The 57,671-nt window shown below is 62.4% G+C and carries 53 protein-coding genes and 2 pseudogenes (1 of these 55 running past the window's edge); 35 read left to right on the forward strand and 20 right to left on the reverse strand.

Annotation, left to right across the window (positions count from 1 at the left end; genetic code table 11):
- Positions 1 to 27: 27 nt before the first annotated feature.
- Both AZG88_RS42185 and AZG88_RS42190 read right to left on the reverse strand, forming a co-directional pair.
- Positions 28 to 327: a hypothetical protein gene (locus AZG88_RS42185; protein ID WP_061701069.1), complete on the reverse strand. Its 300-nt coding sequence runs from the start codon at positions 325 to 327 to the stop codon at positions 28 to 30.
- A 324-nt stretch (positions 328 to 651) separates the two neighbouring features.
- Positions 652 to 2,304, reverse strand: coding sequence for an AMP-binding protein (locus tag AZG88_RS42190; RefSeq protein WP_061701070.1), 1,653 nt, complete (start codon positions 2,302 to 2,304; stop codon positions 652 to 654).
- 419 nt (positions 2,305 to 2,723) lie between these two features.
- On the opposite strand from AZG88_RS42190, the pseudogene AZG88_RS55190 reads away from it, so the two are divergent.
- From AZG88_RS55190 to AZG88_RS42200, 3 genes and pseudogenes are all read left to right on the forward strand, one after another.
- A pseudogene (locus AZG88_RS55190) lies at positions 2,724 to 2,948 on the forward strand (acyl-CoA dehydrogenase family protein); the annotation flags it as partial.
- On the forward strand, positions 2,949 to 3,767 hold the full coding sequence (locus tag AZG88_RS42195) for an acyl-CoA dehydrogenase family protein (protein ID WP_231914388.1): 819 nt from the start codon (positions 2,949 to 2,951) through the stop codon (positions 3,765 to 3,767). It abuts the pseudogene before it with no gap.
- Entirely contained in the window at positions 3,764 to 4,549 is a 786-nt protein-coding gene (locus AZG88_RS42200; protein ID WP_061701071.1) for an SDR family NAD(P)-dependent oxidoreductase, read from the forward strand. The genes AZG88_RS42195 and AZG88_RS42200 overlap by 4 nt, the downstream gene beginning before the upstream one ends.
- Positions 4,550 to 5,910: 1,361 nt before the next feature.
- On the opposite strand, the gene AZG88_RS42205 is transcribed toward AZG88_RS42200, so the two are convergent.
- The 3 genes from AZG88_RS42205 to AZG88_RS42215 form a co-directional block, all read right to left on the reverse strand.
- Positions 5,911 to 6,846 (reverse strand): acyl-CoA dehydratase activase, encoded by a 936-nt coding sequence (locus tag AZG88_RS42205; protein ID WP_082833620.1) that lies wholly within the window; start codon positions 6,844 to 6,846, stop codon positions 5,911 to 5,913.
- Between the two features lie 30 nt (positions 6,847 to 6,876).
- Positions 6,877 to 8,160: a 2-hydroxyacyl-CoA dehydratase subunit D gene (locus tag AZG88_RS42210; protein WP_197488032.1), complete on the reverse strand. Its 1,284-nt coding sequence runs from the start codon at positions 8,158 to 8,160 to the stop codon at positions 6,877 to 6,879.
- A gap of 93 nt (positions 8,161 to 8,253) precedes the next feature.
- A complete protein-coding gene (locus tag AZG88_RS42215) occupies positions 8,254 to 9,417 on the reverse strand; it encodes a 2-hydroxyacyl-CoA dehydratase subunit D (RefSeq protein WP_061701073.1) in 1,164 nt (387 codons plus the stop codon).
- A 178-nt stretch (positions 9,418 to 9,595) separates the two neighbouring features.
- Here AZG88_RS42215 and AZG88_RS42220 point away from each other — a divergent pair, with 178 nt between their 5' ends.
- The 5 genes from AZG88_RS42220 (at position 9,596) to AZG88_RS42240 (ending at position 16,067) form a co-directional block, all read left to right on the forward strand.
- Complete coding sequence (locus AZG88_RS42220) at positions 9,596 to 10,435, forward strand: PaaX family transcriptional regulator (RefSeq protein ID WP_061701074.1); 840 nt, start codon at positions 9,596 to 9,598, stop codon at positions 10,433 to 10,435.
- A 290-nt stretch (positions 10,436 to 10,725) separates the two neighbouring features.
- Positions 10,726 to 12,069 carry an MFS transporter gene (locus tag AZG88_RS42225; protein ID WP_061701075.1) on the forward strand — a complete coding sequence of 448 codons (1,344 nt, stop codon included), beginning with the start codon at positions 10,726 to 10,728 and terminating at the stop codon, positions 12,067 to 12,069.
- Between the two features lie 16 nt (positions 12,070 to 12,085).
- Positions 12,086 to 13,258, forward strand: a complete 1,173-nt coding sequence (locus AZG88_RS42230; RefSeq protein ID WP_061701076.1) for an acyl-CoA dehydrogenase family protein — start codon at positions 12,086 to 12,088, stop codon at positions 13,256 to 13,258.
- Positions 13,255 to 14,070, forward strand: a complete 816-nt coding sequence (locus tag AZG88_RS42235) for an SDR family NAD(P)-dependent oxidoreductase (RefSeq protein ID WP_061701077.1) — start codon at positions 13,255 to 13,257, stop codon at positions 14,068 to 14,070. The genes AZG88_RS42230 and AZG88_RS42235 overlap by 4 nt, the downstream gene beginning before the upstream one ends.
- Before the next feature lie 170 nt (positions 14,071 to 14,240).
- Positions 14,241 to 16,067 carry an AMP-binding protein gene (locus tag AZG88_RS42240; RefSeq protein ID WP_231914389.1) on the forward strand — a complete coding sequence of 609 codons (1,827 nt, stop codon included), beginning with the start codon at positions 14,241 to 14,243 and terminating at the stop codon, positions 16,065 to 16,067.
- Positions 16,068 to 16,659: 592 nt separating this feature from the next.
- On the opposite strand, the gene AZG88_RS54755 is transcribed toward AZG88_RS42240, so the two are convergent.
- A complete protein-coding gene (locus AZG88_RS54755; RefSeq protein WP_231914390.1) occupies positions 16,660 to 16,848 on the reverse strand; it encodes a hypothetical protein in 189 nt (62 codons plus the stop codon).
- Positions 16,849 to 17,109, reverse strand: a complete 261-nt coding sequence (locus AZG88_RS54760) for a hypothetical protein (RefSeq protein WP_231914391.1) — start codon at positions 17,107 to 17,109, stop codon at positions 16,849 to 16,851.
- A 31-nt stretch (positions 17,110 to 17,140) separates the two neighbouring features.
- Here AZG88_RS54760 and AZG88_RS54765 point away from each other — a divergent pair, with 31 nt between their 5' ends.
- Positions 17,141 to 17,881 carry an IS630 family transposase gene (locus AZG88_RS54765; RefSeq protein ID WP_231914397.1) on the forward strand — a complete coding sequence of 247 codons (741 nt, stop codon included), beginning with the start codon at positions 17,141 to 17,143 and terminating at the stop codon, positions 17,879 to 17,881.
- A complete protein-coding gene (locus AZG88_RS54770; protein WP_231914392.1) occupies positions 17,859 to 18,296 on the forward strand; it encodes a transposase in 438 nt (145 codons plus the stop codon). The genes AZG88_RS54765 and AZG88_RS54770 overlap by 23 nt, the downstream gene beginning before the upstream one ends.
- 10 nt (positions 18,297 to 18,306) lie before the next feature.
- On the opposite strand, the gene AZG88_RS42255 is transcribed toward AZG88_RS54770, so the two are convergent.
- The 6 genes from AZG88_RS42255 to AZG88_RS42280 all read right to left on the reverse strand — a co-directional run bounded on the left by AZG88_RS42255 (position 18,307) and on the right by AZG88_RS42280 (position 25,168).
- Positions 18,307 to 19,116 (reverse strand): enoyl-CoA hydratase/isomerase family protein, encoded by an 810-nt coding sequence (locus AZG88_RS42255; RefSeq protein WP_061701078.1) that lies wholly within the window; start codon positions 19,114 to 19,116, stop codon positions 18,307 to 18,309.
- Between the two features lie 413 nt (positions 19,117 to 19,529).
- Complete coding sequence (locus tag AZG88_RS42260) at positions 19,530 to 20,426, reverse strand: SDR family oxidoreductase (protein WP_061701079.1); 897 nt, start codon at positions 20,424 to 20,426, stop codon at positions 19,530 to 19,532.
- Between the two features lie 139 nt (positions 20,427 to 20,565).
- Positions 20,566 to 21,375 carry a 5'/3'-nucleotidase SurE gene (surE, locus tag AZG88_RS42265; protein ID WP_061701080.1) on the reverse strand — a complete coding sequence of 270 codons (810 nt, stop codon included), beginning with the start codon at positions 21,373 to 21,375 and terminating at the stop codon, positions 20,566 to 20,568.
- A gap of 6 nt (positions 21,376 to 21,381) precedes the next feature.
- Complete coding sequence (locus tag AZG88_RS42270; protein ID WP_061701081.1) at positions 21,382 to 22,920, reverse strand: aldehyde dehydrogenase family protein; 1,539 nt, start codon at positions 22,918 to 22,920, stop codon at positions 21,382 to 21,384.
- Between the two features lie 24 nt (positions 22,921 to 22,944).
- Complete coding sequence (locus AZG88_RS42275; RefSeq protein WP_231914393.1) at positions 22,945 to 23,823, reverse strand: mycofactocin-coupled SDR family oxidoreductase; 879 nt, start codon at positions 23,821 to 23,823, stop codon at positions 22,945 to 22,947.
- A 13-nt stretch (positions 23,824 to 23,836) separates the two neighbouring features.
- Complete coding sequence (locus AZG88_RS42280; RefSeq protein WP_061701083.1) at positions 23,837 to 25,168, reverse strand: MFS transporter; 1,332 nt, start codon at positions 25,166 to 25,168, stop codon at positions 23,837 to 23,839.
- Between the two features lie 289 nt (positions 25,169 to 25,457).
- Here AZG88_RS42280 and AZG88_RS42285 point away from each other — a divergent pair, with 289 nt between their 5' ends.
- The 9 genes and pseudogenes from AZG88_RS42285 to AZG88_RS42335 all read left to right on the forward strand — a co-directional run.
- Positions 25,458 to 26,858: an MFS transporter gene (locus AZG88_RS42285; protein WP_156517748.1), complete on the forward strand. Its 1,401-nt coding sequence runs from the start codon at positions 25,458 to 25,460 to the stop codon at positions 26,856 to 26,858.
- A 6-nt stretch (positions 26,859 to 26,864) separates the two neighbouring features.
- Positions 26,865 to 28,520, forward strand: coding sequence for an AMP-binding protein (locus AZG88_RS42290; RefSeq protein WP_063886956.1), 1,656 nt, complete (start codon positions 26,865 to 26,867; stop codon positions 28,518 to 28,520).
- Positions 28,521 to 28,530: 10 nt separating this feature from the next.
- Positions 28,531 to 29,550 carry a DUF7064 domain-containing protein gene (locus tag AZG88_RS42295; protein WP_061701086.1) on the forward strand — a complete coding sequence of 340 codons (1,020 nt, stop codon included), beginning with the start codon at positions 28,531 to 28,533 and terminating at the stop codon, positions 29,548 to 29,550.
- Positions 29,550 to 30,779, forward strand: coding sequence for a phosphotransferase family protein (locus tag AZG88_RS42300; protein ID WP_061701087.1), 1,230 nt, complete (start codon positions 29,550 to 29,552; stop codon positions 30,777 to 30,779). Before AZG88_RS42295 ends, AZG88_RS42300 begins: the two co-directional genes overlap by 1 nt.
- Entirely contained in the window at positions 30,776 to 31,312 is a 537-nt protein-coding gene (locus AZG88_RS42305) for a hypothetical protein (RefSeq protein WP_061701088.1), read from the forward strand. Before AZG88_RS42300 ends, AZG88_RS42305 begins: the two co-directional genes overlap by 4 nt.
- Before the next feature lie 52 nt (positions 31,313 to 31,364).
- Positions 31,365 to 32,186 (forward strand): FadR/GntR family transcriptional regulator, encoded by an 822-nt coding sequence (locus AZG88_RS42310; protein WP_082833623.1) that lies wholly within the window; start codon positions 31,365 to 31,367, stop codon positions 32,184 to 32,186.
- A 147-nt stretch (positions 32,187 to 32,333) separates the two neighbouring features.
- Positions 32,334 to 32,552 carry an enoyl-CoA hydratase/isomerase family protein gene (locus tag AZG88_RS42315; RefSeq protein WP_061701089.1) on the forward strand — a complete coding sequence of 73 codons (219 nt, stop codon included), beginning with the start codon at positions 32,334 to 32,336 and terminating at the stop codon, positions 32,550 to 32,552.
- 414 nt (positions 32,553 to 32,966) lie between these two features.
- Positions 32,967 to 33,317 (forward strand): hypothetical protein, encoded by a 351-nt coding sequence (locus AZG88_RS42325; protein ID WP_156517749.1) that lies wholly within the window; start codon positions 32,967 to 32,969, stop codon positions 33,315 to 33,317.
- An 8-nt stretch (positions 33,318 to 33,325) separates the two neighbouring features.
- Positions 33,326 to 35,136: pseudogene (locus AZG88_RS42335) on the forward strand (AAA family ATPase); the annotation flags it as partial.
- A gap of 96 nt (positions 35,137 to 35,232) precedes the next feature.
- Here AZG88_RS42335 and AZG88_RS42340 read toward each other — a convergent pair.
- Both AZG88_RS42340 and AZG88_RS42345 read right to left on the reverse strand, forming a co-directional pair.
- Entirely contained in the window at positions 35,233 to 35,544 is a 312-nt protein-coding gene (locus AZG88_RS42340; RefSeq protein ID WP_061701093.1) for a putative quinol monooxygenase, read from the reverse strand.
- Between the two features lie 36 nt (positions 35,545 to 35,580).
- Positions 35,581 to 36,828, reverse strand: a complete 1,248-nt coding sequence (locus AZG88_RS42345) for an MFS transporter (RefSeq protein ID WP_061701094.1) — start codon at positions 36,826 to 36,828, stop codon at positions 35,581 to 35,583.
- A gap of 371 nt (positions 36,829 to 37,199) precedes the next feature.
- On the opposite strand from AZG88_RS42345, the gene AZG88_RS42350 reads away from it, so the two are divergent.
- The 10 genes from AZG88_RS42350 (at position 37,200) to AZG88_RS42395 (ending at position 47,179) form a co-directional block, all read left to right on the forward strand.
- Positions 37,200 to 38,087 carry a PaaX family transcriptional regulator gene (locus AZG88_RS42350; protein WP_082833624.1) on the forward strand — a complete coding sequence of 296 codons (888 nt, stop codon included), beginning with the start codon at positions 37,200 to 37,202 and terminating at the stop codon, positions 38,085 to 38,087.
- 155 nt (positions 38,088 to 38,242) lie between these two features.
- Positions 38,243 to 39,124: a PaaI family thioesterase gene (locus AZG88_RS42355; protein ID WP_061701095.1), complete on the forward strand. Its 882-nt coding sequence runs from the start codon at positions 38,243 to 38,245 to the stop codon at positions 39,122 to 39,124.
- Positions 39,121 to 39,573: an acyl-CoA thioesterase gene (locus tag AZG88_RS42360; protein WP_197488028.1), complete on the forward strand. Its 453-nt coding sequence runs from the start codon at positions 39,121 to 39,123 to the stop codon at positions 39,571 to 39,573. The genes AZG88_RS42355 and AZG88_RS42360 overlap by 4 nt, the downstream gene beginning before the upstream one ends.
- A 70-nt stretch (positions 39,574 to 39,643) precedes the next feature.
- Complete coding sequence (locus AZG88_RS42365) at positions 39,644 to 40,423, forward strand: IclR family transcriptional regulator (RefSeq protein WP_061701096.1); 780 nt, start codon at positions 39,644 to 39,646, stop codon at positions 40,421 to 40,423.
- A gap of 219 nt (positions 40,424 to 40,642) precedes the next feature.
- Positions 40,643 to 41,890 carry a cytochrome P450 gene (locus tag AZG88_RS42370; protein WP_061701097.1) on the forward strand — a complete coding sequence of 416 codons (1,248 nt, stop codon included), beginning with the start codon at positions 40,643 to 40,645 and terminating at the stop codon, positions 41,888 to 41,890.
- 24 nt (positions 41,891 to 41,914) lie between these two features.
- Positions 41,915 to 43,150: an NAD(P)/FAD-dependent oxidoreductase gene (locus AZG88_RS42375; RefSeq protein ID WP_061701098.1), complete on the forward strand. Its 1,236-nt coding sequence runs from the start codon at positions 41,915 to 41,917 to the stop codon at positions 43,148 to 43,150.
- An 11-nt stretch (positions 43,151 to 43,161) separates the two neighbouring features.
- Positions 43,162 to 43,485 carry a 2Fe-2S iron-sulfur cluster-binding protein gene (locus AZG88_RS42380; RefSeq protein WP_061701099.1) on the forward strand — a complete coding sequence of 108 codons (324 nt, stop codon included), beginning with the start codon at positions 43,162 to 43,164 and terminating at the stop codon, positions 43,483 to 43,485.
- Between the two features lie 96 nt (positions 43,486 to 43,581).
- Entirely contained in the window at positions 43,582 to 44,352 is a 771-nt protein-coding gene (locus AZG88_RS42385) for an SDR family NAD(P)-dependent oxidoreductase (protein WP_061701115.1), read from the forward strand.
- Positions 44,353 to 44,402: 50 nt separating this feature from the next.
- A complete protein-coding gene (locus AZG88_RS42390) occupies positions 44,403 to 45,773 on the forward strand; it encodes an MFS transporter (RefSeq protein WP_061701100.1) in 1,371 nt (456 codons plus the stop codon).
- Complete coding sequence (locus tag AZG88_RS42395) at positions 45,773 to 47,179, forward strand: aldehyde dehydrogenase family protein (RefSeq protein ID WP_061701101.1); 1,407 nt, start codon at positions 45,773 to 45,775, stop codon at positions 47,177 to 47,179. Before AZG88_RS42390 ends, AZG88_RS42395 begins: the two co-directional genes overlap by 1 nt.
- A gap of 300 nt (positions 47,180 to 47,479) precedes the next feature.
- On the opposite strand, the gene AZG88_RS42400 is transcribed toward AZG88_RS42395, so the two are convergent.
- Positions 47,480 to 48,898 carry an MFS transporter gene (locus AZG88_RS42400; protein WP_231914394.1) on the reverse strand — a complete coding sequence of 473 codons (1,419 nt, stop codon included), beginning with the start codon at positions 48,896 to 48,898 and terminating at the stop codon, positions 47,480 to 47,482.
- A gap of 194 nt (positions 48,899 to 49,092) precedes the next feature.
- Here AZG88_RS42400 and AZG88_RS55900 point away from each other — a divergent pair, with 194 nt between their 5' ends.
- From AZG88_RS55900 to AZG88_RS51150, 4 genes are all read left to right on the forward strand, one after another.
- Complete coding sequence (locus AZG88_RS55900) at positions 49,093 to 49,704, forward strand: acyl-CoA thioesterase (RefSeq protein WP_442971774.1); 612 nt, start codon at positions 49,093 to 49,095, stop codon at positions 49,702 to 49,704.
- Positions 49,705 to 49,730: 26 nt separating this feature from the next.
- Positions 49,731 to 49,853 carry a hypothetical protein gene (locus AZG88_RS55195; RefSeq protein WP_269455118.1) on the forward strand — a complete coding sequence of 41 codons (123 nt, stop codon included), beginning with the start codon at positions 49,731 to 49,733 and terminating at the stop codon, positions 49,851 to 49,853.
- A 10-nt stretch (positions 49,854 to 49,863) separates the two neighbouring features.
- On the forward strand, positions 49,864 to 50,070 hold the full coding sequence (locus tag AZG88_RS52300) for a hypothetical protein (RefSeq protein WP_061701102.1): 207 nt from the start codon (positions 49,864 to 49,866) through the stop codon (positions 50,068 to 50,070).
- A gap of 316 nt (positions 50,071 to 50,386) precedes the next feature.
- Entirely contained in the window at positions 50,387 to 51,547 is a 1,161-nt protein-coding gene (locus AZG88_RS51150) for an aldehyde dehydrogenase family protein (protein WP_231914395.1), read from the forward strand.
- Here the strand turns inward: AZG88_RS51150 and AZG88_RS42410 are convergent.
- The 4 genes from AZG88_RS42410 to AZG88_RS42425 all read right to left on the reverse strand — a co-directional run bounded on the left by AZG88_RS42410 (position 51,475) and on the right by AZG88_RS42425 (position 56,208).
- Entirely contained in the window at positions 51,475 to 52,632 is a 1,158-nt protein-coding gene (locus AZG88_RS42410; protein WP_061701103.1) for a CaiB/BaiF CoA transferase family protein, read from the reverse strand. The two genes, AZG88_RS51150 and AZG88_RS42410, sit on opposite strands and share 73 nt — an antisense overlap.
- 37 nt (positions 52,633 to 52,669) lie before the next feature.
- Positions 52,670 to 54,247 carry a class I adenylate-forming enzyme family protein gene (locus AZG88_RS42415; RefSeq protein ID WP_061701104.1) on the reverse strand — a complete coding sequence of 526 codons (1,578 nt, stop codon included), beginning with the start codon at positions 54,245 to 54,247 and terminating at the stop codon, positions 52,670 to 52,672.
- A gap of 128 nt (positions 54,248 to 54,375) precedes the next feature.
- Positions 54,376 to 55,242 carry an enoyl-CoA hydratase-related protein gene (locus tag AZG88_RS42420; protein ID WP_061701105.1) on the reverse strand — a complete coding sequence of 289 codons (867 nt, stop codon included), beginning with the start codon at positions 55,240 to 55,242 and terminating at the stop codon, positions 54,376 to 54,378.
- A 114-nt stretch (positions 55,243 to 55,356) separates the two neighbouring features.
- Complete coding sequence (locus AZG88_RS42425) at positions 55,357 to 56,208, reverse strand: FadR/GntR family transcriptional regulator (RefSeq protein ID WP_197488030.1); 852 nt, start codon at positions 56,206 to 56,208, stop codon at positions 55,357 to 55,359.
- Between the two features lie 118 nt (positions 56,209 to 56,326).
- On the opposite strand from AZG88_RS42425, the gene AZG88_RS42430 reads away from it, so the two are divergent.
- Together AZG88_RS42430 and AZG88_RS42435 are read left to right on the forward strand one after the other, a co-directional pair.
- Positions 56,327 to 57,574 (forward strand): CaiB/BaiF CoA transferase family protein, encoded by a 1,248-nt coding sequence (locus AZG88_RS42430; RefSeq protein WP_061701107.1) that lies wholly within the window; start codon positions 56,327 to 56,329, stop codon positions 57,572 to 57,574.
- 12 nt (positions 57,575 to 57,586) lie between these two features.
- A protein-coding gene (locus AZG88_RS42435) for an acyl-CoA dehydrogenase family protein (protein WP_061701117.1) crosses the window boundary here: on the forward strand, positions 57,587 to 57,671 show its 5' portion. 1,049 nt of this gene lie beyond the right edge of the window; 85 of the gene's 1,134 nt are visible here — the first part of the coding sequence; its start codon is at positions 57,587 to 57,589; its stop codon lies off the right edge, out of view.

Consider the following 57,671-nt stretch of genomic DNA (forward strand, 5'->3'; position numbering starts at 1 on the left):
CGAATCGGTGCATTCGGGATTAACGACTCAGGAGCCAGGCGTGTACACCGAAGCGGTGGTGCATTCGAGGCTATGTCGCAGGGTGCCGACCCGCGTATGCGACGGATCCCTGTCTCGGTCCGTCGGCGCGAGTTTGAGTGTGCACAACTCGTTGAGCCGGCGTCGGACGCTGTCGTTGACGATGGGATGGCGGGTAAGGAGACGTTGCAGTCGGCGATAGAACACGGTGGGGAAGACGCCGAACTCGGTCAGGATGTGTTCGTCTCCGATTCCGAAAGGTGCCAACTTGAGCGCAAAGTCGAACATGGCGAGCTCCTCTTTGGTCACGACGTCTCCGTTCTCTTCGGTGTGGGTGAGCAGTGCGGCCGTGCGGGAGGTTGCACGGCCGCACCCACCGAGTCAGCGCATGTGGTGGACGTGTTGACGGCCGCGCGCGGTGCGCTGCCCGGTCGGCGGTCTTGCATATGCGGCTTTCGCGGCATTGGGCGGAGGGTTCGGGGTCATCGCAGTGGCGGCAGTATCGGTCGGGTGCTGCACCTACTTGCCCAAACCTGCATGACGCAGGTCGAGGGGTGGGCGCAGCGGGCATCCCCAGGTGATCGCCCCTGCGGTGGGGTGAAGGCTTGGATCAGTTAGCGACCGGTTCGGGGATCATGTGGTCGAGAGCTCCTCCGAGGGTGTCGCTTCATCGTGGGCGGGCACGGCGATCAACGTTCCGGACACGATCTGGTCTTGGACTCTGTACTTTTGAATCTTCCCGGACGGGGTCATCGGGAACGTTTCGGTGAAGTACCAAAACGACGGAATCTTGTGAGCTGAGATGCGTTCCCGACACCACGCTTGTAGTTCTTTCACGTCGGGCGGATTGGCGGGATTCTTCAATCGCAGCACCGCGCCGATCTGTTCGCCCCACTTCGTGTCCGGGACGCCGACGATCACCACATCAGCCACGAAAGGGTGCTGGAAGAGAAGTTCCTCGATCTCTCGGGGATAGACATTGAGGCCTCCTCTGATGATCATGTCCTTGAGGCGGCCGGTGATCTTCAGAAAGCCCCGCTCGTCCATGGTCCCGAGGTCACCCATGCGCAACCATCTTTCGGAGTCGATGGTCGCCGCTGTTTCGGAAGGCAGTTCGAAATAGCCCAGCATGTTCTGGTAGCCGCGGCAGCAGATCTCGCCCTTCTCACCGATTGGCATGATCTCTCCGGTAACCGGATCGGCGATCTTGACCTCGAGCTCAGGGAGAGGCTGTCCGACTGTGGTCGCCTGGTCGACTGGATCGTCTGTGATCCGTGTCTGACTGATCACTCCATGCATCTCGGTCTGGCCGAACAAGATGGTGAACTTGCAGTCGAAGTGCTCGACAACTCGTTCGACGAGCGTCTGTGGAACTGCCGAGGCGCCAGACATGATCGTCTGCAGACTCGACAGATCACGGGTCTTGCTATCGGGATGCTCGAGCATTGAAATAAGCATGGTTGGAACCATCAAGGTATGAGTACCGCGGTAACTTTCGATCATCTCGAGCGACAGTGCTGCGTCGAAGCCGGGAAGAACCACGTAGGTTCCGTGGGCGGCGAAGGTCCCGAGCTCGGTGACGGCTCCGCCCGCGATGTGGTACATCGGCATCGCGTTGATACATACTCCGCCGTCCCTCATTTCGGCCCGTTCGAACACGAAGGAGGCCTCGTTGATGAGTCCCTTGTGGTGCAATAGTGCGCCCTTCGGAAACCCCGTCGTACCCGATGTGTACTGAATATGCACCGGGTCGGTAGGTGCGACGACCGGCAGTTCCTGTTCTGGGTCTGCCGACGCCACGAAATCCTGCCATTCGCGGGTGGGAATGATTTTGCGTAGGTCGGGAAGAAGCGGGCGAATTTCCTCGAGTATCACGCTGAGATCGGCTCCGCGATAGGTCTCCCGGTAGAAGAGTCCCGCAGCGCCGGATTGCCGCAGCATGTACTCGAGCTCATGCGCCCGGTAGGCGGGGTTCGCTGCGACCACCACCATCCCTGCCATCGCGATCGCCTGCTGCAGGATTACCCACTCCGCGCTGTTGGGAGCCCAGACTGCAATCCTGTCTCCTGGACGAAAGTGCATAAGTAATGCCCGGGCGACCTCCTCGGCGCTGGCGAGAAGTTGACTGTAGGTCCACTCCGTACGATCCGCCGGATTGGTGGCCCCATCGACGAGAGCCAAGCGGTCCGGTACGGCCGCGGCGGCTTCTCGGAGCAAGTCGCCGAAGGTGATGTCGCGAACGCCTGAACTCGCAGACGCTGGCCAATATGACTTGTCGAGGTACATAGCTCGTATTCCTGCCTTGCACGATACGGGGACTCGGACCTGGGAATCCGCCTGGCGCGAAATCAGCGACAAGCAGGGAACTGATCGGGGGCGGACTGTTGCCGCGGTCACACTCAAAAGTAATACAGGACTGCGGTCTATATGTACAGATCTGTCGAATGTGGGTCGTGGGACCGACCCGGCAGTCCCGCGTTCCGATTGAGGCTCAACCGTTGACTCTTCTGGTCGTATTATCTTATTGTCGGTCCAAATCGATCCCGGCATAGTGCGCAGGGCAGACTGATGATCAAACGAATCCAACCAGTATGGTTTCATTCGCATTCACCGCGGAACAGCAACAATTCGCGGACACACTCGCTGCATTCAGCACTCGGGAACTGTTGTCGCACTAAAAAGACCGGGCCGCCAACTTCGACTTTCCCTTCGATGCGTTCAAACAGCTGGGACAACTGGGCGTTCTGGGAATCGGGCTCCCAGAAGAGTTCGGAGGGACCGGTGTCGACGACCCGGTCCTGCTCGGTTTGGCCACCGAGGTACTCGCGGCCGGCGACATCAACCTCGCGTCCGCACCGATCCAGATCGGACTCGTCGGATCCCAGCTTGCGTACGCGAGCCGGGAGGTCCAGGAGCGTTACCTGCCGGCATTGATCAGTGGTCTCGAGACGGTCGCCATCGCACTCACCGAGCCAGGGTCGGGCTCAGACGCGAGTGCACTACGCACCACCGCGACCCCATGTCTGGGCGGTTGGCGGCTGACCGGTGAGAAGACGGCGATCAGCTGGGCGATGAACGCCTCAGCGGCGCTGGTCTACGCGCGAACTCCGGGCAGCAAGCGATCGTCGGGCGTCAGTTGCTTTGTCGTTCCCATGGAGTCCACAGGCGTGAGCACCCGCCATATGGTCGGTATGGGTTGCCTACCGTTGGGCTGGGGTTCGATCCACCTCGACAATGTCTTTGTGCCGGAGTCGCACGTGGTCGGTGAAGAGGGTCGAGGATTCACCGCGGTCATGAATCATTTCGACTTCAGTCGAGCGGCTATCGGGCTGATGTGTTTGGGTGCCGCCCGGCAGAGCCTCGACGAATCCGTCGCGTATGCCCAGCAGCGTGAGGCGTTCGGTAAGCCGATTGCTGAGTATCAAGGAGTCTCGTTCAATATCGCTGAACAGGCGACGCACCTGGAGGCGGCCCGGTGGATCTGCTATCGCGCTCTCTGGTTGCGCGAAACGGGGGAGTCACACACCTCGCTCGCGTCGATGAGCAAGTGGTGGCCACCTCAGGTCGTGCGGGCGGCGATCGAGATTGCGATGCGAACTCACGGAAATCTGGGCTACTCCACAGAATCTCCTCTGCAGCAACGCTATCGGGACATGATGGCGTATCTCGTCGCAGCGGACGGTACCGCGGAGATTCAAAAGAAGATCATCGCAAACGAGATCTTCAAACGAGGGACGGTAAGCCTGTGATCGACTCACCAGTCGTCAAAGAATTCTCCGAATCCTCCGCATTGATCGTTGGTGGCACCGCGGGGATCGGGCTGCAGACGGCCCTTGCGTTGGCGGCGAGCGGCGTACCGCGGATCGCAGTAGCGGGCCGTTCCGAAGACCGGGGCGAACAGGCTCGGAAACAGATCGAAGAAGCAGGTGCAGAAGCCTACTTCATCCGCGGCAACGCGATCGACGTCGATCAGGCGGCCGCCATTGCGGCGGAGGCGGAGACGGTCTTGGCAGGCGTGGATATCCTGATGAGTACCACAGCCCCTGAGGTGATGCCCGAGCTGTTCAAGGACATCCCGCCAGCCGACATCGCCCGAATCTACACGCATCTCGCGCTGCCCTCGATGCACATGGCGAGTGCAGTGCTACCCTTCATGCGGGCGAGGGGCAACGGCGTGATTGTCAACGTCGCGTCCGATGCGGCTAAGACGGCAACACCGGGTGGGGCGATCATCGGCGCCGCCAAAGCGGGGATCGTGATGTTCACCAGAACCATTGCCGTCGAAGAGAAGCGTCACGGAATTCGGGCGAACGCCCTGACACCGTCCCTCGTACACGAGACCGGCTCCACCGCTCGCATCACCCGCGACGGATTCAGTGCGAAACTGTTCGAGAGGGCCGCACGCAATGCGCATCTCGGCGTGCCGATGGCATCCGATATCGCGGCTTTCGCGGTGTTCCTCTGCTCGCCTGGCGCAGCGAAGCTGACCGGGCAGGCGATCAGTGTGAACGGCGGAATCTCCGCAGCATAACGTGCTCATCGCGGGCAGCGAGGCGGGAATGAGGAGATGGATGGGTCCGGTCGCCCAGGCGACCGAACCCATCCTGCTCGAGCTAGAGCATTGTCACGCCGTTGCGACCGACCCATTGGCGGTGGTCGGCCCGATCCAGGCCACCGGGATGAATGAAACATGACTGCGCCATGCAATGGCTTCTCAGTCATCGGTCAGGACATGCACGGGCCCTGCCTTTCCCTCGGACCGGGACTGGTGAGGGCGGAACCCATTGAGTTCCGCCCTCACTCGCTGTTTGTCGCTTCAGTGACCCCGGTATAGTTGGCAGGCATAGCGATCCGGTACAGGCTTCCCCCGCCTCGGGTGATGGCGGCGACGGCGTTGTTGGAACTTGTGGCGTAGTTGTTGCTGTCGGGGAAGTGGTGATGCTGGCGTCCGTATCTGTGCTTCGAGAACGATTGCGGGTCAGCATCGTCGGTCGGAACCCGCAGCTCCGGGTGGCGGCTGCTCCGTCAATGGTCTGTTGGCTGTGCGTCGTGGGATAAGTAACTTGACGGTCTTGGCTTCGGATACGGGCCACTAGACGATGTAATTGCTCATATGTCACTCACTCTCGCAGTGGAGTTCGATCAAGCGCCGATATCGTAGACAGCCCGTAGACGAACTCGCGGGAGGTGCCGCCTTTCCGAAGTTGGGACACCTGGAACCCGACAGCTGCTGTTAGTCGGCGTTTGTACTCGGTGATGTCGATTGCGAATGCGGCGGTGATATCCCTTGGAGCAGGCCCACCGAGCGGTTTCCAAAGAAGCGCAAAGTCGAGAATGTCGTTGTCACTATGGCGGTTCCACATTTCGTTCCTATGCGAGGCGCGTGCTCAAGTTTGCGTATCTGCCTGGGATCTGTCGGATCGCCGGCCGCCCGCTCCGTCGACGTGACCCGCCGAGCGACTCACGGAACGGGATGGGGATCGTTCGTTCGCAGGGGGTGCGGGGTATGTGGTCGCTAAACTGCGCATTTCCCCTTGTGCGCAGTTGGAGTCAGGTATGACCTGCCACAAACGTTCGACGAACCGGAGCCGCGACATTCCGAAGTGAACGAGGATCTCTTCCTCCGGGCCGCCGTATGGTGCCCACATGCTGGCGAACTCGATGAGGCGCTCCGCCTCGGTGTCGCGATGCTTGCGTGTGCGGTTGACCTCGGCCCATGCGGCGCGTCGCCGCTGGGACCATCTGCGAGACTCGCGAGAATTCATCGGATTGAACGTTCTACTCAGGGCCTGTGGTGGCCTTCGGAATTTGGTCGTGCTCGCCGCGGCAAGGTGTGAAAGCGGAGTGACATCCGTTCAGGTGTGACTGTCAAGTTGATTTCCGCACGATGCACTAGCGGGGGTGGATTGGAATCGTAAAACGGCGGTCTGTCGGACCTGCGGTTGCGGAGTCCAGTGTTGTCGCGCAGGTCGCGCAATCCGGAGGGGATCCAGGCTCGGCGGTCGGTGGGAAGTTCCCGACCGCGTCACGTTGGAGCGGCAGGGTGACTTCTACACTGTCGCGAGCTAACAATGCGGCACCGTAGGCACCGGTGATCTGCGGCGCGTCCGGCACCATGACGGCAGTGTTCAGCGCTTCTTCGAGGAAGCGCACTGCCGCGGCGTTTCGGGCGACGCCGCCGGTCATCACGACCGGGGTGTGCTTTCCGACGTGGGAGACCAGCCCCAGTGTCCGGGCCGCCACCGCCCGGTGCACGGACGCGGCGATGTCTTCGCGGCGCTCGCCGCGGGCGAGGAGGGAGATGATCTCGGTTTCGGCGAAGGTAGCGCACATGCTGCTGACTTCTAGATCCTTGTCGCCGGCGAGTGCGAGTTCGGCGAGTTCGTCGATCTCGCACTCGATCGCTCTGGCGAGCACCTCGAAGAAACGCCCGGTGCCGCTGGCGCAGCGGTCGTTCATGGTGAAGTTCTCGACGAGGCCTTCGTCGTCGATCAGTATCGCCTTGCTGTCCTGCCCGCCGATATCGACGACGAGGCGGGTACCGGGGCACATTGCGGCGACGCCGCGCGCGTGACAGGTGATTTCGGTGAACGTGCGTCCGACTCCGGGGACCATGCGTCGGCCGTAACCGGTGGCGATGGTGGCGACGATGTCCGATTCGTCCAGGCCGGCTGTCGCTAGCGCACCGGTCATCGATCGGGTCAGCCCGGCGCGGCTGACCGCGCCCATCTGCACGACGTCGGAGGCCGCGATCGCGCCGTCTCGGTCGACGATGACCGTTTTGGCCGTGGTCGAACCGAGGTCGACGCCCATGTAGTAACCGGTCACCTGTACGACTCCGTTCTGCTTGTGTTCGTGTCAGTCCGAGGTGGCTGCGGCGCGGCTGCGGCGAACATCGATGCCCTCGAGCATTGCGGCCAAGCGGCTTTCGAGGATTTCGTCCTTGTAGAAGGAGGCGTCGGCGACGTCGCCTTCGAAGAACATCGAGGGGATGCCGAGTTCACGCTGAGCGGCCTTGGCAACCAACTTCTGGGGATTGGTGAACGCGCGGCAGGTGCGGGTGGAGTGGAAGACGATGCCGTCGACGCCGTACTGTTCGCAGTCACGTAGCACCAGGTTTTTGATGGTTTTGGTGCCGTGATTGGTCGGGCACAGGAGGTAGTGCTGCGCCATGCCCAGCAGTGGATTTTCCGGGTCGATCAGGTGGGGTTCCTGCCAGAACGCCTGGTGCGTGTAGCGGCCGGCGATCACCGTCACGCCGTGGTCGGCGAATTTCCTCGCCAGGAAACCGAGTTTGTTCCAGTTCATGAATCCATCGAAGTACACCCGGTAGCGCTCGTTGCGCACTGCCGGGACGCCCTCGGCGATCCGTTGTTCGATCTCGGCCTTCACGGCCGCGAAGTAGTCCACCAGTTCCTGGCTGGCGGGCAGGAAGTTGATGTGTGCGATGCTCGCGATCCAGTCGAAGAACGTTGCTGGGGTTGGGGCCTGCGCGCACAGTGCCATGGCCTCGCGGCGCAGCTCGGATGCGCGCTTGATGTACGCCATGTTCTGCCGGAGGGCGTCCCAGTCGAACGGTTGTCCGGTCATGGTCTCGATGAACGTGACCAGTTCGCGCAGTTGGTCGGCCACATAGCGGGAGGCCTGGTCCCATTCCTCGCCGACGAGGTAACCCGCGTCGGGCTTGTTGCCCCAGAGATAGGGCATCGAGACGTTGAATATGGGCACCTCCTTGCCGAATACCCGGAAGGAGATGTCGTCCCATTGCTGACCGGTGCTGCATCCGGCGTAGGCGTTGACGAAGAAGTCGGGTGCCGGCAACCGGCTGGCCAGCTCTTGTTGTTGCGGCAATCCGACGACCCCGGTGCCGCTGGCGTGGCCGCTGTCTCGTGTGAGTACGGCGCATCCGAGGTGGGTGCGCGAATACGAGCAGAGTTCTCCGACGTAGCCGGCCTCTTCGGCGGCGAGCTGGGCCGGTTTCTCGAGGTGTTGCGCGGCCAGCCGTGCGGAGAAGGCTTCGCCGTGGCACCACGCGAGGCCCGCTGCCTGGAAGAAGGGGTTGACGGCAGAACCGTTGTACCAGACCACCTTCTGGCCGCGTTCGCGCGCCGTGAAAATATTGTCCCAGTAGTCGGCAACCATCTTGCCGCCGGTCTTGGTGACGCTCAGGCGGTTGGTGTTGTCGGTGATGGCAGTGCTCACATGATCACTTCCTGGTGGTCGAGGGGTGCGGTCTCACGACGTGACGAGCTGAGTGCGTCGGATGCGTTCGAGGAGGGCTTCGACGCGGGTACGGATCGATTCGACGGGCACGCCGTCGTGTTCGGTTTCGATGAGCAAGTGGGGGATGTTGCGTTCGGTGAGTCGCTTGCGAAGCTGGGGGTAGTAGAGCATGTGTGGCTCGCAGAACTTGGCCATCAGCACGATGACGGCTTGCGCCCCGCTCGATTGGACCGAGTCGATCAGGGTGTCTTCCCAGTCCGTGGCGTGCTTGACTCGGGTGGGGCAGGGAATGTTGACATCGCGCTGCAAGTACCAGTTGACGAGACCGGTGACGGGATCGATGTCTTCGGGGACGTCGGTGGAGATGTAGCGCGCCCCGTGGTAGAGGTCGTCGTTGACGACGAGCGCCTCGCATTCCTCCAGAGCGCGTAGGAGTTCGGGGTTCGGGGCGTGGCAGAAGTGTCCGGACAGGTGCAGCCGAATGCGGTCGTCGCGGGGAACTGTCTCGAGGTCGTCGACGATCTGCCGAAGCAGCGCGGTGTGCTCGGCCTTGTCCATGACCATGGCGGATTTCACCAGTGACTGCATCTGGGTCGAGGTGAACTGGGCGCTGCCGGATGTGCGTGCTGCAAAGATCTGGCGCAGCAGTCTGCGATTGTCGTTGAACAGTGCGATGCTGCTCGAGAGCGACTGTGCCGTGATGGGTGCTCCGGTGAAGGCTGCCATCTCGTCGACGAAGGTTCGCATCTTCGTCTCGACCACCTCTGAGGTCCAGGCGTCGCCGAGCGAGCTTGCGAATTGTCCGAAGTGGATCGGTTTATCGTCGCATTCGGAGCGCACCACGTCTGTCGCGCCCAACAGTTGGATGCAGTGGTCGGCCAGGAAAAAGCCGTCGTAGATGTCCAATCTTCCCTTGGCGGCTTGGTCGGCGATGTTTCGGGTGTACCCGCAGTAGAACTCCGCCAGCAGGTTTCGTCCCATGCTGTCGGGTTCACGGTTTTCCTGGATGATCACCGGCAGCGCGCCGGCTGCGTATGCGATCTCGGCCGGAAAGTTCATCGGGAAGGCTCCGACGACTTTGCCCCCGGTCCGCTCCTTCCAGTGGACGACGTAGGCCTCCGGATCGGCGGAAATGTCACCGAGTTTCGTGAGCGCGGTTGTGAGGGTCTCCGGCATGGCGCCTGCCTCCTTCGAGCCCACCGGGGGCTTATTGGGATTGGGAATCGGCCACTTGCCCGCCGGTTCTTCCTTTGTAGCCCCATCTTAGACAATTATCAACTCTATGTTTACGCGAATGTCTAACATCTGCGGGATTGATCAGCGCCCCGGCGACCTGACCGGCGAACCTGCGAGAATGCGTGACATGTTCGACGTCAACCTCCCCCCGCCGAGTGCTCGCTCCCTACTCCTCACGGTCGTCGGTGAACTGACGCATGCGACCGAGGAAGAGGCGTGGACAACAGCCCTACTTCGAGTCCTTGGTGGCCTCGGGATCGAGCAGCACGCCGGCCGTCAACTGCTGGCGCGGGCCGCTAGCGCGAAATGGCTCGAACGTGAAAGGCGTGGACGGGCCGTTCACTGGCGCCTCGCCGGAAAGGGGCGCACCCTCGTTTCCGACGGTATCCGGCGGTCGAATGCGTACTTGGCAGGCCCGCCATCGTGGGACGGCCGATGGCTGCTGCTGTTCGTCACGGTGCCCAACCAGCTCCGGACGACGCGGAAGCGGCTCTACGGTGGCCTGTCCTGGTTGGGAATGGGAAATCCGTTGTCCAGTGTGTGGGCGACACCGCACGTGGACCGGGGAGGCGAATTGACAGATCTGGTGCAGTCCTTAGGGCTCGAGACGTCGTCGCTCGCGGTGATCGGTTCGGTGCAGGCCGTGGGGATGACAGATCGGGAGATCGTCCGGACGGCATGGGATCTCACCGGCATCGCCGAATCGTACGAGTTGTTAATCGCGCAACTCGATTCCCCAACGGACCTGCCCGATGAGGACGCGGTACTGCTGGCGTATCTCCGGTTGCTCAATGTTCAGCAACGGCTGATGCGGCGGGACCCGTTCCTGCCGGAAGCATTGCTGCCCGATTGGATCGGTCGTGAAGGCGCGAAGAAGATCCGCCAGCGGCGCGAGCAGTGGGCGCCCATCGCCCACGCGCGCTGGGCGAAGATCGTGCAGGAGTGCGCGCCTGACTGACCTGCGCGCCTGACTGACCGCGCGCTTGGCGGGCCGTCGGCGCAGGGGTGGAACCAGCGTCGGCGGCGAGTTTGTACATTCAACGCAATCGGGTGTTGATATTTGTATAAATAGCGGGCATGATGTTCCCTGTGCGGCGCGTCACAGCGAACCTAATCTCGGATTGAGGATCGGAGCGGTGACCGCCTTGTATTCCGAACTTTGGTCATTCCATTGGACCAAGCCGTGGTCCGGTTACCGGAGCGCAGGCTTCGCAGAAGACCACTTGAACTTCTCAATCAGGAGCAGACATGGAACCACCCATCGCCGACACCCGGCGCACCGAGTCGACGTCGTCGCGAACGAGTCCTCGGCGTGCTGCCCTGGCCGCCTTTCTTGGCACCGTCATCGAGTTCTACGACCTGGTGATCTATGGGACGGCCGCTGCACTGGTCTTCGGCGAGGTCTTCTTCCGCGATGTCAGCCCGCAGGTCGCGTTGATCATGTCCTTCGCGACCTTCGCCACCGGCTATTTGGTGCGCCCGGTCGGCGGTCTGCTGTTCGGTTATATCGGCGACCGCTTCGGCCGCCGATCAGCGCTCATGATCACCATCGCCATGATGGGCGCCGCGACTGTGCTGATCGGCGTGTTGCCCACGTACGCGACGGTCGGTGCGCTGGCGCCGATCATGCTCCTCATCCTGCGGCTTATCCAAGGCCTCGCAATCGGGGGTGAGCAGGGCGGCGCGGTGTTGATCGCCGTCGAGCACGCCCCACCGAACAAGCGCGGGTTCTACGGCAGCTTCTCGACGGCCGGCGCCCAGGGCGGCACCGTGGTGGCTACTGCCGTCTTCGCGCTGGTCACGCTGATGCCCGAAGACGCCCTCATGACATGGGGCTGGCGAGTGCCATTCCTGCTCAGTGCGGCGATCGTCATCGTCGGGCTGATTGTGCGGAATGGGCTCGAGGAGACCCCCGATTTCAAGCAGGTCGCCGGCAACGCGAAGAACCACAATCCGGTCCGGCAGGCTTTGGTGCAGCACCCCAGGACGATTCTCGGCATCACCCTCGTCATGGGCGGAGTATTCGCTTGCTGGTACATCCTAACGGTGTACAGCCTCAGCTATGCGGTCAAGTCTGTGGGTATCGATCGTACGACGATGCTCTGGCTGATCACCGCGGCTACGTTGCTGGTCGTGATCATGAACCCTGTGTGGGGCGCGCTATCGGACCGCATTGGGCGCACCAAGCTCGTCGCCGGGGGACTGGTGATCGAGGGAGTGCTGCTGGTCGTGTACTTCGGAACGTTAACGACCGGCAACCTTGCTCTCATCTTCGTCGCCATGCTCGCCACGACAGGTTGCGGGCACGCGATGATCAACGGTGTCTTCCCGGCGTTCGTCACCGAAAGCCTGCCAGCCGAAGTGCGTTATACCGCAGGGTCGTTCGGAATACAGCTCGCGGGTGTGCTCGGTGGGTTCGCGCCTCTGGTCGCGGTCACGTTGGAGGGTTCGAGTTGGGGAGTGTGGTCCATTCCGATCATCTGTTTGGTGATCTGTGTGGTCGGCGCAATCAGCGCTTACACCCTGGTGTCACGTTCTCAGCCGGCAATAACAATGCCAGAGGTTGAACCGGCACCTGCACCCACAGTCTGATGGCAAGGAGCTATCGATGACGTCAATACTGAATCCCGATCGTATGGGCATCCGCGATGCGGTCCGCACATTCGCGGCCAAGCGCGTTGCACCGGGATACCTCTGCCGGGCGAAGTCCTCGACCTTCCCCTGGGATCTCCACCACGACATCGCGAACCTCGGGATTTACGGCCTCCTGGCGGGCGACGAGTACAACCCCCTCGACCACGAGGACTTCGTCGCCGCTGGTGTCGCCGTCGAGGAACTCGCGTACGCAGACTTCAACATCGCCAACATTGCGATTCCGGTGATGCTGATGAGCACATTGATCCGCCACCATGGATCCGAGACGTTGACCAAGGAATGGCTGCCGCGCCTGGTCGCGGGAGAGACGTTCGTGGCGTTCGGTCTGACGGAGCCCGAAACGGGGTCCGACGCAGCAAACATCACAACTACGGCGCGCGTGACCGACGGCGGGTATGTCATCTCCGGAGAGAAGACATCGGTGACAATGCTCAGCAACGCCGACGCAATCATCGTCGCCGCGCGCACCATCCGCGATGGTGACGATGTCGGCGTGTCGGCCTTCCTGGTTCCGCTCGACAGTGCCGGAATCGCGAAATCGATTGTTCCGGACACCGGTTGGGGAATTCTCGGCCGTGGAGTCCTGCATCTGGACAAGGTTGAGATTCCACCCGACAATCTGATCGGAATCGAGGGTCGTGCGTTCTCGCGCGTCCTCAACGGATTCGATTTCACACGGCCACTCCTCGCCCTCACCGGTATCGGCGCAGCGCAGGTGTCGCTCGACGAAACGGCCGCGTACGTGCGACAGCGCACAGCATTCGGGGCGAAGTTGGCCAAGTTCGAAGGAGTCTCCTTTCCGATTGCCGAGCACCTCACGAAGCTCGAGGCGGCACGATTGATCTGCTACTCAGCGCTGGAGAAGCGAACCCTGAACCTGCCGCATACCGCGGAGGCGGCGATGGCCAAGTGGTACGGACCTTTGGTGGCGAGCGCGGCAGTCAAAGAATGCCTCCTTCTGCACGGCAACTATGGCTACTCGCAAGAGCTTCCCTTCGAACAGCGACTGCGAGACGTCATGTCCGTCGAGATCGCTGACGGCACAGCACAAATCCAGAAGATCATCATCATGCGAGAAAAATACGGAACGGACTTCGTTCCGTATGAGAAGCGGAGCACTACATGAGCAACTTTGCGAATGCCGACCGCCCGACCGCAGCTGCCGGGTTCGACTTCGGCGACTCGAAGATCCTGGTGGTAGGAGGCACCTCCGGCGTCGGCCTGGCCGCAGCGATTTCCTTCGCACAATGCGGCGCTCGACACCTCACCCTCGTCGGGCGGAACGAGAAACGGGGCAAGGAAGCGGTCGATCGCGTTCTCGCGGTGTGCCCAGACGCCGATCCACACTTCTTGCCTGCCGATTCCAACGACCCACAAGCCGCTGGTGAGGTGGTTGACGAGGCGGCCCGCACGATGGGGAGGCTGGATGTACTGGTGAACTCGACGGTGGCGGTCTACCAGCCGACTCTTTTCCACGACACGGACATCGCGGAGATCCCCACAATGCTGATCCAGCAGGGACTCGGACCCATCCTCACCAGCCGTGCCGCAATCACGCATATGAGGGAGCGTAACCACGGCGCCATTATTAACGTCGCCTCTGACGCCGCGAAGGTTCCCACTCCCGGCGAATGCGTCATCGGAGCCGCCATGGCCGCCATAGTCACGTTCTCCCGTACCCTGGCGGTCGAGGCCAAGCGTTACGGCGTCCGGGTGAACACCATCACGCCGTCCCTCATCGCGAATACAGGATCGTATGACCGAGCAATGAACATCGAATTCAGCAAGAAGATCTTCGAGAAGATCAAGAATCAGGCGCACCTCGGTCTTACCGAACCGCAGGACCTCGCCAACGCGATCCTCTTCCTTGCGTCGCCCCTGGCAGCCAACATCACCGGACAGGTTGTCAGCGTGAATGGCGGCATCTCGGTGGCATGACGATCGCCCTAGGTCCCACTCTCTCAGAACGCTCTTCAGTAGGAAAGGCCCGCACAATGGTGCACTCGTCCGCCCCGGCGCATCCACATTCTCCCGATGACTCCGCGACACGAATTCGGCGGCAGAGAATCGCATTTCGAGACGATATCGATGCCATCGAGAAACAATTCTTGCCCAACGAGTTGCTTACCGGCTCGACGTTCTACGACGCCCTCGCCGCGGCTGCCGCCGAACATCCGGACAAGAACGCGATCGTGGCGATCGAGCCGCCCAATTTCCTCGAGCCCGCGCGGGTACTCACCTACCGTGAGGTAATCGGAGCGATCGAACGCGCCGCTAGTCTCTTTCACGACTGTGCTGGTGGCTCGCCCAGCGTGGTGGCAGTGATGCTGCCGATGCTCCCGGAAGGGCTGATCGCGATCTGGGGAGCTGCGACGTCCGGTATTGCGATTCCACTCAATCCCTTCCTTGAGTTCACCTCTCTCGCGCGCATCTTGAATGACGCCGGCTGCACCACGCTCGTTACGATGCGCGGCACAATCGAAGAGAAGTGTGGCGGGGATATCGAGCTGATCCGCAAGTCTGTTCCCACACTGAAGTCGGTCTTCTTCGTCGATGCCCCCGAATCGCCGGGTGACTTCACCACCGCCATGGACACCTACGCCGGATCCGGACTGACATTCGAGCGCGACCTCGACCCCTACCGTGACGCCGTACTTATGCCCACTGGAGGCACCACCGGAACACCGAAGCTGGTGCGCATGTCCCAATTCGGGCAACTGACAGTCACATGGAATGTTGGTGCGCTCATGGGGCCGCGACCGGACGGCGTGGTCGCCCACGGCATGCCGAACTTCCATTGCGGGGGCAGCGTCTCACTTGGATTGCGGACGTTAGTGTTCGGGCAAACGTTGCTGACGATGACATCCCAGGGATACCGAAACCGCGAAGTGCTCGAAAATTTCTGGGAGATCGCCCGCCACTACCGGGTAACCTCCCTGCTCGCCACTCCGACCACCGCCCAAACCTTGTTCAGTCTGCCCGCTTCATCCGACGGCCATTGCATCGAGGATTTCCACGTCGGTGGCAGCACCGTGCCGACAGAACTCGTCCGTGCCTTCCACGACCGATTCGGCATCTGGTTGCGCGAGAACTGGGGCATGACCGAGGTACATGGAACAGTGACCGGGCATCCCAACGCAGGGTCGGAGCCGCGGATCGGCTCGGCGGGTACCCCATTGCCGTTCGTCCGGGTTCGCGCGGTCGAACTCGACCAAATGGATCGGGTGGTGCGCGAGTGCCCGCCCGGCGAGCGCGGCGCGTTGATCATCGGTGGTCCGATGGTCAGTCGGGGTTACCTCAACCAGGAATTGAACGACGAGTTTTTCGTCACCGGCATGCCGGACTCGCAGGCGTGGGCGAACACGGGTGACCTCGGAACTGTTGACGAGGACGGTTACGTCTGGGTCTCCGGGCGTGCAAAGGACCTGATCATTCGGGGTGGCCACAACATCGACCCCCGCGAGATCGAGTCTGCACTCGACCGCCATCCCGCTGTCCACCTCGTCGCCGCTGTCGGGCGGCCTGATGCCGCCAAAGGGGAACTTCCAGTGGCTTTCGTCCAGCTTGAGGAGGGTGCCTCAGTTGAGCCGGGAGAGCTTCTAACCTTCTGCCGAGAACACGTCCAGGAACGAGCGGCCACACCGGTCGAGGTCATCGTGCTTGATCGGCTTCCGCTGACCCCGGTCGGCAAGCTCGCCAAACCGACGCTGCGGACACTCGCCACCGAGCGCGAAGTTCGCGACCAGGTCAGCTCCGTATTCCCAGACGGAATTGGGTGCGAGATCAATGTCGACAACACGGCCCTGCGCCCACTCGTCATCGTCGAGATCGACGACGACGCCGGCGACGCGAATGAGAGTGTCCGTGTACTCCGCGAGAGGCTGGCGAACTACGAGTTCGACTCAGACGTTCGGGCAGGTCGCCTGCAGTCCTGAGCCGCCTCAACAGAGACGGGGCGCTGCAGCTCGGGGTGAGACGACTCCGGTTCGCGTGACGCCACCATCGAGGCGGACGTAGCGATGGCCAGATTGCCGGTGTGCGCCAGCCCTCAGATGACGATCGGCTATGCCACCTGGGTTTCACCAACGCTGCGAACGCCTACGACCAATCAATCGGGCGTCGCCAATTCGCCCTCAGCCGGTCGGCACACCTTCAGCCAGGTCCCGGCCGGGGTGTAGTCCTCGACGCTACCGAACTTGAGATCGCGCAACTCGTCGAGCCGTAACCCTGCCCCGCGGGGACACTTCAGTCCAATGCGCCAAACGGATCAACAAGGTGGGCAACGGAATCTATCACCTTGGTGCCGACGTTCGAGTTTGGGACGTCAGCGGTGAAGACCAGCCGATGCTGTGGTGCCTGGTCCAGCCTAGGCGACAATGTGCTCGAGCAGATTGCTTGTGCAGGGTCAGCACCGCAGACTGGGCCACCGTCGCCGACATAGTGCATCCGGCGCCGGCGGCAGCGCACTGCCCGCGCGACTGCCGGTGAGGTCCAGGTCAGGAAGCCTTCGACTTATGGTCTGACCCGCTAATTCGTCGGGGGTTGTTGCCAAGCGGTCGGCTCGCCGAGATACAGGCCACAGGCGCAGTCGAGTGCGTCCTCGACACTGCCGGCGAAGTTTCCGTTGGGCAGGACCGAGTCCTGGTACTTGCCGCTGCTGCCGAGGTAGATCGCGAATCCCCACACACTGGCGGATCCGCCGTACCGCAGTCGCATCTACGGAATCACCGTCCCGTCGGTCAGCAGGCCGTCGACGTAGGCGAAGTTGCTGCGGAATCGGGTGTTGATCGTGGCCAGTTGCGGCCACCTGGTCCGGGCCCGTCCAGCAGTTTCCAGCGCAGCGAGCTCTTCGTCGATTCCGGTGGCGTCGGCATGTTTGTGATGGTGCCCGATCGGCACGGCTTTCGTGGCGGCCGGCGTGTCGTTGCCTCGGGGATTGCTGTGGCCGGTGTGGTGTATGTGCTGTGAGTGATCCAAGTTGTTCTTCGTCGGATGGTGTGTCGTGGTGATGATCAGCCCGTACCGGGTGGTGTTGACGGGCAACGACCGCGAGGTGCTCGACGGTTGGGTGCGGGCCGGGAGCACACCGCAGAGGACGGTGCTGCGGGCGTTGATCGTGCTGATGGCGGCCGACGGCGACTCGAACGCGCACATCGCGGCCGAGCTCGGTGTCTGCGTGGACACGGCCCGCAAGTGGCGGGCCCGGTTCTATCGCCGAGGAATCGAAGGACTCACCGACGCGCCGCGTTCGGGGCGCCCGCCGAGGTATTCCCCGTCGCAGGTCGCCGCGGTCAAGGCGTGGGCATGTCAGCTTCCCACCGAGCACGAGCTGCCCCTGTCGCGGTGGAGTGCCCCGGAGTTGGCCCGGCAGTTGTTGATCGACGGCATCAGCGCCTCGGCCACGACGGTCCGACGCTGGCTCGCACAGGACGCCCTCAAACCCTGGCAGTACCAATCGTGGATCATCATCCGGGACCCGCAGTTCGAGATGAAGGCGGCCGTCGTCCTCGATCTCTATTCCCGCAGGTACGACGGAGTCGAGTTGGGGGCGGACGAGTACGTGATCTCCGCGGACGGGAAACCGTCCATCCAGGCCCGCCGGCGCTGCCATCCCACGCAGCCGGCCGGCACAGGCCGGCCGATGCGCGTCAATCACGACTACCGCCGTGGTGGGGCACTGGCATATCTGGCGGCCTACGACGTCCACCACGCCCGGTGTTCGGCCGATGCGAATAGTCCACCGGCATAGTGCCGTTCACCGCGCCTCGTGGATCAATCAGGTCACGAGCCAGGAGCCATACGCCTCTGCGGAGCGGGTGTTCTGGGTTGTCGACAACGGGTCCTCACATCGTGGGCGAGCCGCGATCGATCGGCTGGCCGCGAGGTATCCGAACGCGGTGATGGTCCATACCCCAAAGCACGCCTCCTGGCTGAACCAGGTGGAGATCTACTTCTCGATCATTCAACGCAAGGTGCTCTCGCCCAACGATTTCGAAGACCTCGATGATGTCGAACAGCGCCTGCTCGACTTCGAGGACCGGTACAACGCCACCGCTGTGCCGTTCAAGTGGCGCTACACCACCGCGGACCTGCACCGACACCTCGAACGACTCGACCACCACGACCGAACCCGACAGCCGGCATGGCCCCCGACGAATTTATGAACCCAACCAGTTAGCGCCCTTGGAAGGTGGGATTATGCTTGGACAGGACCGATTGAAGGGCGTTCCACCCGTCGTCGGATTTCGTCGCGCGGGACATCGCGCGGGCTTCCCGCTCCATCTGTGCCTCGATTGGCTGTTCCCACGTGGACCGGAAAAGGTTCTTGATCTCGCCGAAGGCGAGGGTCGGGCCGGCCGCCAGTTGGCGGGCCAGCGTCCAGGCCTCGTCCGCCAAATTCTCGTCGTCGACAACATAATTGATGAGGCCGTATTCACAGGCCTGTTCGGCGGTCCAGGTTTCGTTCCTCATGAGAAATTCGGTGGCGCGTCGCAAACCCACACGCTGTGGGATAAACGTGGTACCTCCGCCATCCGGCACGAGTCCGATGCCGGTGTATGCAGCGTAGAACTTCGCGGATCGCCCGGCAATGCAGAAGTCGGAGGCAGCCGACAATGCCACCGAGCCGCCGACCGCGAGGGCATGGACCGCGACGACCAACGGCGCATCCATTCGAACAAAGCGGGACAGTGCCACGTGTAAGCCCGCCGTGGCGTTCTTAATGATGCGGGGTAGTTCGTCCCGGTCCCTGGTCATTGCCTTCAGATCGGCGCCCACGCTGAAATACTTACCTGCCGCGTCCAACAGTACGCACCGGACGTCGGGGTTTTCGTCCATCTCGGTAGCGACAAGGCTGATTTCGGTGTTGAGGCGGAGGTCGAATGGGTTGCCGCGGTCGGGTTGGTTCAGTGTGACATGGCCGACTCCGTCGATGATCTCGACGGAACAGGACTCGGTGGAAAGTCGGGATTCGGTGGTGGTCATCTAGATCCTTCGTGAAAGTAAGGGAAATTGGGCGGTGATGTCACTGCGTGCGTATAGCTGGGCAGTTTTACGATCTGCTTGATGCTGTCGCCAATCTGGACACCCAGAGGCACTCCGCGCCCTGATTGGGGCAGGCATATCCGGACGATCCGGGAGGCGCTGCTCGCTGAGCCGAAACGAGACCGCCACAACTAATCTGAGTCCACACCGCAACGAGAGCGATCTCCTTGCTGGCCGCGGTCTCACCGCCCACAGTAGGGCCCCTGCCCGCACTACCTTCCGATGCGGCAACGATGTCGATGAGGCCATCCTCTCCGTCTCTAGCCGCTGGCCTTCATTGACAGACAACGCCGCTGCAAACGAGAACCCCATACAAATGCCAAATCCTCACAGACAGATCGCTCGTCTGTCGGTCAGACTCCGCGCTGGGCCTTCGCGGCTTCGCTGGCGGCCTTGCTCTTCTCCCGGGCAGTGGCCCAGTCCTCGCTGCTCATCGAGGTCAGACCGGCGAAAGTGCCGGGACCGGCAAGCATCTGACCACCATCCATGGCGATGGTCTGGCCGGTGAGGTAGTCGCAGGCATCCGACAGCAGGAAAATGGTGAGGTTGGCGAGTTCCTCCATCGTGCCCATCCGGCCCATCGGCACCTGGTCGGCCTGGGTTGCACCGACGGCACTCTCTTCGGTCGGGTTGAGCATCTCCCACGCGTAGTCCGTCGGGATCGGTCCGGGAGCCAAGGCGTTGAGGCGGATGCCGTAGCGAGCCCATTCGACGGCGAGCGACATCGTCATCGAGTGCACGGCGGCCTTCGCCATCGCGGACGGGACCACGAACGCGGATCCGCTCCACACCCAGGTGGTGAGCGTCGACAGGACGACGCCCTTGGTGCCGCCCTCGATCCAGCGGCGGCCCGCGGCGTGGGTGGTGTTGAACGACCCGTTCATCACGGTGGAGGTGACGGCCTCGAAGGCGCGCGGGCTGAGCGATTCGGTGGGGGAGATGAAGTTCGCGGCGGCGTTGTTGATCACGCCGGTCAGCGGGCCGTGCAGCGTCCAGATCTCGTCCATCGCCGATGACACCAGCTCGGCGTTGCGGACGTCGACGGTCTGCCAGTGGACCGAGCCCGGCCGGGAGACGGACGCCTCCGCCGCGGCCTCCTCGAGGACCGCGGGCCGGCGGCCCCACAGGTGGACTTCGGCGCCGTGGTCGACGAGGTGCTTGGCTACGCCGCGGCCGAGTCCGGTGCCGCCGCCGGTGATGAGAACGCGCTTGCCCGCGAGGGCGTCGGACGCGAAGGGAGAAGTCGTCATGCGATGGTCCTTTCGAGTAGAATGTGGCCACTACAGGCCCCAGGCTCTTGGAGTGATCTCGCGCTGAATCTCGTTGGTGCCGCCGTATATCGTGGGAGCGAGCAACCTCCCGACGCTACTGGAAACAGGTCACATGCCTTCAGCTCGACTCTCCTGCGAATTGCGAACTATGCAGGAGATTCCACCCCGCATCGATACCCAACCGGAGCTCGTCTTCGACGTGGCAATCGACCTGCCACGGAAGCGGAAGCAACGTTACGGAAATGAAGCCGAGGGATACATAGTTCGAGTCGGAACCGACGTCATAGGGTGGTGGGATGCCCTTGCGAGAGCACAACAACTTGCCGTCAGTCAAGGTGATGTCCAAACTCGTCAGGCTCACGGTACCGAGAGTCGCGAACCGCACTCCTCGTACAGCGTGTGGTGTAAGATCCGGCACATTGATATTGAGTGCGACGGCGGGGTAGTCGAGAGCTTCGATCGCTCTCACGGTAATTCTTGCGATCGCTGCGGCGGTGATCAAACCGTCCTCCGCACCCGAACTCGTGCTTATGGCGACACCGCTGACCCCGAGTGACGCTGCAGTCAACACCGCGCCCGCGGTGCCCGAGTGTATTACGAGGCGCCCGGTGTTGAACCCTGAGTTGATTCCGGAAACGACGACGCGCGGCTTTCTGCCGAACAATTCCGAGCAGACGGCCCGAACAGCAAGTGCTGGAGGCGCATCCACAGAGAACCGTCGGACCTGCTGCAAGGAGGCATCGGCGCTCGACTCCTGGACTGAAATCCCTCTGGTTGCGTCGAAAGAACCGAGGCTGGCGGAACTTCCACTTCGTTCCGTCGTAGGCGCCACCACGGTGACGTCGCGCGAGATGTCTCTCATCGCTTCGTAGAGGCATGCCAGCCCGGGAGACGCACTGCCGTCGTCATTGGTGACGAGAACTGTCATGGATCATCAGCCTGTCTGCTGGATCGTGCGCGGCGTGCTGAGTACACCGGCGAAGCTTCGAGGCTCGGCACCGCCCGAACTATCCATGGTGATTGCCTTTACCTCCATGAATTCGTCGAGGGCGGTCTCGCCCAACTCTCGTCCGAGCCCGCTTTGTTTGTAGCCGCCATACGGCAGGTGATAGGTCATGTTGTGCCAGTCGTTGATCCACACCGAGCCGGCTTCAAGTTGACGTGCGACCCCCAGCGCACGTTCTGAGTCGGTGGACCACACCCCGGCCGCCAATCCGTACATGCTCGCATTGGCCAGGTCAATTGCCTCTTGATCGGTCGAATAGCGCATGACGACGAGTACAGGACCGAAGATTTCGTGGTTCGCTACGCTCATATGAGGCTCGACGTCGGTCAACACGGTCGGACTCAACCAAAATCCGTCGCCGAAGTCCGACACCTCTGGGATGGTTCCACCGTAGGCGAGAGTCACGCCTTCGGCGACTCCCGATTCAATATGGCCTCTGATCTGCGACCGCTGGGACTCGCTGATAACTGGTCCCATGTCGGTCGCGGGGTCGAGTGGATTTCCGATCTTTATGGTGCGAAGTCGCTCGATCAGCCTCTCGACGAAGCGATCGTGGAGGCTGTCCGGGAGCAGCAGGCGAGTGCCGGACTCGCAGGTTTGTCCGGCGTGCAGCATGAAAGCCCAGACTGCACCATCGACGGCGTCGTCGAGGGCGGCATCGTCGAGCACGATGTTCGCGCTCTTTCCGCCGAGTTCCAATGCGACTCTGGTTATGTCGTCGGCAGCGCGACGCATGATCTGTTTCCCGACAGCGGTCGAACCGGTAAACGACACCATGCGCACGTCGGGGTGGGAAACAAGATGTGCGCCGACGCTCTCGCCGTCTCCGGTCACCACGTTCAGACAACCACTCGGCAAACCAGCGGCATGGAACAGTTCGGCAAGGGCGAGTGCGCCGATCGGCGTCTTCTCGTCGGGCTTCAGGACAACCGAATTGCCGGCAGCAAGAGCTGGAACAGCTTTCCACACGGCGATAGTCAAAGGCGCGTTCCACGGAACGATCCCGACGCACACACCGATCGGTTCCTTTCGAATGAACGCTGTCTGCGCGGAAGTCCCGAATTCCGGCACCGGCGTCTCCTGGTCGGCGTCACGAGCGAGCCTGGCGAAGTGTCGAATATGTGCGACCGGAGTGTCCACCGCGAATCCGCGCGACACCCGGATAGGTGCGCCATTTTCGATGCTGGCGGTTCGGGCGATGTCGTCGCCGTTAGCCTCGAGTGCATCGGCGACTCGTTCGAGTACATCGGCGCGTGCACCGCCTGAGAGGTTCTTCCAATCGCCACGCTGGAACGATCTCTTGGCCGCTGCGACCGCGCTGTCTGCATCGACCTCCGACCCTTTTGCGCACGTGGCGAAGGGGGCGTTCGTAGCAGGATTTATTAGACGATACCGATCACTGGAGTCGACGCTCCGACCGTCGATGAACATGCAATAGTGTGGTGAATCTTCGATGGTGGTGCTCATCCTGAACTCCCTTCCTCCTCGTTGTCAGATTCCGCCGGTGCGGCCGAACGTGACTGGCAGTTCGATTCCGGTAATGAATTTGCTTTGGTCGCTGAGGAGGAATGACACGGCATTGGAGACATCGTTGGGTTGAATGAACGGAATTCCCATAGCGTGCACCGATGCATATGCGGATTGCGCGTCTTCGAACGTTGGCTTGTCCAGGTCCGGTCTGTACAGTCCGTAGATTTCGTCGTTGAGGATCATATCTGTCCCGACATTACTGGGGGACACAGCATTTGCTGTGATCCCCAGATGTGCTTGTTCGATCGCCACCGATTTTACCAGCGAGAAGACGCCGGACTTCGCTGCCGAGTAGTGGGCGGTGTTCGGGTCGGTATGCCTGACCACGCTAGAGCAGGTTGCCACGATCCGCCCACGTTTCGCCTTCACCATGTGGGGAACAACGGCTTTGAGTGAATGCCACACGCCTGTGAGGTTGACGTCGATCATCTCGTCCCATGTGCTTTTCGGAATTGTCTGTGTGCTGCCCCCGTTCGACCAGATTCCGGCGTTCGCCACCAGGTAGTCGATTCGTCCGAAAGTGGCCACGGCCTGTTCGACCGCAGCCTCCATCGAGTTCAGTCGGCGCACGTCGGCAACTATCGGCAGTACGTCGACTCCTGCCGCCTTGATTAAGGCTGCGGTTTCTTCGAGATCGCCCCTTGTCGACAAGCTGTAGGGCACAGTGGGCAACGATTCACAGAGATCGACTAGAACGACGCTTACTCCGGAGTTTGCGAGTGACAATGCATGCGAACGACCTTGGCCGCGAGCGGCACCTGTCACGAATGCGACGCTTCCTTCGAATGTGAGTTCCATTGTGGTGGGTAGACCTTCCTTGTAACGAATCGGCAGCTTCACGGGTTGGCAGTTGCTATTCGACCTCGGCGAGATCCCGTTCGACGTGGGGTGACTTGTCCTTTCGCGCACCGGACTTCACGGAGGCCAGTGCGGCCAATCCGATGCAACTGACCACTAATACGAATAGGCCTGGCGACAAGTCGAATCCGGTGTTCGCGACAAGCCATACCGCAATGTAGGGAGCCGTACCGCCTGCCACGATGTCCCCCATGTTCCACCCTACGGCGACGCCCGTGTAACGCGTGACTGGACCAAAAAGCCTTGGAACGAGACTGAACACACCGGTCTGGACGAGAATGGTGTTGCCAAGAACAGCAAAGTAGCACAGCGCGGCAACCCACAGGCTCGCTCCCATCAGGGCCATTGCGGGAACCGTGAGTACAGCAAAGCCTACAAACCCCCACGCTGTGATGCGGACGAGGCCGATTCGGTCCGCCACATACCCGCCACCGAGCATTCCGATGCCGGTTACGGCGATGACTGCAGCGCTGACCCAGTACACGGACGACTCCGTGTATCCGACCCGGGTGATGAGATAGATGCTGATGTAGGCGAGTCCGATGTAGACCGTGCCGTTGGTTGCTACCGACAACGCCATGGTTCTGGCGATCGCGGGTCGGTCCTCGGCGAGAGCCCGGCGCAGCGTCGACCGCTTCTCGCGGCGGGCAACAGTGGTATCGAGTGTTTCTACGATGCCCTTCCGGATCCAGAGGCACATGAGGGTGATGGGAAGGCTTGTCAAGAACGGCAGGCGCCATGCCCACTCGTAGATCTGTTCGCTCGTCGCAAGTGTGTTGAGGAGGCCGACCACTGCCGCACCCACGGCGAACCCCATGATCGAACCGAAGGGTGTGAAGGCTCCGTAGAAACCGCGCTTGCGACTCGGCACCGACTCGCTGATCAGCGTGACCGACCCTGCGATCTCACCGCCCGCGGACAGTCCCTGCGCCAACCGTGCGATGACGAGCAGTAGCGTTGCACCGCTGCCCAGCGTCGAATGCGTGGGCAGCAGGCCAATCGCGAAACTGGCGATGCCCATACAGAGCACTGCTGCCAGCAGAGCAGGTCTTCTTCCGAACTTGTCACCGATGTGCCCGAAAACGACACCACCCACCGGCTTCAGCAGCCAAGCGCTCGCCAGCACCAAGAGCGTGGAGAGTAGGGCAGCTGTCTTGTTCTCGCCGGGAAAGTAGAGGTCAGCGATCACCAGGGCCATGAACCCGTAGACGCTGAAGTTGTAGAACTCGATGAAAGTACCCACCGAGCCGGCAATCGCTGCCCGCAGCGGGGCAGACCCGGGGGACCGCGAGGCCGCACGAACGTCACGTGAATCGTGTTCTGTCATGAGAATCCTTGTCCCAGAGTGAATTAACGGGAATCCGAAGAAGCCGTGCGAGTGTGGTCGTACCGGGACGAGCAGACGTGAAAGGCCTGCTGGAGCCGCACGGAAGTGGCGTACGTCACTCGGCAAAGCTATCAGGACTGGCGCACCAAAACAATGGAATGACCAAACATATGGTGGACATCTTTTGAGCGAGTACGTACTGTGACTGCTGTCACCCCCGCCGGCAGTGCCGTAAGGATTACGTGCGGCGTTCGGCCACCTCGCGATTCATGGCTCGAAAGAAGGATCTGTGCACTCGAAATCTGAGCAGGCAGAGCAACTCGATGTAGCTCGAGTGGATGCATCATCTGTATCGCATCGACCGCCCGACGCAGGTCGAAAGGAGCCGCGTATCGCCCGCCGGGCCGCAACCGGGGCGATGGTCGGGACGTTCATCGAATACTACGACTTCAGTGTGTACGGATTTCTCGCCGTGATCATTGCGCCGATATTCTTCCCGGGCTCCGATCCGGTCGCAGCGTTGCTCGCCACACTCCTGGTCTTCGCGAGCGCCTGGATCGTTCGGCCGTTCGGCGGCATCTTCTTTGGCTATATCGGGGACCGCTACGGACGCAAGCCTGCGCTGCTCATGGCTCTGATCATGATCGGCGTGGCAAGCACGTTCATGGGGTTGCTCCCCACGTATCAACAAATCGGTGCATGGGCGACTCTGCTATTGTTGTTGGCTCGACTCGCGCAAGGATTCTCCACCGGTGGCGAGGTGGCAGGAGCCATCACACTCGTGTCCGAGTCTGTACCCAAAAACAGGCGATCCTTCTACGCTTCGTTCACACCCCTTGGTTCGACCCTGGGTTTTGCTGCAGGTGCGTTGGCGGCAGGCGTGGTCGCATCTCTGACCACGGATGCCCAGATGGCCTCCTGGGGTTGGCGTTTGCCGTTCTTGCTCAGCCTGCCGCTGACTGTCTTCTGTGTCTGGGCGCGAACGCGAATCGTCGAGACACTCCCGACAAGCGTTGTGGCGGAACAGTCGGACGGAAGATTCCGGAAGAAGTTGTCGGTCGCTACCGTGTTTTCGAATCGCGCCAACATCAAGGGTCTGTCGCAGACCATATTCCTCAGTGTTGCAACGAATGCGACTGTGTACATCGGCCTGACGTATCTAGGAATTCACCTCGTGCGGCAACTGGGTTACGAGTCCGCATCTGTATACTGGGCGAGCGTCGTCTACATCACGATCGTTGCACTCTGCATGCCTCTGGGCGGTCTCTTGGGCGACAGGATCGGCGCAACGAGAGCGATTGCAATCGGTCTGCTGGGGTTCGCGGTCATTACCTACCCTGCGATGTTGCTGATGCATGTGAACTTGATCATCGCGACGCTTGCTTGCTGTGCTGTTCTGATCAATACCGTTTTCGTACAAGCAGGTGTGTACACGGTTGTTCCTCGTCTGTTTCCTCGCGAAGCCCGCTACTCCGGCGTGGCGCTCGGCTGGAATCTCGGCGCGGTAGCAGCCGGTGGCACAGCACCATATGCAGCAGTGTGGTTGGTGGACCGCACCGGGAACAGCCTATCTCCAGCCTTTCTCGTGATCGGTGCTGCTGTTATCGGGTTTGTCACGCTGCTGACGATCATGAGAAACAAATCCGACTCGGACGACCTGCATACGCCACTCGCGGCTAGAGAAGGATAGACAACGATGCTCCCTGATGTGAAAGATCGGTATTCCGAACAAGATGTGGCCGATTTCTATCGATCGGGCTATTGGACAAAAGACACGTCAACATCTATAGCTGATAAATGGGCCCATGATGCACCGAACAAAGTGTTCATGAGTGACGACACAGGTGAGATCACTTTCCTAGAATTGAAGAACAAGTCACTCGCACTGGCATCGGAGTTGGTTCGCCTTGGAGTTGTGAGGGGCGAACGTGTGCTCGTTCAGTTGCCGAACTGGCGCGAATTTGCCGTCATTGCTCAAGCAGTGTCACGGGTTGGTGCAGTGATCGTCCCGATTCTGCCGATTTATCGAGATGCAGAGGTCGAGTACATCTGTGGGCACTCCGGTGCACGGGTCGCATTCTGCCCCAACTCGTTCAAGCAGTTCGACCACGTTGCAATGTTCGAACGGATTCGGGTATCGACACCATCGCTCGTTCACGTCGTACCGGTCCGTGGTTCGGAAGGAGGATATCGCGGGGGACCTACGTACGAGTCGATCCAGGCAGCGCCGGCAGGAAACGAACTCGCTGTCGCAGCGGGCAACGCGGACGATGGCCACGTGATCATCTATACGTCGGGTACGGAGTCCAAGCCTAAGGGCTGTTTTCACACCTACAACACCGTCGCATTCAGCGTCCGTGCGTCATTGAATGCTCATCGATGGACGGACTCCGACGTAGCCTTCGGTCCATCGCCCTTGTCGCACAGCACCGGTTACATAATGAGCTACCTCACGCCGTTGCATGCAGGGGCGCGATCACACGTGATGGAGCGGTGGACTCCGGGCGCCGGAAATCGTGTCGTCGAGAAGGAGAGATGTACGATAACGACAACCGCTACCGCGTTTCTCAGAATGTCCCTCGACAGTTATCGGCACGAGCCTGTCGACATGTCCTCGATGCGAGTGTGGATTGCGGCCGGTTCCCCGATCCCTGAGCAGGTGATCAACGAAGCGCGCGAGGTGATTCCTTCGTGCGAGGTGCTGAGTCATTACGGCCGCTCGGAAAACCAGTTCACGACTACGTGCGCGGTCGGAGTGAATGCCGATCGCGTACTGAAATCCGATGGAGCTCCGCTTCCAGGGGTCGAAACCGTCATCCTGAGTGAAGACGGAAAACCGCTTCCCGTGGGCGAAACCGGCGATATCGGATACCGTGGACCTGGTCATATGTTGGCGTATTTCGGCGAGCCGGTACGAACTGCCGAATTGTTCACAGTCAATGGATTTTCGAGGTCCGGAGATCTGGGTTCGATGGACGAATTCGGCTATCTGAGAGTCTCGGGAAGGCTGAAAGATATCGTCATCAGAGGCGGAATGAACATCAGCGCCAGGGAAATCGAAGAACACATGTACCGGCACCCCGATGTCTCCGATGTTGCTATCGTGGCCATGCCGGACGAGAAGTTGGGCGAGAGAGTCTGTGCGTATGTGGTACTGGTCGAGGGCACTGAACTCACCCTCGACGGGCTGTCGACGTATCTGAAGCACGACTGTCGAGTCGCGATCCAGAAGTTACCGGAGCGACTCGAGATCGTCCGACGTCTGCCGATGACGGCGTCGGGAAAAATCAAGAAGTTCGAGCTGCGAGAAGACGTCGCCTGCAAACTGAAGCTCGAATCGAATTCGAAGTAGGGAATAGAGAATGATCACCGCCGCTGATTCCGACTACCACGACAGTGATCCAGCAGATTGGCGCTGGACGGAAACCACACCACTTATATTCTCGGTTCCGGAGCACGGAATACTTGGGAACATCTACGTTGCGTCGCGCCCCAATCTAGGCGTCGCATTGTCGACCGTCACCATCGGTCAGGGCTTCTGCCGGAAGCCGTACGAGATCGACTTCAGCGACGCCCAGATGCATCTGCCGGCGCCCAAATCCTTCACCGACTACACCCTCGAGAACGGGTTGTCGGTCAAGGTGCTCAAAGCGCCGACCGAGTACCAGTTCACGTACGAATACAAGCTCGGCGGTACGAGCTTCGATCTTCACTTCGAGGGACTTCACGATCCGTTCGACGCCAACGATCCAGACCAGAATCCGATGCTGAATCGAGCGGCCGGCGCGATGAAGGACCCCCGTTTCGGAGACGAGTGGGGTAATTCCGGCGAGGATCAGGTGAAAAAAGGCCACTACGAGATCATGGGCCACATCACCGGTGAGCTCACCTTGCGGGGGAAGTCGTACGAGGTGGATTGCTACGACGTGATGGACCACAGCTTCGGCACGCGGACCGAAACCAGCAAGCGTGCAGTGTCTTTCATTTCTGCAGTATTCGGTGAGGATTATGGAATTCATGTGGCAGTCCCGATGGAAGTGCGGCGCGACGACACCGATTACGAAGGATTCAGGTTCGGCTACGTGATGGAGGACGGTGAGTTGTTCGGCGTGGTCGATGCTCGTGTCGAGTCGTCGTCCGGAACCGATATGTTGCCGATGAATTCGCACATCGTCGCCGAGGACGTTCGCGGCAAGAGGCATGAGCTGTACGGGGCCGCGACTGCAGGTCACCCGTGGTACAACTTGAACCCGTCGCATGTGTGCTTCCAATCCCTCATGCGCTGGCATCTCGGGGACCGTATCGGCTATGGCGAAATGTGCAACATCTTCGGTTTGGAGTTTCTCGCTGCGAGGAAGTCCAGGCATGGAGAACTGCGGTGATGAGCATCGACAGTTCCCCGACAATCGAACCAGGCGACTTCGATCATCTGGATCGGCCCAGCCGGCAGTTCATAGACAAGATGACGGCAACCTACCGAACCGAAATCGAAACCAACGATCTTCTTGTTCGGAAACTCGAACGGCGGCGAGGTCCTGCCTTCGTACGGTCGACGAAAGGAGAGCTTTCCGAGTGCCTTCGGCTGTTCCTCATCAACCGCGGGCTCGACGACTTCGAAATCCGGGACTCGAAATGGTTTGTCGGGGGAGCGTCCAAAATCCAGCTCGGTTTCACCCTCGAGTCGAAGACGGAGTCCGGTCGGCAGGTCCGACGAATGGTGTTGCGTATGGATCCTTCGGAGTCGCTGAATGCGACGAGTCGAGTGCGCGAGTTCGATATGCTTCGCGCGTTCGAACATCATCTGCCGGTGCCGCGGGTCTACTGGGTCGACGCAGAAGGTGACTTTTTTCCCGAGCCAGCGCTCGTGTACGAGTATGTCGCAGGGGTCACGAAGCCGGCTGATGTCGAGAATGTGGGGATATCCGGCGTCGGTACCAACTTCGGCGCGCGATTGAGAAAAATCTTGGCCGATCAGTTCGTAAAGCATCTTGCTGTAGTGCACACTTTCCAGCCGGATCTTTCGACATTTGCACGTCTCGATACTCCCTCTGTCGGTACCACCGAGAGCGCTCAGTGGCAGGTGAACAGAGCGCTGCGCGTATGGGACGAGGACCGCGGGGAGGATCTCCCTTTGATGGAGGTGGCAGCGAGCTGGCTTCTGGCGAACTTGCCCGTGCTGGACGTGGTCAGCGTCGTACATGGCGACTTTCGAAGTGGGAACTTCCTGTTCGACGACGAATCTGGTGACATTCGAGCTTGGCTGGATTGGGAGCGTTCGCATCTCGGTGATCGTCATCGTGATCTCGCATGGACCACTCAGAGGTTGTTTGGTCACTACCTCGGTGACGAGTACCTGGTTTGTGGGTTGATGTCCGAGTCCGAGTTCTATTCGAGATACAGCGATCTCTCTGGGATGACGGTCGATCGAGAGAGACTGCATTTCTACAAGGTGCTCAATTGCTTCCAGTTGGTCGTGTCGACCGTCGCTACCGCGTACCGGGTGACAAGGCTCGGTAAGTCGCACCAGGACGTACTTCTGGCGCGTGTACGGGGGGAAGCGCCGGTTCTGTTGGAAGAGCTGCGTGGGCTGTTAAGAGAGGTCGCGTCATGATTGACGATGTCACCGCGCTGATACATGCGACGCGCACGTCATTGAACACCGTTGTGATGTCGGCTGTCGACAAGAGCGATCCGATGGCGGTGGAGCAGATTCAGTTGGCCGTCGCGAACTTGGACTTCGTGTGTTCGCGTCTTGACACTAATCACGCAAGGGTTCGTTTCACGCTGGCCGAAACCGAAAAAATGAGCGCGGCGGTGGCAGAGCGGTTGTCGAAACACGGCGCTGACCAGTATGGGCTACCGGAACTGTGCCGCGTTGCGCTGACCGAGCTGCAACGAGCTGACTCGTCGGTCCAGGCCATGCGCGCTGCCAACGCAGAACTGACTGCACGCCTGCGAGTCCTGATTCGCGACTATCGCGAGCGCGATGACCAGATTGCATCCGATATCAGAGACGTTGTGGTCGACCGTTCGGAGAGCTTGGTTCGGTCTGAGCGGGCGTGGTTTGCCCCATTCGGGTTCGATCCGGGAGCAGAATTACTCCCATCACCGGAGGAGATTTATGGGCAGGTGAAAGCTCAGTAGGCAGCGATCGTAAGTTGTAGATCGAAGACCGGTCTGGTGAAGGATACAGGTAGTGATCGATTCTCGGTACGATCCGTTCGGCACCGCCCATGTGCTGAAGCCGAAGCCGACATACAGGGAGATTGCGCGGAACATGAAGGATGGTGATGTCGGTTCGAGACGCCGTAGCAGTCTGCCTGAACTTCACGTCGGTAAAGCCTCGGACATCCTGGCGGACGCCATCCGTGAGCGGATACTCGAGGGGGACTACCGCGACGGCGAGGTACTACCGACGGAACGCGAGATGTGCGTTCAGACCAAGCTCGGTCGGCGTGCAGTTCGTGATGCGCTGCTCAGTCTTGAGCTACAGGGGTTGATTCGAACGGATGACGACAGGGCCGGTGGGCCGGTGGTTCAGCGCCCCACCCTGCACACGATCATCGACAACGTGGAAATCACAGTGCGGGGTAGCCGAATACCGTGGCATTCGATCCTCGAGACGCGTGAGGTCATCGAACCGTTCTGTGCTCGTCTTGCGGCAGTCAATCGGACAGATGAAGATCTAAGCGAGCTCGACAAAATCAACTCAGTACTCGAGAATTCATCCTCCGATCTCGACGCGTTCCTTCGGTCGAATTTTGACTGGCACGTGTCCGTCTCGCGTGCAGGAGGCAATCAGCTGTGTATCGCGATCATGACCGCATTGTCGCGGATAATCTATACCTCCAGTCGGCACGATGGACGCGTCAACGAGGTCGTAATGTCCGCGACGGTGAATCGGCACAGAGCGGTGACTGACGCAATTCGGCAGAGAGATGCCGTTCTCGCCGCCGAATGCATGACCGACCACATTCATGAATTTGCTCTTGACGACGCATACTACCCAATCTGCTGAGTTGTGTGAGGGACCCCCTCATCCGTTCTGATGCTGTTGGGCCGGTGACGGCCAACCGATGAGCGACTCTGTTACCCGAACGGCGCGCCGATCTTTACTTGATCGTGCTGTGGGCGAAACGTGATCAGGCGACATTCGAAGGAGAAAATGAATGATAACCAGTCCTGCTCTGTGCGCCTGGCGGACGGAATCGCTGATATCACACTTTGTCAGCCCGACAGGGGCAATCCATTCGATCTGACGTTCAATACGGACATCAGCTCGATCGCCGCCGAGATTCACGAGAACCCAGACTTGCGCTGTGTTGCGCTGGATGCGCAGGGCAAGTACTTGCACACCGTGGCGATCCCGTCGCGAAGGCCATGAGCTGTGGGAATCATGGCCTTCGGCGCCATGCGGTGGGCGGTGGTCCGCGTCAGCGGTGCCCGCTATGGGGCGGAGGTATCCCGGCGGCACCTGCCCTGACGAATTCGCCGACCCCCTGACCTGGCCCGAACCCGACAGCACCACCGATACCGACACCGACCGCTGCGGAACAGCCGTCACTGCGGTGTGGTATCGGTTGCACCCGAAGATCACTCACCTCGGGTCGGCGCCGTCAACGCGGGTCGTTATGCGGCTTCGCCCAGAAACTGTCGACCTGTTCGGCTGGGCCAGACCCGACCGTGTCGTCATCCGAACCGACCGGATGGGGACCGCGGAGCTGGACGGCTTGGAGCTCGGCGACCCGCGGGTGATCACCCATCGCAGTGACCCGTCGATCGAGCGGCGCGGATACCATTGGACCCGCGCGGTCGGGACCTGCCGCTGGTGGGCCGGTTCCCGGTGCGGCCGCCCGACCAGCTCGCCAGCCTGAAACCCGCCCACGAGCCTGCGGCGAGCGCGCCCGTCCGCGCCTTCCGCGACGGCGTGCTCACGCCCACCGGCCTCGCCGACGACGCAGATGGGCTGGAGGTCGCCGACACGTTGAGCGTGTTCGTCGACGGCGTCCGGTTGGTGGGCCCAGCCGACGTCCGCGCCGCCGGTGAACCGCTGGCATTCACTCCGGTGGAGCACTACCGGGGCTGCGCCCCAGCCCGACGAGTCGTGTGGTGGCGGCTGCGCTCCGGGGGCTCCGGCCGGTCGGGGTGATGACCCTCATCGCGCACATCGCCGGTGGCTTCGAGACCGCCACCGGTGCCGTCACTGGATCACGGCCTACACCGCTCCGGAGGTGCTCGGCGGTGAACCGCCGAGCCCGGTCGCCGACATCTACGGCCTCGGCGCGACCCCTGTTCAGTGCCCTCACCGGCCACGCCGCGTTCGAGCGCCGCAGCGGTGAGCAGGTCGTCGCCCAGTTCCTGCGGATCACCACACAGGAGGTGCCCGACCTACGGGAGCACGGTATCCCCGGCGACGTGTCCGGCACAATCGCACGGGCGATGTGCCGAACCCCGGATCAGCGCCCGGCCACCGCCGCCGACCCTCGGCGAGGAACTCCGAAGGCTTGCAACGCAACCAAGACTTCCCAGTCGATGACATGGCCCTCCGCCTACCCGATGCACTGGGAATGGCCCTACGTTCTCAAGAAATTCGACTCACGCGAACTCGGCTCATCACGAGCCCCATTGGAGAGCGGACAACGAAGGGGGAGAACATAATGACCAGCAACCCACGCCGCGTGGCGGACGACGGTCACTGACTCCCTCTGAACTGGGCGTGACGGGACGTCTCCCGCTCGAGCTAACCAGTTTCGTTGGCCGCCGACACGAGCTCACCGAGGCGCAGAACTTGCTTGCAGGGTCCCAGCTCGTGACCTTGACGGGAATCGGTGGTGTCGGCAAGACGCGGCTGGCGATGCGGGTTGCAGCCGCTGTGCAGCGCGAGTACGCCGACGGTGTGCTGGTCGAGCTGGGTGAACTGCGTGACGGGTCGTCGCTGGTCGACGCGGTAGCCGCCGCCGTGGGGGTACGGGACCACTCGGCGAGGCCGTTGCGTGAGATTCTCGCGGAGCACCTGGCTGCGCAGGGACTGCTGCTGGTGCTCGACAACTGTGAGCACGTAGTTCAAGCGGTCGCGGAACTCACCGTGCCCTTGTTGCGGGTCTGTCCGCGGTTGCGGATTCTAGCCACCAGCCGCGAGCCCCTCGATATCGGCGGGGAGGTGGTCCTGCGGGTCCCACCGCTGCCCGTGCCTGATCCCGAGGGGAAGCTGTCGGTGCGGGCGTTACCCCAATACGATGCGGTGACCTTGTTCGCCGAACGCGGTGCCGCCGCCGTTCCCGGATTCGAGCTCACCGAGGAGAACGCTGAGACGGTGGCGGGGATTTGCCACCGGCTCGACGGGTTGCCGTTGCCGATCGAATTGGCCGCCGCCCGGTTGCGGGCGATGTCGCCCGCGCAGATCCTCAGGCGGCGACCGACCGCTTCACCCTGCTGACCTGCGGCAGCCGGGAGCGCCGACTCGGCAACAGACTCTGCGGTTGTGTATCGACTGGAGCTTCGAATTATGCACCGCCCGTGAACAACTGGCTTGGGGATGGTTGGCGGTCTTCGCGGGGAATTTCAAACTCGATGCTGCGGAGCGGGTGTGCGGAGCCGATCTGGAGCAGGACGAGCTGCTCGACACCTTGACCTCTCTGGTGGAGAAGTCGACCCTGATCCGGGAGGAATCCGGGCCGGTTGTGCGTTTCCGCCTGCTCGCGACGCTCCGCGAATACGGCTACGAGAAGCTCGAACAGACCGGCGAGGACGTTATATTGCGTCGCCGCCACCGGGACTGGTACGAGGCGTTGGCGCTCGAATCGGAAGCCGAGTGGATCAGCGCACGCCAGCTCGAGTGGATCAGCCTCCTAAATCGGGAACAACCGAATCTCCGGGAGGTCCTCGAATTCAGCGTGGACGACGATCCCTCTGCCGGCCTTCGCACCGCCGCCGCACTGTTCTGGTTCTGGGCTTCCCAGGGCCAGTACATGCGTCAGGGCGATTTCAAAGAAGGCATCGCCGCCTACAACGAGGGGCGACCGCCGCGGTTCGGTGACCCCGCAATCGACGAAAAGGTCTCTGCCTCAGGTGTTTCGTGACTGAACATCTTCCCACGTCTGGTAGGTCGTGAATTCGCGTTCCGCCAACCGCGGCACGGCGTCGTTCGCGCCGAAGGTCTTCGCGTGAGCGGACTCGACATGGCGGCGGAACGCGTCCTCGTTCACGTACTGCTCGTAGAAGAAGAAACTGTGGTCGTCGTGAGGGTCGCGGTGGGCTTGATACAGGATTACCCCCTCCTCGGCGCGAGTCGGCGGAATCAGCTTGTCGATCGCAGCGGCGACAGCAGAGGCCTCACCAGGCTTGGCAGTCCACTTCACGGTGACGACGTAGGGCATATTGGTCTGTTCCCTTCTTGCTGCACGGGTGCGCGGTCAACTCTTGGCATCGACGACGACGGACACCGAGCTCGGTCGTTCGTCGACGAAATACAACGCGACCATTGCCACGACAGGCCCGGCGGCCAGCGTCGCGAACGCCGCCAGAAACGACTTGCCCGATGCTGCGAACACGGCGCCGACCGTGATGGGGACGAGCACGCTGCCGATGTTCCAGAATGCGTTGGTGACGCCCGCTGACGAGCCGACGACGTGGCTGGAGACGAGTCGCGGGATCAGTGCCACGAGCAGGGGCAGGTAGCAGTACGCGGACAGCCCGAGGAAGGGTGCGGCGAGCAAGAATCCGATTGGTGTACTGAGCATTCCGAAGACGAGCAGTGTGATGGCGAAGCATCCGAGGACGATCATGGCGGGAACCCGCCGGGCCCCGTTGAAACGGTCGGAGATGATGCCGATGAGGGGTTTGCCGAACACCCCGAGCGCGGCGAAGAGTGCCACGATGAACCCCGCGGTCGAGGGAGTCACCGAGTGGCCCTTGATCATCAGGGTGTTCGACCAGGTGATGAACCCGTAGGTTCCCCAGCATCCGCCGAAGCCTGCGACTGCGACGAGCATGAGATTGCGGTTGCGCAGGATCGTCATAATCACCGCGCCGGTGGACCCGGAATCGGTTGCTGCGGCCCGTACGTCCACGGGGCCGGATCGGAGCAGGAACCAGCACACCGCACCGGCAACGACGGAGAGGGCGCCGAAGAGGTGGTAGGAGGTTGTCCAGGCGAAGTGTTCGATCAGCATGGGAACGGTGGAATTCGCTACTACGACGCCGATCGACGTCGCGGACAGGAAGATGCCCATGGCCTTACCGAGCTCGTCGGGACGGAACCAGCTGGTGATGAGTTTGACGCCGGCCGCGTAATCGGCGCCGGCGAAGAGTCCGACCACCGCCTGTACCGCGATGCCGACGGTTGCCGAGGATGTCGACCCGAAAATCATCATGAAGATTCCGGCGCCGACCAGGGACATGGTGACGATCGTGCGCCCACCCAGCCGGTCACTCAGAAAGCCGTTGCCGGCATTCGATAGGACATACCCGACGTAGTACGCCGTTGCGAAAGATCCGAGGCTCGCCAACGGCACTCCGAGGTCCTCGCCGACGAACACCGAGGCGGGCCCCCACGTCGAGCGGTCGACCGACGTCAGGACCAGGGCCAGCCAGCACAGACTGAGGACGACCCACCGATACCGCGAGATCGCTGTTGAGGCGCCGGTCAGTCGTTCAGTCATGTCGAGGGAGGTATCGCTTTTCACGGCGCTGGTCCTTTCGGGACTGTCGAACCGGACCCGGCTCGGGTACGGGAATCGACGATGCTGCGGGTCAGCGGATGCCGGCGACGTGCAGGGCGGTGACCGGACTCCGCTAGTTGTGTGAGTCACAGTAGGCCTGCAGAGTGAAATGGTCAACAATGAACTTGCGATGCGCAAAGAATTCGTAGCATGTCGGCGTTCGGCTGCGACACGGTGTCAGATGGTGACTGACAGCCGCCATGTCGTCGGGAGGCCGAACGGTTTGTAGATTGAGATCGGTAGACGCCCACTCCTCGGTCCGTCGAGACGGGCTCGGCCCGACGAGCGTGGGATGCGTGGGAAGGTGAGATATGACCGACGTCGACAGCCAGTATCCGCAATCGCGTGCGGCGACCCTCGAGATCGCCGGAGGTACTCGCCCGTTCGGCATTGGATCGGCCAGTGCGAGGTCCGCTCTCCTCACCATCCTCGGTGAGTTCGTCCGTCCACGAGGGCAAGCGGTCTGGACCTCGACGTTACTGCGGGCGCTTGCGGAAATCGGCGTGGAGCAGAAGGCTGCGCGACAGGCGATCTCCCGGATGGCGCAGGAGGGTCTCCTCGTGTCCGAGCGCTCGGGCCGGCGGGTGCGATGGTCCCTGACCGAGGCGGGCGCCACACTGCTTCGCGATGGCGCCGACAGAATCTACGGGTTTCTCCGTGCGGACCGGGAATGGGACGAGCGCTGGCTGGTCGTCACGGTGGCCGTTCCGGAGGCTCAGCGCAGTCTGCGGCATCGCCTGCGGACGCAACTCACGTGGCTCGGAATGGGATCGCCGTCGCCAGGCCTCTGGGTAATTCCCGACGCGGGCAAGGAAGGCGCTGTCCTGGCGGTCCTCGACGAACTAGGCCTGCGGGCCAAGGCATTTGCCTGGATCGGCACGTGGGTGCCGGTCGATGATGTCCGGACCCTCATTTCCGCGGCATGGGATCTCGACGAGCTGGCGGACAAGTATCGGCACTTCACCGCTTGGACCACGGAGATGACACCGCTGACGTCGGCCGAGGCCTTCGTCGCCCAAGTCGAGCTCGTGCACGAGTGGCGCCGCTTCCCATTTCTGGATCCCGACCTGCCTGCCTCACTCCTGCCCTCCGACTGGCCTGCGGTGCGCGCGGTGGACGCATTCGACGCGAGCCACAAGCGCTGGCACGACACCGCGCAGGCCCAGTGGGACGTGTGGGCTGAGCAGGAAGGCGGCTGATTCGCGCGCTCCCCGAGAGTGACGGTCGATACCCGGAAAAGTCTACAAATGATTTGACTATCGCTATGAATGTGTTGACTATTGAGGTGCGCCCTGCAGAGCGCGTCGTGTGGCGGGTCAATCCGTCGAGTCTCAGCTTCTGAAAGGAGCCGGAAGTGGCACCGTTGTCCGTGAGTGCGCCTGATTTCGAGATCGGTCGTCACCGCGCTCGCCACCCGGCCGAGGTACTCACCGGTTGCCGGGTGACGGCCCGCGGCGACGACTGGGCCACGGCCGCGATGGTCCTTCCCCGCTTCGCTACCGGGCCGGACGTTCCGCTCGGCTGGTTGGGTGTGGCGGCGGACTCCGCGGCAGCCCAATCGCTTGGCAGCCTGTTTGCGCAGGGGCTCGACGTGCGCACGGTCGACCTGCGCCTCGATGCCGTCGGCCCGGTGCCCTCGCCCGGGACCGTGGTGACGGCGCGAGGCGATCTGATCTCGTCGAATCACCGAACCGGGTTGAGCCGTATCCGGATTCACGGACCCGACGACGCCGATATCGCCGTGGGAACCGCACGCTTCATCGTCGTTACCGGATCGCCACCCTCGACGCCCTCGACCCTGACAATGACGAGCTCGGAATCCACTACCGGTGGTGTCCCGCTGCTACCGTCCCTCGACGAGATCTTCGGCATCACAGACGCCGCCCGGCTCGAACATTCCTCGGTGCTGACCGCCGAACTCGACCCGGCGCTGTGCAACAGGCACGGAGTGGTGCACGGTGGACTGCACGTCAGCTTGATCGACCACGCGATGCGCGCGCTGGTCGGACATTCGGGACCCCATGGAGATCCGGGGGCTCCGGAGCTGCTCGACCTCACGCTGGCATACCAGCGTCCCCTGGCGCCGAGAGTCGACGGCACGGTTCTGCTGTGTGCCACGGTCGAACGCCGGGGCCGACGGATCACCACAGTGCACGCCACGCTGCAGACCTCGACGGGCCGGGTCCTGACCTCGGCGCAAGGCACCTTCTTGTCCGCTGCGGAGGATCGGCCATGACCCAGGACACCGATACGCAGTTTTCGCCACGATCGGCGACGATGTCCACTCTGGTGGAATGGTCCGACACCGATGCGGCAGGGCATCACCACAATTCATCGATCCTGCGGTGGGTGGAAGCATGTGAGGTGCGCTTGTACCGCCAGTTGGGTCTGCTGGAGCATTTTCCGAGCATGCCCAGAGTCCAGCAAGTGGTGAACTACACGTCGAAGCTCTGGTTCGGCCAGGAGGTCACCACGACGGTCCGCATACAGGCGGTCGGGCGGACCTCGATCACCTTCGAATTCGACGTCTACGGAGAAGAATTCGAAGGCGTGGCCCGAGTCCGGGCCGCGCACGGCGCGTTCACCTCCGTGCATGTTCTCCCCGCCGAAACCCGTGCGACGCCCTGGCCGGACGACATTCTCGAGCTGGTGGCCCCACATCGGGTCTCGCCGGCCGCCGTGTGACCAACGCGGGCCGAAGCTGAGGAAACACGCACTAGACTGCACGTGTATCGGTCGGAGAGGTGTTGCGATCATGCCGGACAGCGGTGGAGACTCGGTGATCGGACGTGTGGTGCGTTTGCTCAGTGCATTCGACCGCAATTTGCGCTCACTTCCGCTCACGACGCTCGCCAATCGTGCCGACCTTCCCCTCACGACGACGCACCGGTTGGTAAACGAGCTGGTCAAACACGGTCTACTCGAACGCGCTCCCAGCAAGGAGATCAGCATCGGGTTGCGTCTGTGGGAAATTTCCGCGCGCGGCTCGCACACGATGACGTTGCGTGAGGCGGCGCTGCCGTTCATGGAGGACCTTCAGACGATCCTGCGCCAGCACGTCAGTCTGGCGGTCTTGGACGCCGGATCGGTGCTCTTTCTCGAACGCCTGGCGAGTCCCGACTCGACACTCGATGCCGGCCGGATGGCCGAACGATACCCCTTGCACGGATGCTCGACCGGGCTTGTATTGCTCGCCTTTTCGTCACCGGACTACCAGGGCAAGGTTCTGTCCGGGCCACTGGACAAGCTCACCGACCGCACCGTCACCGACCCGGTCCTACTCCGTCGAATCCTGGCCGAGGTGCGCCAGCAACGCTTCTCCTACGCGGCAGGTTTCGGAATCGAGCGGTGGTCCGGACTCGCCGTGCCCATCATCGGCGAGCACGGAGCGGTGATCGCGGCGCTGAACGTGGCCTACCCACGGGGCGAGGAGAACGTGTTGACGGCAATCCCCGCCATGCAGACTGTCGCCACCAGTATCGCGCGCGCCGTCGCCGGCACCCCGGTCGCACGCGACGGTAACCGCAGCTCATAACACTTTCTTGTACTAATTCTTCCGCCTAGCGGAAGTGCTATTTGTGGCGTGCTTCACTCCTGGGAGTCTTGATGCAGCAGAGCACAGACGTCGGAGCGAGAACAGGATCCACTCCCTCCCCGCCGGCCAACTCCGTCGAGTGCTCACACCCAGACCGGACGCCGAGCGCTATCGATCCGGTGCCCCGTGTCCACCGCCAGCCTCCACGAAAGGACGCCGATGTCTACCGCCACCGAGTCCACCGCGATCTTGCCTCCCTACTCTCACGAGTTGGAGTGGCCGACAGATCTTCCCGCGTTCAAGGTGATCGATGAGGACGGCAGTCAAGGTGTGCCGTATGCGCACTACGCGTGGATGCGTGAGCATGCCCCGGTGCTCCGCGCACAGACCCCCGGCGAGGACGTCTGGTTCGTCAGCCGGTACCAGGACGTGCGCAAAGCTCTGCGCGCACCCAAGGTCTTCTCCTCCCAGGTGACCGAACCGGTGCCGCTGACGTTCCTGACCCTGTTCGATGCGCCTAGCCACACCCGCCTCCGACAGGTGGTCGCCCGCGCCTTCACCCCGAAATCGGTGGCCATGGTCGAAGACCGCGTCCGCGAGAATGCCGCCCGGTATCTCGACGAGATGATCGCGGCCGGCGGCGGCGAGGTGGCGACCTCCTACTCGGTGCCGCTGAGCATGTCGACCATCAGTGCCATCCTCGACGTTCCGGCCGCGGATATCGACAAGATGAAGTTCTGGTCGGACGAGATGTTCACGTACTTCGCACGCGTCGCGCGGAATGCGCCGGGATCGGGCGAGGACGAGAAGAACACCATGGAATTCTTCGACTATCTCCAGGAGAACCTCGAGCGCCTCTACCGCGAGGACAGCGAGGCCGTCGGCGGTCACATCGCGCGGATGTGGAAGGAAGGACTGCTCTCCGATAAGGAGGCCCGCGAGCTGTGCGGGTTCATGTTCGTCGCCGGCCACGACACCACCACACTGTTGATGACGATGGCCTTCCAGGAATTCGCACACCATCCGGACCTCCTGGGGCGGATCCGCACCAACCCGGACGAGGCCGAGAAGTTCGTCGAGGAACTCGCCCGTTTCCGCGGTTCGGTTCACCGCACCGTGCGACGCACCAAGGACGACGTCGAGATCGCCGGAACCGTCATTCCCAAGGGTGCGGTCGTCCGGCTGCTCATCGCGTCGGCCAACCGTGACGCGACGAAGTACCCCGACGCACACGAGTTCGATATGGACCGGGACACCGAAGGGCACTTCGGATTCGGATACGGCATCCACAGCTGCATCGGTTCGCCCCTCGCGCGCCTCGAGTTGCGGGTGACGACCAAACTCCTGTCGGCTCGGCTCGAGTCGATAGCGATCGATCCCCACCACGCAATCGAGTACATGCACGGCAACAATCTCACCGTCGGACCCGAGCGCATGCACGTCCTGCTGCGTGCCGTGGGTGCCTGACCGGACCGCACGAAAGGCAGCACAATGTCTACACCCATCGTTGTCGTCGGCGCCGGGCACGCCGGAGTCCACACCACCTCGCGCCTGGTCGAACTCGGATACCGTGGTGAGCTGATCCTGATCGACGAGGAAGACGGGCTCCCCTACGAGCGGCCGCCTCTCTCGAAGGACGTGCTCGCCAGTGCGGAATCACATGAACCGCCCGCGCTCCGGAAGCAGGACTACTACGAGAACAAGGGAATCCGACGAATCGCGGGGTCCGCGGTGACCGCTGTCGATCGATCCGCCCGGCGAGTCTGCCTGGCCGACGGCTCCGCGATTCCCTACCACCGTCTCATCCTCGCCACCGGGTCACGGGCACGGACACTCGACGTTCCAGGCGCGGCACTGCCCGGCGTGCAGGTCTTGAAGACCCGCGCGGACGGCCACAACCTGAAGGCGATGCTGCGCCCCGGCGTGCGGTTCGTGATCGTCGGTGCCGGGTACATCGGGATGGAAGTCGCAGCGGCGACGGTGAAATCCGGCTGCACCGCAACCGTACTCGAATACCAGAATCGATCGATGAGCCGCGTCACCTCGGAAGAGGTGAGTCGCTACTTCGAGGACCTCCATGTTGCGGAGGGAGTACGGTTCGCCTTCGGTAGCTCCCTCGAACGGATCGAGGGGTCGGACCGGGTCGAAAGCATCGTCACCAGCGCCGGAGAGATGATCCCCGCAGACGTCGTCGTGGTGGGAATCGGCGTGCTACCCAACCAGGAACTCGCCGAGGTGGCCGGACTCGCCTGTTCCGACGGAATCGTCGTCGACGAGCACGCCCGCACCTCCGATCCCGAGATTTACGCCGTCGGCGACGTCACCCGTTTCACCTGTCCCCGGGAAGGTGTCATCATTCGCCTCGAATGCGTTCAGAATGCAATGGCGCAGGCAGACAGCGCCGCTCGCCACATACTGGGCCTCGACGCCGCGGTCGCGGAGGTGCCGTGGTTCTGGACCGTCCAGCACGGTGCCCGACTGCAAACCGCCGGGGTGCGGTCGCCGGAAGACCAGATAGTTCGGCGCGGCGATCCTGCCGACGGCAAGTTCGCGGTTCTCTACCTGCGCGACGGTCGCCTGGCCGCACTGGACTCGATCAACGCGCTCGACTTCGCCGCGGGGAAGAAGCTCATCGCCGCCGGCGCCCGGCTCGATCCCGTACTCGCGGCAGACCGAGCGGTGAAGCTGGCGACCACCCGAACTGACGCTCTCGCTACATCACGTTAGGAATTCGCGACATGTCCAACAACACCATTACCGTCATCGACCGTGAGGGATCGCCTAGTCAGGTGAAGTGGGATCCCGAACAGACCCTCATGGAAGCTTTGCGGGACAATGGTTTTCCACTCCTTGCTTCATGCGGGGGAACCGCGTCCTGCGCCACCTGCCATGTGTACCTGGAATCGCAGGTCGTCGCGGGACTCGGCGAGCGCTCCGAAGACGAGATCGAACTCCTCGAGGAAGCCGAAGGATTCGATGCGGAGACGTCACGACTGTCCTGCCAGATCGCGCACGCTCAGTCGCTCGACGCAATCACCGTGACGCTTGCTCCGGAGGAATGACCGGATCGGGGAAGGCCGCCCCGTCCCATCCGTGCGAAACGAACAACCGTGCGAAACGAACAACCGTGCGAAACGAACAACATTGAGGAGATGACGATGAGACTGCAAGGCAAGCGCGTGGTCGTGACCGCGGCAGCGTCTGGAATGGGCCGAGCCGGGTGCGAACTGTTCGCGCAGGAGGGCGCCCGGATCGCGGCAGTCGACCGGGACGAGGCTCGGTTGAAGGAGGTGGTCGACGGAATCAACACGGCGGGTGGAAACGCGCAGGGATTCGTCGCCGATCTGTCCGATGTCGACATCGCCGGGACCGTCGCCGACGACGCGATCGCATGGCTCGGCGGCATCGACGTCCTGTGGAGCCACGCGGGAATGCCCGCCCCCGGCGACGTCGAAACCCTCGACCTCGACGAATTCCGAACCGCCACGGACGTGAACCTCACGCAGTCGACGGTGATCGCGGCACGCGCGATCACGCACATGCGACAGCAGGGGAGCGGCTCGATCATCTTCACTGCATCCACCTCCGGTCTCGTCGGGTCTGCGCTCAGCCCGGTCTACTCCGCCCTGAAGGCGAGCATCATCGGTCTGGCCAAGGGATTGGCCGTGCGCTATGCGACCGACGGTGTCCGCGTGAACGCACTGTGCCCGGGACCGGTGGCGACCCCGATGCTGTACAACGACTTCATGAAGGTCGATGCCCGGTTTTCCCAGGAAGAGAACGAAAAGCGTGTCGTCGCCGGTGTCCCACTCGGCCGCGCAGGTCAGCCCCGTGAGATCGCGGACGCCGCCCTATGGCTGGCCTCGGACGAGTCGTCCTTCGTCACGGGGATAGCGCTGCCCGTTGACGGCGGCCTGACCGCACGATAATCAGGCTGCGCCGTTCACTCTCTTCATTTCCCACTTCGATCGGACGATGTATGGACACACTTGACGCTCCTGCGCATACGAGCGCTCCGGGCAAGATCACCAAGGTCACCAGGGCCGGCGCGATCGGTAACTTTATCGAGTTCTACGACTTCACCCTGTACGGGTTCTTCGCAGTCACCATCGCCACACTGTTCTTCCCGCAGTTCGACAGCGTGGCGGCTCTGCTCTCGACGTTTGCCCTGTTCGGGGTCGCGTTCGTGATTCGTCCGATCGGGGCGGTCGTCTTCGGACACATCGGTGACCGCTGGGGACGCAAGCGCGCGTTGATGATCGCGGTTCTTCTGATGAGCGGCGCCACCGCGGCCATCGGCGTGCTGCCGACCTATGCGGCAGTCGGCGTTGCAGCACCGACACTCTTGCTCGTGTGCCGATTGCTGCAGGGCTTCTCGGCGGGCGGGGAGCAGAGCGGAGCGTTCGTTCTCGTAGTTGAGCAGTCCGCGATCGGCGAACGCGGCAGAAACGCCTCCAAACTCGTCGTTTCGATCGTTGGGGGGGTCTGCTGCGCAGCCCTGGTCGTCCTGGTCGTCTCGGCCCTGACGACAGACCAGCAGATGGCCCAGTGGGGCTGGCGTCTGCCGTTCCTCCTGTCGGCCCCGCTCGGCGTCCTCGGCTTCTACCTCCGCATAAGCATCGAGGATTCACACGACTTCACAGCCGCCCGAGCGAACTCCGAGCCGGGAACGCCCGCGCCTCTCGCGCAGGCATTCCGCACGGTTCGCCGCCAGATGTGCACCCTCCTCGGATGGGTTGCGATGCAATCCGTCGCCGGCTACATCCTGGTCGGATTCATGATGTCCTACCTCGTGAAGTTTCAGAACTACCCGATGTCGACGGCCCTGACGATCGTCGTCGTCGGACACTTCGTGGGGATCGGGCTGATTTTCGGCATCGGTCGGTGGGCAGACCGCATCCAACGCAAGACGTTGGCCGTGTCACTCGCCGCGGCCCTGGCGATCGCGGTGGTGCCGGCCTTCATTCTCCTGCGGCACGGCGTCGTCGCCGCGACGATCGGAATCTCCCTGTACGCCACCACCGCGTACTCCCTGCTGATCGTGTCGGCACTGGCAGTCGTCGAACTCTTTCCCGTCGAGGTTCGGTACTCGGCCAGCGCACTCCCATTCCAGATCAGCTACGCGGTGTTCGGCGGTGCCGCACCATTCGTCTCCACCTGGCTGGTCGCTGAGGTCTCCACCATCGCACCCGCATACGCACTCGTGCTCTTCGGGATTCTCGGAATTGTCGTCGCGGCAATCGCCATTCCGAACCTGCCGCCCCGGCCGGACGACGGAGCCGACGGAACTGCGGCCGACCGCCGACCCGGTGCGGGCACAACCATTCACGCCAATTTGAGGAATCTTTGATGAACGACTTCGCACTGCTGATCGACGGCGCTCTCGTGTCGGGCTCCACGGAGCTTCCGGTCATCGACCCCGCCACCGAGCAGACCTTCAGCACGGTCCCTGCCGCCTCGCCCGAGCAGCTGGACCGGGCCGTGGCCGCGGCCGGAGCCGCACACCCGAGCTGGGCAGCTACCCCGGTCGACGAGCGACGGCGGATCGTGTCGCAGATCGCCGACACCATCGCGCAGCACCGTCAGGAACTCGCCGGGATCCTCGTCCGCGAACAGGGAAAACCGCTCGCCGCCGCGTTTGGGGAGGTCGACACAGCGGTCGAGTACATTCGCTACTTCGCCGGCCTCAGCCTCGAACCGGAAGTGATCGACGACAGCGAGCTGCGCCGGGTCGAGATCCACCGCGTTCCGGTGGGCGTGATCGGCATCATCGTGCCGTGGAATTTTCCCTTGCTTCTCCTGGCGTTCAAGCTCCCCGCCGCCCTGCTGGCCGGCAACACGATGGTCGTCAAACCCGCCCCGACGACCCCCGCGGCCACCCTCCACCTCGGTCGACTCATCGCAGGTATCGTCCCCGCCGGTGTGGTGAACATCGTCTCGGGTGGCCCTGAACTCGGCCCGCGCCTGTCGGCGCATCCAGGTCTGCAAAAGATCAGCTTGACCGGATCGACGGAAACCGGCAAGAAGGTCATGGCGGCGGCGGCGGAGCGGCTGACCCGGGTGGCCCTCGAGCTCGGCGGCAACGACCCGGCGATCGTCCTGCCGGATGCCGACGTCGAGGAGGTCGCCGGGAAGGTCTTTCACGCCGCGTTCGGCAACAGTGGGCAGATCTGTCGCGCGATCAAGCGGATCTACGTGCACGCGGATATCTATGACCGATTCTGTGACGCTCTTGCGGCGCGTGCGGCATACGCGATCGTCGGCAACGGCATGGACCCGGGAACACAGTTCGGGCCGGTCCAGAACAAGGCCCAGTTCGACCGCGTCAAGGAAATCCTCGCGGACGCGGAGTGCGCCGGAAAGGTCATGCCCGGCGGAGGAGTCGTCGACGGTCCCGGCTACTTCGTGCGACCGACGATCGTCCGGGATGTCGACGAGGCGTCACGTCTGGTCGTCGAGGAACAATTCGGCCCCGTGGTCCCGGTGATGCCCTACACCTATATCGATGACGTCGTGGCCCGCGCCAACGACAGCGAATTCGGCTTGGCCGCCTCGGTCTGGTCGACGGACATCGACGCCGCCACCGCGATAGCTCACCGAATCTCGGCGGGAACCGTGTGGGTGAACAAGCACAGCGACCGGACACCGGACGTACCCATCGCCGGCGCCAAGCAGTCCGGCATCGGCACCGAACTCGGTGTCCTCGGGTTGCTCGAGTACACCCAGATCAAAGTGATCAACGTAGCGCGCCGGTAGTGATCCGGCGCTCCGAGCTCGTCCGGTCAGGGACTGACGTCCTGGCCGGACGAGCTCGTTTCGGCGTGGTTACCGCACATTCCATGACGCGAGGACGCTACGGGAATCGTGGTCGCCAGGAGTGCACGGCGGTGTGACGGCGGCCGCGGGCGTTCGCGAAAACCGCGGTGCCGGAGCGGGCTGGCGATTCCGGCGACGTCCACATATTGGTCTACTGCCCGCCCCCACTCTCAACAACGGGGCACTCGCGAATTGAACGAACGAAACCCTGGTGCGAGGCGATATCTAGTGGACGATCAATCAAGCGCTGCCTTTGACGACGATGGACACCGAACTCGGTCGTTCATTGACGAAACATAGTGCGACAACTGCAATGAGCGGACCCGCCGCCAGTGTCGCGAACGCGGCGAGGAAGGACTTGCCTGATGCGGCGAATACGGCGCCGACGGTGATGGGGACGAGCACGCTGCCAATTTGCCAGAAGGCGTTGGTGATGCCGGCGGACGAGCCAACGACGTGGCTGGAAACCAGTCGTGGAATCAGTGCGACGAGCAGGGGCAAGTAGCAGTACGCGGACAGTCCCAAGAAGGGTGCCGCGATCAAGAATCCGAGCGGTGAGCTGAGTGCCCCGAAGCCAAGCAGCGTGATCGTGAAACAGCCGAGGATTATCATGGCCGGAACCCGGCGAGCGCCGTTGAAGTGATCCGAGATGATGCCGATGAGGGGTTTGCCGAATACGCCGAGCGCGGCGAAAAGCGCAACGATGAAGCCCGCGGTTGAGGGCGAGACGGAATGTCCTTTGATCATCAGAGTATTCGACCAAGTGAGGAAGCCGTAGGTTCCCCAGCATCCGCCGAAGCCGGCTACCGCGACGAGCATCAGATCGCGATTGCGCAGGATTGTCATGATCACCGCGCCGGTGGATTCGGAATCGTCTGCTGCAGTGCGCGCGGCCACGGGGCCGGAGCGGAGCAGCATCCAGCACACCCCACCGACAACGACCGAGAGGGCGCCGAAGAGATGGTAGGAAGTCGTCCAGTCTAAGTGCTCGATGAGCATCGGGACGGTGGAGTTCGCGACCACGACGCCGAGGGAGGAGGCAGACAGGAAGATTCCCATTGCCTTACCGAGTTCTTCGGGGTGGAACCAACTGGTGATGAGCTTGACTCCTGCGGCGTAGTCGGCTCCAGCGAACAGACCGACGGCGGCCTGTACTGCGATACCCACGGACACGGAGGTCGTCGATCCGAAGATCATCATGAAGATACCGGCCCCGATCAGGGAGGCGGTGACGATGGCGCGCCCACCTAGCCGGTCGGTGAGGAAACCGTTGCCGGCATTCGACAGGACATACCCGATGTAGTAAGCCGTGGCGAAGGCACCAAGGCTAGCCAGTGGGACCCCGAGGTCCTCGCCGACGAAGACCGAAGCGGGGCCCCACGTGGCTCGGTCGACCGAGGTTAGCACCAAGGCCAACCAGCACAGACCGAGAACTGCCCAGCGATACCGTGAGATTGGTGCCGAGGTGCGGATCGCTCGTTTGGCCACGTCAATGGAGGTGTTGTTTGTCATAGCGCTGTTCCTTTCGGGACCGTCGAACAGCTCGAACCTTGTCGAAACCGGGGTAGTTGGGTTTCTGGATCGGCTGCCGTGTGAGAGGTCACCTGAGCCGCGAGTTATGTGAGTCACAGTAAGCCCGTGAAGTGAGATGGTCAACATTTTGTTTGCGATGCGCAATACATTCGTAGCAAGTCTTCTGTCTGGGTGCGTCGGTTGGATGACTGCGCTCGATCGTGCGGTTTGTCATTGGGTGCAGCGGTAGTGGCTCGGGTCGGATCGGCTGGGCCTCAGTCGCCACATCTGGGATCCGTGGAAAGGTTGAGGTATGACCGACGTCCAGTACTCAAGCTCGGATGCGTCGACCCTCGCTATCGTCTCGAGTGGTCGCGCCGGGGTCGACGAATCACCACCGTAAGTGCCACCGTCCAAACGCTGGAGGGCCGAGTCCTGACCTCGGCGCAAGGCGCATTCCTTTCCGCATCGGAGGACCGCCCGTGACCAGCCACCAGATCGAGGTACAGTTTCCGCCACGAACGGCGACAAGATCTACGTTGGTTGAATGGTTTGACACCGATGCGGCTGGGCATCACCATAATTCGTCGATCCTACGGTGGGTTGAGGCCTGCGAAGTCCGCTTGTATCGCCAGTTGGGTCTGCTCGAGCACTTCCCGAGCATGCCCAGAGTGCAGCAAGTAGTGAATTACACATCGAAGCTCTGGTTCGGCCAACAGGTCACCACAACAGTCCACATCAACGCAGTGGGGCAAACCTCTATAACATTCGAATTCGAAGTCTACGGAGAAGAATTCGACGGAGCACCTCGAGTCCGAGCCGCGCATGGATCGTTTACCTCCGTGCATGTTCGCTCCACCGAAAGACGGCACCCGCCCGGACCGACAACCAATTTCATTGGTGCTCAATCCGTTATTAATCGATGGGCGCCAATATTCGGCCACCCTGCGTAGCGACTTGCTCGAATGAAAGGTCGACGATGTCGACCGCCACCGAGTCCAACCTGATCCCGCCGCCCTATTCGCAGGAGTTAGACTGGCCGGCAGATCTTCCCGCCTTCAAAGTGATCGACGACGGCAGTCAGGGTGTGCCGTACGCGTGAGCACGCTCCCGTGCTCCGCGCACAGACCCCCGCCGAGGACGTCTGGTTCGTCTCGCGCTACCAGGACGTGCGGAAAGCCCTACGTGCTCCGAAGATCTTCTCCTCCCAGGTGACCGAACCGGTTCCGCTGACGTTCCTGACCCTGTTCGATGCTCCCAACCACACCCGTTTGCGACAGGTGGTGGCGCGCGCCTTCACATCCTGGTCGGATTCATGATGTCCTACCTCGTGAAGTTCCAGAACTACCGGTTGTCGCAGGCCCTGACGGTCGTGGTCGTCGGTCATTTCGTGGGTATTGTCCTGATCCTTGTCGTCGGACGGTGAGCAGACCGAGTCCCGCAGGTCTTCGGGACTATCGGCGTCGTTGTGGCGGCAGTTGCTATACCGAACCTCGCGCCCCAGTCCGCAGCAACCGACATCGGAGAAGCGCGCGAGGGCATCCACACACCGACAGTCATCCCGGAAGACCACCGCGGACACGGCCACTCACCCGAAAGGGAGGAACCTTCGTCTCCGGTATCGTCCCGGCGGGTGTGGTGAACATCGTGTCGGGCGGCACCGAGCTCGGCCCGCACCTGTCGGCCCATTCTGGTCTGCAAAAGATCAGTTTGACCGGATCGACGGAAACCGGCAAGAAGGTCATGGCGGCGGCGGAGCGGCTGACCCGCATCACACTCGAGCTCGGCGGCAACGACCCGGCGATCGTGTTGCCAGATGTCGTTGTCGACGAGACCGCAGAAAAAGTCTCTCAGGCCGCCTTCGGCAACAACGGTCAAATCTGTCGTGCCATCAAGCGGGTATACGTGCATGCCGACATCTACGACCGATTCTGCGACGCCATGGGCGCATACGCCGCGGCGGCGGTCGTCGGTAACGGTCTTGAACCGGGTACCCAGTTCGGCCCGGTGCAGAACAAGGACCAGTTCGATCGAGTCAAAGAACTTCTCGCGGAAGCAGAGTCCGTCGGAAGGGTCATGCCCGGAGGGGGAGTTGTCGACGCGCCAGGATTTTTCGTGCGTCCGACTGTCGTCCGGGACATCGACGAAACGTCGAGGCTAGTGGTCGAGGAACAATTCGGACCCCTTGTACCGGTGATGTCCTTCACCGACATCGACGATGTCGTGGACCGCGCGAACGACAGCGTCTTCGGTTTGGTCGCCTCGGTCTGGTCGACCGACATTGACGCGGCCACCGCGATAGCTCATCGAATCTCGGCGTGGAACCGTGTGGGTGAACAAGCACAGCGACCGGACACCGGACGTACCGATCGCCGGTGCCAAGCAGTCAGGCGTAGGTACCGAACGTGGGGTTCTCGGGCTGCACGAATATACCCAGATCAAGGTGATCAACGTCGCGCACCAGTAGCCATCCGAACATCAGCTCGTCCGGCTTGCGGGACTCAGATTCCGCAAGCCGGACGGACTCGACCCGTAGCGGCGGCTGGACGAGTTCGTCCACGGGTGCCGTCGGAACCGTGTGCTGTTGGACCAAATTTAAGAGTTCGCCGCGGGATCAGCTCCCCCACGATCCGAACGATTCCCTCACCCTCGTCGCGGTCCGTACGCCGCCTACAGCCTCTGACAAGAACCGGTCCCGGACTTCGAGGCGTGCGACGTCGGATCTATCGTTTTGATCGAGTTTCGCGCATCGGTGCTACTCCGGAGATACCCCACGAGTGGAGCACGCTGCGGTGATCATTGTCGCCAGGAGTGCACGGGGGTGTGACGGCGGCCGCGGGCGTTCGCGAAAACCGCGGTGCCGGAGCGGGCTGGCGGATTCCGGCGACGTCCACATATGTTCCGCGCTCGCGTAGGTGAGCGTCGTCAAGGGACTCCGTGAGCGAGAGGACGGGCTCGACGCAGGCATCGGTGTCCCGGAACGTGGCTGCCCATTCGTCTCGGGTGCGAGTCCGGAAACGTGCGGCGATACGCTCACGCAGCAGTGGCCACTCTGATCTGTCCCGCCGGGAGGGCAGTTCCTCATCCGGAGCGAGAATGCCGACGAAAGTGTCGTAGAACTGGGATTCTATCGCGCCGACGGCCATGTGCTTGCCGTCGGCGGTCTCGTAGACGGAGTAGAACGGGGTACCGCCGTCCATCAGGTTAGATTGTCGTCGGTCCGTCCACCGCCCCGCAGCGAGCATTCCATACAGCAGTGTTCCCATGTGGGCGGCGCCGTCGACGATCGCGCCGTCGACGACCTGTCCCCGGCCGCTGCGCCGGGCCTCGTGCACGGCCGCGAGAATGCCGATCACGAGATACAGTGCACCACCGCCGAAGTCGCCGACTAACGCGAGAGGGATCTGCGGTTGTTCTTCGTTGCCGATGGCGTGGAGGAGCCCCGTCCTGGCCAGATATCCGACATCGTGGCCGGCGGTCATCGCTTTCGGGCCTTCCTGACCCCAGCCGGTCATCCGGGCATAGACGATCCGCGGATTGACGGCGTGTAGATCGTCGGGACCGATACCGAGCCGCTCGGCCACTCCCGGACGTGACGATTCGATCACCACGTCCGCGTGGCCCGCCAGTTCGTTTAGAGCGGCACGGTCGACGTCCGCCTTGAGATCGAGACAGATCGACCGTTTCCCACGGTGGAGAATCTGCGACCCGTCCCGCGGCAGGCGGCCGCGATCTTCTGGCCGGTCGATGCGGACGACGTCGGCGCCGAGGTCTGCGAGAGTCATCGCTGCGAACGGCCCTGGTCCAATGCCCCCGACCTCGAGGACTCGGAGGCCGGCGAGGGGACCGGGCGGCGTGGGTGCGAGGGACGGGGGAATCATGGGAGTCTGCCGATCTGTTTCCTGTTTCGCGGGACTGCTAGTGGGTGTTATCAATCAGGTCGGTAGCCCCGCGTTCGAGCCACATGGCCTCCACTTGTCGACGGACCACCTTGCCGGATGCGCTGGTGGGGAGGAGGTCATTGCGCAACCACCAGCGGGTCGGGATTTGGAAGCGGCCGATAGTCTTGGCTGCGTGTGCGCGCAAGTCGTCGATGCTGATCGGCATGCCCCGCCGGATGGTCACGGCGGCGGCGACCTGCTCGCCGAGTTCCTCATGCGGGAGAGCAACCACGATTGCTTCGGCGACAGCTGGATGTGTGGTCAGGGCTGCGGCCACGTGGGCGCATGAAATGTTCTCCCCGCCGCGGATGATGATGTCCTTCGACCGGCCGCTCAGGTAGAGGTAGCCGTCGGCGTCGACGCGACCGAGATCACCGGTGTGTAGCCACCCCTCGGCGTCGGTGAGGGATTCCAGGTCGGGGTCGACATACCCACTCATCAGGCCGGGGCAGTTGACCAAAATCTCGCCGTTACCGTCGGAGTCCGGATTCTCGATCGTCACCTCGATCGGCGGCAGCAGCTTACCGACGCAGTCCGGTCTCTCGGAGATCTCCAGTGAGGTACCCATCGCGAGTAGGCCACCGGCCTCGGTCAGCCCGTACAGTGATCCGGCACCTCCACCCTTGAGGTTGGGGAACCGTTCCTGAACTGTGCGCCGGAATGCCGGGGTCGACGCGGACCCGCCCAGGGGAACCGAACGGATACTCGACGTATCTGCGGAGGCAAAGTTCTCGTGTTCCATGACACGGGTGACCATGGCGGGCACGGCACCCCAGGTTGTCACCTGCTCTTGTTCGATAAGGCGGAGGACCTCCGCTGGATTGAACCGGCCGTCCTGGTACACCAAACGAGCCCCGGTGAGGAGTGCGGCGGTCATGACCTGCACTCCGGCGAGGTGGAACAGCGGCACGGTCACCAGGTTGACGCTGGCGGCGCCGTCGCGGTCGAGTTCGCCGGGCAGTCGGTTGGTGGCGAGAAGAAGGTTGTGGATGTTGCCGACGACCGACCGCTGGGACAGCAGCACGCCCTTGGCCGCTCCGGTGCTGCCGGAGGTGAACAAGACCAGTGCGGGGTCGTCCTCGGCTACGTCGGGGAGCGGCAGATCGGGTGCGGAGTCACCGTGCAGCAGGGGTTCGAGATCCTCGACGCTGATCCGGGCGATGCCAGCCGGAACTCGGTCTTGGGTGTCCTCGTCGTGGATGATCAGAACTGGGCGGACGGTGTCGAGGGCGTCGGCAAGTTCGGCGCCGCTCCACCATGCGTTGCACAGATCCACCACGGCGCCGAGGCAGTGCGCGGCCCAGAACGCCATCGTGCATTCGGCGTGGTTGCGGGCGAACAGCGCGACGTGATCGCCCGCGTGCACCCCCATACTTCGGAAGTGTTCGGCGATCCGCGCCACCGCTCGTTCGTGGTCGACGAAGCTCAGCCGGCGTTCACCTTGCACGACGTGGATCCGATCGCCCCAGTGTCGGGCATCGAGAAGGAGCTGTGCGACGGCGGTGCGTCGGTTGCGGTAGACCCGGCAGGCACGGCCCTGCACGATCGTGTCCATTGTTTCGCGGCTCCACCAAAAGCCGCCCGTAGCCGGGTCCGTGTGCTCATCGACTGTGGTCGTGGAGGGGTTCATAGTTGGGGGTCCGTTTCTTGCTGTCGCTCGTGTCGGATCGGAGGAGGGGCGGGTCATGCGCGAGGTGTGAGCAGGGTATCGGGAGCCGGATCAGCGAATCGGGGGGTGCGCCGCTCGGCCATGGCCGCGACGCCTTCCTTGAAGTCGGGCTGCTGCATGAACTGCTCGATGAGAGCTTTTGAATCCTCCACTGCGGTACCGACATTCGAGTGGAGGAGCTCGGTGTAGATCTGGCGCTTGGCGCCCGTCGCGGAGGCTGGAGACACCTGGGTGGCGATATAGTCGGCAACCTCGTAGACCTTGTCGAGAAAGTGCTCGTCCCTCGGGTGCACGCCGTTCAGGAAACCCATGTGATGGAGTTCTTCGGAGCGAAGGATGCGTCCGGTGATGAGGATGTCGGCGGCATTCGCCAATCCGACGACACGGGGCAGCAGCCAAGCCAGACCGTACTCGGCGGGCAGTCCCAGTCGCGGCGTCGCGGTGGTGAACTTGGCGCCCTCCACCGCGTACCGGAGGTCGCAGTAACCGGCCAGGGCGACGGCGATACCGGCGCATGCGCCGTTGATGGCGGCGATGACTGGGACGCGCAGGCCCCACATCCATACCAGGTCGTGATCGAACTCGGGGTTCACTCCGTAGCCGGGGCGCGCGAATTCCGGCTTGTTGACGGTGTCGGCATACTTCTCGTCGGTCTCGGTGTAGAAGTCGAGTGCCTTGGTGTCGGCGCCGACGCAGAACTGGTTGCCGCCGCCGGTGAGGACCACAGCCCGAACGGTGGGATCTGCGTCGAGGGTGGCCATGGTCCAGCGGAGTTCTGCATTCATGCGGGACGTCCAGGAGTTGCCGCGGCCGGGGCGGTCGAGCCACACCGTGGCGACACCGTTCTCGCGGATTTCGTAGCGGGTGACCTTCAGATCCATGGTGATTCCCTCTCGTGGTGTCAATGATCGATCCCGGGCCCGGCATGGTGAAGGCGTGCCAGGTCCGCCCACGTCGCGAGGACGCCGGCCAGGTCGGGAGCGATCAGACGTGTTTTATTCTTCGGCGTCGGCGAGCCACATACGGTGGACCCGACGGGTGTTCTGTACGAGCTCGGCCACGGCGGCGTCCGCGTCGCGGCATCGGATGTGTTCGAGCAGGGCACGCGGGCTGCGCAGGGGATCGCCGGTCGGAATCTCGCCCCCGAAGCGCAGGGTGAACTCGGTGAGCAGATCCATCAGCGAGCGCATCATCGTCGCGATGATCGGGTTCTGCGTGGCTTCGCCGATGAGGCAATGGAATTCGATGATCGCCTTGCTCTTGCCGTTCCAGTCTTGCCGGGCGGCGAGATCGGCGGCCTTGTGGAGCAGATCCTCCATGCGCGCGAGGTCGTCATCGGTGCGTCGTGCGCAGGCCGTCGTGACCGCAACGGTCTCGATTTCCTCACGGGCTTCGGTCAGATCCGACAGCGAGTATCGCGTGAGGAGGAGATTGTCGGACAACGCCCTCGAGATGCTGATGGGATCAGTAGGGGTGATGAATGCTCCGCCGGTAGCTCCCTTCTTGATGGTCACGACGCCCGTGACCTCGAGCATCCGAATGGCTTCGCGCACGGTATTGCGGCTGACCCCGAATTGGGCGGCGAGCATGCGCCCGGAGGGCAGGCGGCTTCCTGGGGGAAGCTTGCCTTGCCTCACCTGAGTCCGCACCTGGTCGATGATCTCGTCGAAGGCACGGCGGGGGCGAGCTGGGCGGAACTGGATATCGGCGGTCTCGGGCATGGGGTCAATCCTTCCCGGGACCGGCACGGCGGCCACGCTCAGGTGTCGCGTCCAGTTCGTACATCTCAATTCCCCTTCATTTTTATTGGGTGACCCATTGAAGCCTGGATAGCGCCCGGAAGTCAAGGCCTGGTCAGGCCTTGACTTCTTGCGACTATTGCCCCTGAATGGGATTAATGGGTTATCCATTGATGGGCCGCGACTTCACTCGCCCCGGTTCCGCTTCGCACGTTGAAGGACTCTCATGCCACACGATGACAATCACTTCCCATTCGATGACCGTCCGGCCTTGTCGGGTATTCGTGTCGTCGACCTGTCGCAGGTCGGCGCCGGCCCGTACGCAGCGTCGTTACTCGGCGACCTAGGCGCGGACGTCATCAAGATCGAGCCCCCGACCGGGGAGAGCTTCCGCTACATCGACAACCTGTTCGGCGTCGGCGACAGCGCCTACTTCTACGGAGTCAACCGCAGCAAACGGTCACTGACCCTCGACCTACACCAGCCCGACGGGATGGACGTGCTGCGGCGTCTGGTCGCCGACGCAGACGTCATGATCGTCGGATTCCGGCCGGACGCCGTCACCCGCCTCGGCATCGACTACGACTCGATGAGCGCGATCAACGATCAGCTGGTGTATTGCCAGCTGACCGCGTTCGGCGAGGACGGGCCCCGCGCTCACCAACCCGGCATGGACCTGCTGGGACAGGCCATCGGCGGGATCATGGGCCTGACCGGTGAGACCGACGGCCCACCGATCAAGGCAGGTGTCCCGATGGCCGACTTCGTCGGCTCCTTCCTGCTCGGATTCTCAATCGTCTCCGCGCTGCGCGCCCGCGATCTCAACGGTCACGGCCAGAAGGTCAGCGTGAATTTGCTGGACGGCCAGATCGCGATGCTCGCAAACATCCTGACGCATTACGACCGCACGAAGATTCCTGTGCGACCGCAAGGGGGAGGGCATCCGCAGATCGCTCCGTACCAGCCCTACAAGGGCGGCGACGGCAAGGACTTCATCGTTGCGTGCCTCAACGACCGGTTCTGGCTGCGGTTGACCAAGGTCATCGACCGTCCCGAACTGGCCGACGACCCACGCTTCGTCACCAACGCAGACCGCGTCACCAACCGTGCGGCGCTCAACGACATTCTCGTCCCGATCTTCGCGGAGTACACCGCCGCGAGCTGGCTCGAACGCCTCGACCAGGTCGCGGTGCCCTGCGGACCCGTCCACCGCCTCGAGGACGTCTTCACCGAACCGCAGGTGGTACACAATCATTCCATCATCGAACTCGAGCACCCCGTACACGGGCGCTACCCGGTCCCCAACACGCCGTTCCGGCTACACGGAACACCCGCCCAGCCAAGAGGACACGCACCGCTTCTCGGTGAGCACTCCGCCGAAATCCTCAGCGAGTCCGGCTTCACGCCCGACGAGATCGGCGCCCTACTGGATAAGAGCGTAATAACGACGTCCTCCGTTCCCGAGTCTGCGTAGGTGGTCCTTTCGATGACAACCACATCCGTGCACTACACCTGGCCCACCGACCTCACCGAACTGCGTGACGTCGTCGCGGCCTTCCGCGCGCGGCACG

This window comes from Rhodococcus sp. LB1 (assembly GCF_001583455.1).
Classification (GTDB): Bacteria; Actinomycetota; Actinomycetes; order Mycobacteriales; family Mycobacteriaceae; genus Rhodococcus_F; species Rhodococcus_F opacus.

Coding starts and splice junctions, on each gene's coding strand:
- AZG88_RS42190 (WP_061701070.1), bottom strand. CDS start 2,304: ATGTACCTCGACAAGTCATATTGGCCAGCGTCTGCGAGTTCAGGCGTT.
- AZG88_RS42210 (WP_197488032.1), bottom strand. CDS start 8,160: ATGGTTGCCGACTACTGGGACAATATTTTCACGGCGCGCGAACGCGGC.
- AZG88_RS42215 (WP_061701073.1), bottom strand. CDS start 9,417: ATGCCGGAGACCCTCACAACCGCGCTCACGAAACTCGGTGACATTTCC.
- AZG88_RS42220 (WP_061701074.1), top strand. CDS start 9,596: ATGCGTGACATGTTCGACGTCAACCTCCCCCCGCCGAGTGCTCGCTCC.
- AZG88_RS42225 (WP_061701075.1), top strand. CDS start 10,726: ATGGAACCACCCATCGCCGACACCCGGCGCACCGAGTCGACGTCGTCG.
- AZG88_RS42230 (WP_061701076.1), top strand. CDS start 12,086: ATGACGTCAATACTGAATCCCGATCGTATGGGCATCCGCGATGCGGTC.
- AZG88_RS42235 (WP_061701077.1), top strand. CDS start 13,255: ATGAGCAACTTTGCGAATGCCGACCGCCCGACCGCAGCTGCCGGGTTC.
- AZG88_RS54755 (WP_231914390.1), bottom strand. CDS start 16,848: ATGCGACTGCGGTACGGCGGATCCGCCAGTGTGTGGGGATTCGCGATC.
- AZG88_RS54765 (WP_231914397.1), top strand. CDS start 17,141: ATGATCAGCCCGTACCGGGTGGTGTTGACGGGCAACGACCGCGAGGTG.
- AZG88_RS54770 (WP_231914392.1), top strand. CDS start 17,859: ATGCGAATAGTCCACCGGCATAGTGCCGTTCACCGCGCCTCGTGGATC.
- AZG88_RS42255 (WP_061701078.1), bottom strand. CDS start 19,116: ATGACCACCACCGAATCCCGACTTTCCACCGAGTCCTGTTCCGTCGAG.
- AZG88_RS42260 (WP_061701079.1), bottom strand. CDS start 20,426: ATGACGACTTCTCCCTTCGCGTCCGACGCCCTCGCGGGCAAGCGCGTT.
- surE (WP_061701080.1), bottom strand. CDS start 21,375: ATGACAGTTCTCGTCACCAATGACGACGGCAGTGCGTCTCCCGGGCTG.
- AZG88_RS42270 (WP_061701081.1), bottom strand. CDS start 22,920: ATGAGCACCACCATCGAAGATTCACCACACTATTGCATGTTCATCGAC.
- AZG88_RS42280 (WP_061701083.1), bottom strand. CDS start 25,168: ATGACAGAACACGATTCACGTGACGTTCGTGCGGCCTCGCGGTCCCCC.
- AZG88_RS42290 (WP_063886956.1), top strand. CDS start 26,865: ATGCTCCCTGATGTGAAAGATCGGTATTCCGAACAAGATGTGGCCGAT.
- AZG88_RS42295 (WP_061701086.1), top strand. CDS start 28,531: ATGATCACCGCCGCTGATTCCGACTACCACGACAGTGATCCAGCAGAT.
- AZG88_RS42300 (WP_061701087.1), top strand. CDS start 29,550: ATGAGCATCGACAGTTCCCCGACAATCGAACCAGGCGACTTCGATCAT.
- AZG88_RS42305 (WP_061701088.1), top strand. CDS start 30,776: ATGATTGACGATGTCACCGCGCTGATACATGCGACGCGCACGTCATTG.
- AZG88_RS42315 (WP_061701089.1), top strand. CDS start 32,334: ATGAATGATAACCAGTCCTGCTCTGTGCGCCTGGCGGACGGAATCGCT.
- AZG88_RS42340 (WP_061701093.1), bottom strand. CDS start 35,544: ATGCCCTACGTCGTCACCGTGAAGTGGACTGCCAAGCCTGGTGAGGCC.
- AZG88_RS42345 (WP_061701094.1), bottom strand. CDS start 36,828: ATGACTGAACGACTGACCGGCGCCTCAACAGCGATCTCGCGGTATCGG.
- AZG88_RS42350 (WP_082833624.1), top strand. CDS start 37,200: ATGACCGACGTCGACAGCCAGTATCCGCAATCGCGTGCGGCGACCCTC.
- AZG88_RS42360 (WP_197488028.1), top strand. CDS start 39,121: ATGACCCAGGACACCGATACGCAGTTTTCGCCACGATCGGCGACGATG.
- AZG88_RS42365 (WP_061701096.1), top strand. CDS start 39,644: ATGCCGGACAGCGGTGGAGACTCGGTGATCGGACGTGTGGTGCGTTTG.
- AZG88_RS42370 (WP_061701097.1), top strand. CDS start 40,643: ATGTCTACCGCCACCGAGTCCACCGCGATCTTGCCTCCCTACTCTCAC.
- AZG88_RS42375 (WP_061701098.1), top strand. CDS start 41,915: ATGTCTACACCCATCGTTGTCGTCGGCGCCGGGCACGCCGGAGTCCAC.
- AZG88_RS42380 (WP_061701099.1), top strand. CDS start 43,162: ATGTCCAACAACACCATTACCGTCATCGACCGTGAGGGATCGCCTAGT.
- AZG88_RS42385 (WP_061701115.1), top strand. CDS start 43,582: ATGAGACTGCAAGGCAAGCGCGTGGTCGTGACCGCGGCAGCGTCTGGA.
- AZG88_RS42390 (WP_061701100.1), top strand. CDS start 44,403: ATGGACACACTTGACGCTCCTGCGCATACGAGCGCTCCGGGCAAGATC.
- AZG88_RS42395 (WP_061701101.1), top strand. CDS start 45,773: ATGAACGACTTCGCACTGCTGATCGACGGCGCTCTCGTGTCGGGCTCC.
- AZG88_RS42400 (WP_231914394.1), bottom strand. CDS start 48,898: ATGTTGACCATCTCACTTCACGGGCTTACTGTGACTCACATAACTCGC.
- AZG88_RS55900 (WP_442971774.1), top strand. CDS start 49,093: ATGCGTCGACCCTCGCTATCGTCTCGAGTGGTCGCGCCGGGGTCGACG.
- AZG88_RS55195 (WP_269455118.1), top strand. CDS start 49,731: ATGTCGACCGCCACCGAGTCCAACCTGATCCCGCCGCCCTATTCGCAG.
- AZG88_RS42410 (WP_061701103.1), bottom strand. CDS start 52,632: ATGATTCCCCCGTCCCTCGCACCCACGCCGCCCGGTCCCCTCGCCGGC.
- AZG88_RS42415 (WP_061701104.1), bottom strand. CDS start 54,247: ATGGACACGATCGTGCAGGGCCGTGCCTGCCGGGTCTACCGCAACCGA.
- AZG88_RS42420 (WP_061701105.1), bottom strand. CDS start 55,242: ATGGATCTGAAGGTCACCCGCTACGAAATCCGCGAGAACGGTGTCGCC.
- AZG88_RS42430 (WP_061701107.1), top strand. CDS start 56,327: ATGCCACACGATGACAATCACTTCCCATTCGATGACCGTCCGGCCTTG.